58 protein-coding genes (2 of these 58 only partly in view) are annotated in these 56,939 nt (G+C 66.3%); 37 read left to right on the top strand and 21 right to left on the bottom strand.

From position 1 onward, the window contains the following. The 4 genes from EV580_RS29810 to EV580_RS29795 all read right to left on the bottom strand — a co-directional run. Nucleotides 1-42, bottom strand: the 5' portion of a protein-coding gene (locus EV580_RS29810; protein ID WP_133696191.1) for an LLM class F420-dependent oxidoreductase. 915 nt of this gene lie to the left of the window's left edge; 42 of the gene's 957 nt are visible here — the first part of the coding sequence; its start codon is at nt 40-42; the stop codon falls past the left edge of the window. Then, the gene (locus EV580_RS29805; protein WP_133696190.1) at nt 43-444 is read right to left on the bottom strand and encodes a cobalamin B12-binding domain-containing protein; all 402 of its coding nucleotides are present in this window, start codon (nt 442-444) and stop codon (nt 43-45) included. Then, nucleotides 444-2,021, bottom strand: coding sequence for a methylmalonyl-CoA mutase family protein (locus tag EV580_RS29800; protein WP_133696188.1), 1,578 nt, complete (start codon nt 2,019-2,021; stop codon nt 444-446). Before EV580_RS29800 ends, EV580_RS29805 begins: the two co-directional genes overlap by 1 nt. A 92-nt stretch (nt 2,022-2,113) precedes the next feature. Then, complete coding sequence (locus EV580_RS29795) at nt 2,114-2,881, bottom strand: IclR family transcriptional regulator (RefSeq protein ID WP_133696187.1); 768 nt, start codon at nt 2,879-2,881, stop codon at nt 2,114-2,116. Nucleotides 2,882-3,059: 178 nt separating this feature from the next. Here EV580_RS29795 and EV580_RS29790 point away from each other — a divergent pair, with 178 nt between their 5' ends. Continuing rightward, nucleotides 3,060-3,824, top strand: a complete 765-nt coding sequence (locus tag EV580_RS29790) for a CoA transferase subunit A (protein ID WP_133696185.1) — start codon at nt 3,060-3,062, stop codon at nt 3,822-3,824. Further along, nucleotides 3,824-4,489, top strand: a complete 666-nt coding sequence (locus EV580_RS29785; protein ID WP_133696183.1) for a 3-oxoacid CoA-transferase subunit B — start codon at nt 3,824-3,826, stop codon at nt 4,487-4,489. The genes EV580_RS29790 and EV580_RS29785 overlap by 1 nt, the downstream gene beginning before the upstream one ends. 4 nt (nt 4,490-4,493) lie before the next feature. Here EV580_RS29785 and EV580_RS29780 read toward each other — a convergent pair whose 3' ends face one another. After that, nucleotides 4,494-4,778, bottom strand: a complete 285-nt coding sequence (locus tag EV580_RS29780) for a DUF1330 domain-containing protein (RefSeq protein WP_133696182.1) — start codon at nt 4,776-4,778, stop codon at nt 4,494-4,496. Between the two features lie 74 nt (nt 4,779-4,852). On the opposite strand from EV580_RS29780, the gene EV580_RS29775 reads away from it, so the two are divergent. Beyond that, nucleotides 4,853-6,337 (top strand): aldehyde dehydrogenase family protein, encoded by a 1,485-nt coding sequence (locus EV580_RS29775; RefSeq protein ID WP_133696180.1) that lies wholly within the window; start codon nt 4,853-4,855, stop codon nt 6,335-6,337. A 72-nt stretch (nt 6,338-6,409) separates the two neighbouring features. Here the strand turns inward: EV580_RS29775 and EV580_RS29770 are convergent, their stop codons facing one another. From EV580_RS29770 to EV580_RS29760, 3 genes are read right to left on the bottom strand one after another with little or no spacing between them, the layout of a single operon-like run. Next, complete coding sequence (locus tag EV580_RS29770; RefSeq protein ID WP_133696178.1) at nt 6,410-6,721, bottom strand: hypothetical protein; 312 nt, start codon at nt 6,719-6,721, stop codon at nt 6,410-6,412. Next, nucleotides 6,711-7,919 (bottom strand): alpha-hydroxy acid oxidase, encoded by a 1,209-nt coding sequence (locus tag EV580_RS29765; protein ID WP_133696177.1) that lies wholly within the window; start codon nt 7,917-7,919, stop codon nt 6,711-6,713. Before EV580_RS29765 ends, EV580_RS29770 begins: the two co-directional genes overlap by 11 nt. Beyond that, a complete protein-coding gene (locus EV580_RS29760; RefSeq protein ID WP_133696175.1) occupies nt 7,916-8,833 on the bottom strand; it encodes a cyclase family protein in 918 nt (305 codons plus the stop codon). The genes EV580_RS29765 and EV580_RS29760 overlap by 4 nt, the downstream gene beginning before the upstream one ends. Before the next feature lie 47 nt (nt 8,834-8,880). On the opposite strand from EV580_RS29760, the gene EV580_RS29755 reads away from it, so the two are divergent. Beyond that, nucleotides 8,881-10,101 carry a cytochrome P450 gene (locus tag EV580_RS29755; RefSeq protein WP_133696173.1) on the top strand — a complete coding sequence of 407 codons (1,221 nt, stop codon included), beginning with the start codon at nt 8,881-8,883 and terminating at the stop codon, nt 10,099-10,101. A gap of 82 nt (nt 10,102-10,183) precedes the next feature. Here EV580_RS29755 and EV580_RS34385 read toward each other — a convergent pair whose 3' ends face one another. Next, nucleotides 10,184-10,318 (bottom strand): hypothetical protein, encoded by a 135-nt coding sequence (locus tag EV580_RS34385; protein WP_286171924.1) that lies wholly within the window; start codon nt 10,316-10,318, stop codon nt 10,184-10,186. A 28-nt stretch (nt 10,319-10,346) separates the two neighbouring features. Between EV580_RS34385 and EV580_RS29750 the strand changes: the two genes are divergently transcribed. The 5 genes from EV580_RS29750 (at nt 10,347) to EV580_RS34135 (ending at nt 14,280) form a co-directional block, all read left to right on the top strand. Next, nucleotides 10,347-10,661: a hypothetical protein gene (locus EV580_RS29750; RefSeq protein ID WP_133696172.1), complete on the top strand. Its 315-nt coding sequence runs from the start codon at nt 10,347-10,349 to the stop codon at nt 10,659-10,661. 59 nt (nt 10,662-10,720) lie between these two features. Next, on the top strand, nt 10,721-10,981 hold the full coding sequence (locus EV580_RS29745) for a hypothetical protein (RefSeq protein ID WP_133696170.1): 261 nt from the start codon (nt 10,721-10,723) through the stop codon (nt 10,979-10,981). Then, complete coding sequence (locus EV580_RS29740; protein WP_133696168.1) at nt 10,978-11,763, top strand: SDR family oxidoreductase; 786 nt, start codon at nt 10,978-10,980, stop codon at nt 11,761-11,763. Before EV580_RS29745 ends, EV580_RS29740 begins: the two co-directional genes overlap by 4 nt. Nucleotides 11,764-11,918: 155 nt before the next feature. Then, entirely contained in the window at nt 11,919-12,617 is a 699-nt protein-coding gene (locus EV580_RS29735) for a hypothetical protein (protein ID WP_255496951.1), read from the top strand. Between the two features lie 562 nt (nt 12,618-13,179). Continuing rightward, nucleotides 13,180-14,280: a hypothetical protein gene (locus EV580_RS34135; RefSeq protein ID WP_502703953.1), complete on the top strand. Its 1,101-nt coding sequence runs from the start codon at nt 13,180-13,182 to the stop codon at nt 14,278-14,280. 76 nt (nt 14,281-14,356) lie between these two features. Here EV580_RS34135 and EV580_RS29725 read toward each other — a convergent pair whose 3' ends face one another. Continuing rightward, nucleotides 14,357-15,052, bottom strand: coding sequence for an Rv2240c family protein (locus tag EV580_RS29725; protein ID WP_255496950.1), 696 nt, complete (start codon nt 15,050-15,052; stop codon nt 14,357-14,359). Between the two features lie 239 nt (nt 15,053-15,291). On the opposite strand from EV580_RS29725, the gene EV580_RS29720 reads away from it, so the two are divergent. The 9 genes from EV580_RS29720 to EV580_RS29680 all read left to right on the top strand — a co-directional run bounded on the left by EV580_RS29720 (nt 15,292) and on the right by EV580_RS29680 (nt 24,758). Continuing rightward, entirely contained in the window at nt 15,292-15,990 is a 699-nt protein-coding gene (locus EV580_RS29720) for an MspA family porin (protein ID WP_166654954.1), read from the top strand. A gap of 207 nt (nt 15,991-16,197) precedes the next feature. Beyond that, entirely contained in the window at nt 16,198-16,881 is a 684-nt protein-coding gene (locus EV580_RS29715; RefSeq protein WP_133696164.1) for an MspA family porin, read from the top strand. A 15-nt stretch (nt 16,882-16,896) separates the two neighbouring features. Then, the gene (locus tag EV580_RS33950) at nt 16,897-17,535 is read left to right on the top strand and encodes a hypothetical protein (RefSeq protein WP_166654953.1); all 639 of its coding nucleotides are present in this window, start codon (nt 16,897-16,899) and stop codon (nt 17,533-17,535) included. An 86-nt stretch (nt 17,536-17,621) separates the two neighbouring features. Beyond that, nucleotides 17,622-18,224 (top strand): hypothetical protein, encoded by a 603-nt coding sequence (locus EV580_RS29705; protein ID WP_166654952.1) that lies wholly within the window; start codon nt 17,622-17,624, stop codon nt 18,222-18,224. Between the two features lie 71 nt (nt 18,225-18,295). Continuing rightward, complete coding sequence (locus tag EV580_RS29700; protein ID WP_133696159.1) at nt 18,296-19,285, top strand: phospholipase D-like domain-containing protein; 990 nt, start codon at nt 18,296-18,298, stop codon at nt 19,283-19,285. Continuing rightward, nucleotides 19,278-19,871, top strand: coding sequence for a chromate transporter (locus tag EV580_RS29695; protein ID WP_133696157.1), 594 nt, complete (start codon nt 19,278-19,280; stop codon nt 19,869-19,871). The genes EV580_RS29700 and EV580_RS29695 overlap by 8 nt, the downstream gene beginning before the upstream one ends. Continuing rightward, complete coding sequence (locus EV580_RS29690) at nt 19,868-20,413, top strand: chromate transporter (protein ID WP_133696155.1); 546 nt, start codon at nt 19,868-19,870, stop codon at nt 20,411-20,413. The genes EV580_RS29695 and EV580_RS29690 overlap by 4 nt, the downstream gene beginning before the upstream one ends. A gap of 49 nt (nt 20,414-20,462) precedes the next feature. Continuing rightward, the gene (locus EV580_RS29685; protein WP_133696154.1) at nt 20,463-22,835 is read left to right on the top strand and encodes a lysylphosphatidylglycerol synthase domain-containing protein; all 2,373 of its coding nucleotides are present in this window, start codon (nt 20,463-20,465) and stop codon (nt 22,833-22,835) included. 180 nt (nt 22,836-23,015) lie between these two features. Next, nucleotides 23,016-24,758 (top strand): CocE/NonD family hydrolase, encoded by a 1,743-nt coding sequence (locus EV580_RS29680; protein WP_133696805.1) that lies wholly within the window; start codon nt 23,016-23,018, stop codon nt 24,756-24,758. 15 nt (nt 24,759-24,773) lie between these two features. Here EV580_RS29680 and EV580_RS29675 read toward each other — a convergent pair whose 3' ends face one another. The 6 genes from EV580_RS29675 to EV580_RS29655 all read right to left on the bottom strand — a co-directional run bounded on the left by EV580_RS29675 (nt 24,774) and on the right by EV580_RS29655 (nt 29,979). Beyond that, a complete protein-coding gene (locus EV580_RS29675; RefSeq protein ID WP_133696152.1) occupies nt 24,774-24,962 on the bottom strand; it encodes a hypothetical protein in 189 nt (62 codons plus the stop codon). Nucleotides 24,963-25,498: 536 nt separating this feature from the next. Continuing rightward, the gene (locus tag EV580_RS33945; RefSeq protein WP_166654945.1) at nt 25,499-25,645 is read right to left on the bottom strand and encodes a hypothetical protein; all 147 of its coding nucleotides are present in this window, start codon (nt 25,643-25,645) and stop codon (nt 25,499-25,501) included. A 268-nt stretch (nt 25,646-25,913) separates the two neighbouring features. Next, nucleotides 25,914-27,068: a thiolase family protein gene (locus EV580_RS29670; RefSeq protein ID WP_133696150.1), complete on the bottom strand. Its 1,155-nt coding sequence runs from the start codon at nt 27,066-27,068 to the stop codon at nt 25,914-25,916. Then, nucleotides 27,065-27,493, bottom strand: a complete 429-nt coding sequence (locus tag EV580_RS29665; RefSeq protein ID WP_133696149.1) for a Zn-ribbon domain-containing OB-fold protein — start codon at nt 27,491-27,493, stop codon at nt 27,065-27,067. The genes EV580_RS29670 and EV580_RS29665 overlap by 4 nt, the downstream gene beginning before the upstream one ends. Before the next feature lie 57 nt (nt 27,494-27,550). Then, on the bottom strand, nt 27,551-29,014 hold the full coding sequence (locus tag EV580_RS29660) for an aldehyde dehydrogenase (protein WP_133696147.1): 1,464 nt from the start codon (nt 29,012-29,014) through the stop codon (nt 27,551-27,553). Next, nucleotides 29,011-29,979 (bottom strand): Rieske 2Fe-2S domain-containing protein, encoded by a 969-nt coding sequence (locus tag EV580_RS29655; RefSeq protein ID WP_133696145.1) that lies wholly within the window; start codon nt 29,977-29,979, stop codon nt 29,011-29,013. The genes EV580_RS29660 and EV580_RS29655 overlap by 4 nt, the downstream gene beginning before the upstream one ends. A 99-nt stretch (nt 29,980-30,078) precedes the next feature. Between EV580_RS29655 and EV580_RS29650 the strand changes: the two genes are divergently transcribed. From EV580_RS29650 to EV580_RS29615, 8 genes are all read left to right on the top strand, one after another. Beyond that, on the top strand, nt 30,079-30,870 hold the full coding sequence (locus EV580_RS29650; RefSeq protein WP_166654951.1) for an enoyl-CoA hydratase/isomerase family protein: 792 nt from the start codon (nt 30,079-30,081) through the stop codon (nt 30,868-30,870). A gap of 114 nt (nt 30,871-30,984) precedes the next feature. Next, nucleotides 30,985-31,800 carry a FadR/GntR family transcriptional regulator gene (locus EV580_RS29645; RefSeq protein ID WP_133696142.1) on the top strand — a complete coding sequence of 272 codons (816 nt, stop codon included), beginning with the start codon at nt 30,985-30,987 and terminating at the stop codon, nt 31,798-31,800. Nucleotides 31,801-31,818: 18 nt separating this feature from the next. Then, a complete protein-coding gene (locus tag EV580_RS29640; RefSeq protein ID WP_133696141.1) occupies nt 31,819-32,535 on the top strand; it encodes an SDR family NAD(P)-dependent oxidoreductase in 717 nt (238 codons plus the stop codon). 84 nt (nt 32,536-32,619) lie between these two features. Then, nucleotides 32,620-33,714: an acyl-CoA dehydrogenase family protein gene (locus EV580_RS29635; RefSeq protein WP_133696139.1), complete on the top strand. Its 1,095-nt coding sequence runs from the start codon at nt 32,620-32,622 to the stop codon at nt 33,712-33,714. Next, a complete protein-coding gene (locus EV580_RS29630) occupies nt 33,711-34,820 on the top strand; it encodes an acyl-CoA dehydrogenase family protein (RefSeq protein ID WP_133696138.1) in 1,110 nt (369 codons plus the stop codon). The genes EV580_RS29635 and EV580_RS29630 overlap by 4 nt, the downstream gene beginning before the upstream one ends. Nucleotides 34,821-34,823: 3 nt before the next feature. Further along, entirely contained in the window at nt 34,824-35,969 is a 1,146-nt protein-coding gene (locus EV580_RS29625) for an acyl-CoA dehydrogenase family protein (protein WP_133696136.1), read from the top strand. Continuing rightward, nucleotides 35,969-36,892 (top strand): acyl-CoA dehydrogenase family protein, encoded by a 924-nt coding sequence (locus EV580_RS29620; RefSeq protein ID WP_133696134.1) that lies wholly within the window; start codon nt 35,969-35,971, stop codon nt 36,890-36,892. Before EV580_RS29625 ends, EV580_RS29620 begins: the two co-directional genes overlap by 1 nt. A gap of 41 nt (nt 36,893-36,933) precedes the next feature. Next, complete coding sequence (locus EV580_RS29615) at nt 36,934-38,415, top strand: class I adenylate-forming enzyme family protein (RefSeq protein ID WP_133696133.1); 1,482 nt, start codon at nt 36,934-36,936, stop codon at nt 38,413-38,415. Here the strand turns inward: EV580_RS29615 and EV580_RS29610 are convergent. Beyond that, nucleotides 38,412-38,843: a VOC family protein gene (locus EV580_RS29610; RefSeq protein WP_166654950.1), complete on the bottom strand. Its 432-nt coding sequence runs from the start codon at nt 38,841-38,843 to the stop codon at nt 38,412-38,414. The two genes, EV580_RS29615 and EV580_RS29610, sit on opposite strands and share 4 nt — an antisense overlap. Nucleotides 38,844-38,975: 132 nt before the next feature. On the opposite strand from EV580_RS29610, the gene EV580_RS29605 reads away from it, so the two are divergent. Continuing rightward, nucleotides 38,976-39,527, top strand: a complete 552-nt coding sequence (locus EV580_RS29605) for a TetR/AcrR family transcriptional regulator (protein ID WP_133696130.1) — start codon at nt 38,976-38,978, stop codon at nt 39,525-39,527. A 95-nt stretch (nt 39,528-39,622) separates the two neighbouring features. Further along, complete coding sequence (locus tag EV580_RS29600; RefSeq protein WP_133696128.1) at nt 39,623-40,444, top strand: hypothetical protein; 822 nt, start codon at nt 39,623-39,625, stop codon at nt 40,442-40,444. 3 nt (nt 40,445-40,447) lie between these two features. Here EV580_RS29600 and EV580_RS29595 read toward each other — a convergent pair whose 3' ends face one another. From EV580_RS29595 to EV580_RS29580, 4 genes are all read right to left on the bottom strand, one after another. After that, nucleotides 40,448-41,920: a TLP1 C-terminal extension domain-containing protein gene (locus EV580_RS29595; RefSeq protein ID WP_133696126.1), complete on the bottom strand. Its 1,473-nt coding sequence runs from the start codon at nt 41,918-41,920 to the stop codon at nt 40,448-40,450. A gap of 3 nt (nt 41,921-41,923) precedes the next feature. Beyond that, entirely contained in the window at nt 41,924-42,745 is an 822-nt protein-coding gene (locus EV580_RS29590) for an enoyl-CoA hydratase-related protein (RefSeq protein ID WP_133696125.1), read from the bottom strand. 21 nt (nt 42,746-42,766) lie between these two features. Further along, on the bottom strand, nt 42,767-44,404 hold the full coding sequence (locus EV580_RS29585) for an AMP-binding protein (RefSeq protein WP_133696123.1): 1,638 nt from the start codon (nt 44,402-44,404) through the stop codon (nt 42,767-42,769). Between the two features lie 85 nt (nt 44,405-44,489). After that, nucleotides 44,490-46,658, bottom strand: coding sequence for an acyl-CoA dehydrogenase family protein (locus EV580_RS29580; RefSeq protein ID WP_133696803.1), 2,169 nt, complete (start codon nt 46,656-46,658; stop codon nt 44,490-44,492). Nucleotides 46,659-46,769: 111 nt separating this feature from the next. On the opposite strand from EV580_RS29580, the gene EV580_RS29575 reads away from it, so the two are divergent. The 9 genes from EV580_RS29575 to EV580_RS29535 all read left to right on the top strand — a co-directional run. After that, on the top strand, nt 46,770-48,062 hold the full coding sequence (locus EV580_RS29575) for an amidohydrolase family protein (RefSeq protein ID WP_133696121.1): 1,293 nt from the start codon (nt 46,770-46,772) through the stop codon (nt 48,060-48,062). A 94-nt stretch (nt 48,063-48,156) separates the two neighbouring features. Next, nucleotides 48,157-48,873 carry a TetR family transcriptional regulator gene (locus tag EV580_RS29570; RefSeq protein WP_166654949.1) on the top strand — a complete coding sequence of 239 codons (717 nt, stop codon included), beginning with the start codon at nt 48,157-48,159 and terminating at the stop codon, nt 48,871-48,873. A gap of 211 nt (nt 48,874-49,084) precedes the next feature. After that, nucleotides 49,085-50,869: a flavin-containing monooxygenase gene (locus EV580_RS29565; protein ID WP_133696118.1), complete on the top strand. Its 1,785-nt coding sequence runs from the start codon at nt 49,085-49,087 to the stop codon at nt 50,867-50,869. Beyond that, a complete protein-coding gene (locus tag EV580_RS29560; RefSeq protein WP_133696116.1) occupies nt 50,866-52,452 on the top strand; it encodes an SDR family NAD(P)-dependent oxidoreductase in 1,587 nt (528 codons plus the stop codon). Before EV580_RS29565 ends, EV580_RS29560 begins: the two co-directional genes overlap by 4 nt. Then, nucleotides 52,449-53,324 carry an amidohydrolase family protein gene (locus EV580_RS29555; protein WP_133696114.1) on the top strand — a complete coding sequence of 292 codons (876 nt, stop codon included), beginning with the start codon at nt 52,449-52,451 and terminating at the stop codon, nt 53,322-53,324. Before EV580_RS29560 ends, EV580_RS29555 begins: the two co-directional genes overlap by 4 nt. A 256-nt stretch (nt 53,325-53,580) precedes the next feature. Next, the gene (locus EV580_RS29550; RefSeq protein ID WP_286171921.1) at nt 53,581-54,789 is read left to right on the top strand and encodes an MCE family protein; all 1,209 of its coding nucleotides are present in this window, start codon (nt 53,581-53,583) and stop codon (nt 54,787-54,789) included. Further along, nucleotides 54,786-55,811: an MCE family protein gene (locus tag EV580_RS29545; protein ID WP_133696111.1), complete on the top strand. Its 1,026-nt coding sequence runs from the start codon at nt 54,786-54,788 to the stop codon at nt 55,809-55,811. Before EV580_RS29550 ends, EV580_RS29545 begins: the two co-directional genes overlap by 4 nt. After that, on the top strand, nt 55,811-56,893 hold the full coding sequence (locus tag EV580_RS29540) for an MCE family protein (RefSeq protein WP_133696801.1): 1,083 nt from the start codon (nt 55,811-55,813) through the stop codon (nt 56,891-56,893). The genes EV580_RS29545 and EV580_RS29540 overlap by 1 nt, the downstream gene beginning before the upstream one ends. Further along, nucleotides 56,893-56,939 carry the 5' end (the start) of an MCE family protein gene (locus EV580_RS29535; protein WP_286171920.1) on the top strand. 1,357 nt of this gene lie beyond the right edge of the window, so the window shows 47 of its 1,404 coding nt (coding positions 1-47); its start codon is at nt 56,893-56,895; the stop codon falls past the right edge of the window. Before EV580_RS29540 ends, EV580_RS29535 begins: the two co-directional genes overlap by 1 nt.

Genomic DNA, 56,939 nt, shown 5'->3' with positions numbered 1-56,939 from the left:
CATGTCGCCCCGCTCGGCACCGATCATCACACCAAGACGCATCTACTCGGCCACCTGTTCTGAGGTCAGCGCACGGACATCGCGCACAAGCGTGTCCAGCGACGTCCCGGTCGGAAATACCGCGGCCGCACCCACTTCCATGAGTTTGGGCACGTCACTCAGCGGAATGGTGCCACCGACGATGACGGCAATGTCGCCGGCATCGGCAGCGCGCAACGCGTCGACGGTGCGCTGGGTCAGCGCAAGATGGGCACCCGACAGGATCGAAAGCCCCACGACGGCAACGTCTTCCTGCAGGGCGATCGACACGATGTCCTCAATGCGTTGCCGGATGCCGGTGAAGATGACCTCGAAGCCGGCGTCGCGCAGGGCACGGGCGACGATCTTGGCGCCGCGATCATGTCCGTCGAGGCCGGGCTTGGCAACGAGGATGCGGGCGCTCACTAGAAAACCACCGGCTGCTGGAACTCGCCCCACACCGACTTCAGCGTGGAGACCATCTCCCCCACGGTGCAATACGCGTTGGCACAGTCGATCAGCTTGTGCATCAGATTGTCGTCACCTTCCGCCGAACGGGCCAGTGCGGCAAGCGCTTCCTTCACGGCAACGCCGTCGCGCTCCGCCTTGACCTTCGCGAGCCGTTTGAGTTGCTTGTCGCGGCCTTCGGCGTCCAACTCGTAGGTCGCGAGGTCCGGCGCGGGCTCGTCGACGACGAACTTGTTGACGCCGACGACTGGCCGCTCACCGGATTCGACCTCTTGGTGGATCTTGTACGCCTCGTCGGCGATCAGACCCTGCAGGTAGCCGTCCTCGATAGAGGCCACCATGCCGCCGTGGGCTTCCAGATCGGCCATGATCTCGATGATGCGTTCCTCGGTCGCGTCGGTGAGTGCCTCCACGAAATAGGAGCCGCCGAGCGGATCGGCCACCCGGGCGACTCCGGTCTCGTAGGCCAGGATCTGCTGGGTGCGTAGCGCGAGCGTCGCGGACTCCTCACTGGGCAGCGCGAACGGCTCGTCCCAGGCGGCGGTGAACATCGACTGCACGCCGCCGAGCACCGAGGCCAGCGCCTCGTAGGCCACCCGAACCAGGTTGTTCTGCGCCTGCGGGGCGTACAGCGACGCGCCACCGGACACACAGCCGAAGCGGAACATCGAGGCCTTGTCGGTCTCCGCACCGTAGCGCTCTCGCACGATGGTGGCCCAACGGCGCCGTCCCGCACGGTATTTGGCGATCTCCTCGAAGAAGTCGCCGTGGGTGTAGAAGAAGAACGAGATCTGCGGGGCGAACTTGTCGATCGTCATCCGGCCGCGCTCGACCACGGTGTCGCAGTAGGTGACACCGTCGGCGAGAGTGAACGCCATCTCCTGGACCGCGTTGGCGCCGGCGTCGCGGAAGTGCGCGCCCGCCACCGAAATCGCGTTGAAGCGCGGCACTTCGGCGGCGCAGAACTCGATGGTGTCGGCGATCAGTCGCAGCGACGGCGTCGGCGGCCAGATCCATGTCCCGCGCGACGCGTACTCCTTGAGGATGTCGTTCTGGATGGTGCCGGTGAGCTTCTCGCGCGGCACGCCCTTCTTCTCCGCGGCCGCGACGTAGAACGCCAGCAGGATCGCCGCGGTGCCGTTGATCGTGAAGCTGGTGCTGATCTTGTCCAGCGGGATGCTGTCGAACAGGATCTCGGCATCAGCCAAGGTGTCGACCGCGACGCCGACCCGCCCGACCTCTTCGCCGTACTCCGGGTCGTCGGAGTCGTAGCCGCACTGCGTCGGCAGGTCCAGAGCGACCGACAACCCGGTGCCGCCCTGCTCGAGCAGGTAGCGGTAGCGGCTGTTCGACTCCTCGGCGGTTCCGAAGCCGGAATACTGGCGGAAGGTCCACAGCCGTCCGCGGTATCCGCTTTCGAAGTTGCCCCGGGTGAACGGGAATGCACCCGGAGCGGGAGGATCGCCACTGCGGTCGGCCGGTCCATATACCGGCTCCAGTGGGATTCCCGACGACGTTTGGGCTTGGTGGTCCATCGCTGGATACCGTACTTGCAGTTTAAGAGAATGCCAATACCGCTTTGGGCAAGTCGTGTGCAGTTTCGGCGGAAGTCGCTGGTGACGCCCCCCTAGGAGCGGAGCCGCCCGGACAGCCGGTGCGCCGCCTCGAGCAACAGGGTCCCCAGTTCGTGCCTGCGGTCGGCCTTGAACCGCGTTTCGACGCCCGTGAGGCTCAAGGCCCAGGACGGTCGGCCGTTCTGGTCGAACACCGCCGCGCCGATCCCCCAGCTCCCTTCCACGATCAAGGCCGGATTCACCGCGTAACCGGTGATCCGGGTCGCCTCGATCCTGGCCCGGATCGATTCTTCGCTGTGATCGGCGCCCCAGTCCGCCGCCGGGCGGGCACGGGAGAAGTAGTCGTCGACCTCTCCGGCGGGCAGGTGGCTCAGGATGGCCAGCCCGGCCGAGGCGACACCGAGGGGGAACCGAATGCCCTCGCGCAGGACGTGCGAGCGCAACGGGAAGCTGCCCTCCACGGACAGGATGCAGACGGTCTCGTCGCCGCGGCGTGCGGACAGAAACGCACTCTCGCCGGTCTCGGCGGCGAGCCGGTTCACCACGTCCCGAGCCTGTCCGCTGACGTCGTACCGGTTGGCCGCGACCGCACCCAGCAGATACATCTCCGGACCCAACGTCCAGCGGCCGCTCCTGGCGTCGCGATCGACCAACCCCACCTCGGCCAGCGAGGTGAGCAGCCGGTGTGCGGTAGGGCGGGCCAGGCCTGCGACCTTTCCCAACTCGGTGGTGGACGCGCCCGCGGGCTCGGCGGCACTGACCGCACCCAGCAGCGCGGCGACCCGCGCGACCACGGGCGATCGATCCGGGCGGGCGGTCACAAGAGGCGATCCTAGGCGTTCATCAGATGGACACTGGCGCGATCGGCTATCGCACTGCGAACATCTTCGCGCCGGATTGCCGTGAGTGGTTGACTGCTCAGAGCACTACTTGTTGAGTAGATACCCACCAAAAGTGTGCGTTTACAGAGTGGACGCCCCCTGGCTTTGGGAAGGGACGATGACTTCGAAGGTGTATGAGTCGGCCGCCAGCGCGGTCGCCGATATCCCGAGCGGCGCCAGGTTGGCCGTCGGCGGGTTCGGCCTGTGTGGGATTCCCGACAAGCTGATCCAGGCGCTGCTCGACGCGGGCGTGACCGATCTGGAGGTGTTCTCCAACAACTGCGGCGTCGACGACTACGGGCTGGGAATTCTGCTGTCCGACAGGCGTATCCGCCGCATCACCGCGTCATATGTCGGGGAGAACAAGGAATTCGCCAGGCAATACCTCGCCGGTGAGCTCGAGGTCGAACTGACCCCGCAGGGCACCCTGGCCGAGCGGCTTCGCGCCGGTGGCGCCGGGATCCCCGCCTTCTACACCCCGGCCGGCGTCGGCAGCGTGGTCTCCGACGGTGGGCTGCCCTGGCGCTACGCCGAGGATGGCTCGGTGGCAATCGCCTCGCCCCCCAAGGAAACCCGCGTGTTCGGCGAGAAGCGCTACGTCCTCGAAGAATCGATCAATGCAGACTTCGCGCTCGTGCACGCCCTGCGCGGCGACACCGACGGCAACCTGGTCTTCAACCGCTCGGCGATGAACTTCAACCCGTTGTGCGCGATGGCAGGCCGCATCGCCATCGCCCAGGTCGAGGAGCTCGTCGAGCCGGGCGAGATCGACCCGGCGACGGTGCATCTGCCGGGTGTGTTCATCTCGCGCATCGTGCACACCGGAACCCAAGACAAACGCATCGAGAAGCGAACCGTCCGCTCGGCACAGGAAGCGAACTGATGACTGACGCAGCAGCCCCGGCAGGGTGGACCCGCGACCAGATGGCGGCCCGCGCCGCGGCGGAGATGATCGACGGCGAATACGTCAACCTCGGCATCGGGTTGCCCACGCTGATCCCGAACTACCTGGGCGCCGATGTGCGCGTGACGCTGCACTCGGAGAACGGGATCCTGGGCACCGGGCCCTACCCCACCGAAGATGCGGTCGACGCCGATCTGATCAACGCTGGCAAGGAGACCGTCACCGTGAATGCCGGTGCGGCGTTCTTCGATTCGGCACTGTCGTTCGGGATGATCCGCGGTGGCCACATCGACACCGCGGTGCTCGGCGGCATGGAGGTGTCGGCGACCGGCGACCTCGCCAATTGGATGGTGCCCGGAAAGATGGTCAAGGGCATGGGCGGCGCGATGGACCTGGTGCACGGGGCGGCCCGGGTGATCGTGCTGATGGAACACACCGACCGCGCAGGCAACCCCAAGATCGTGAAGCAGTGCTCACTGCCGCTCACCGGCGTCGGCGTCGTCGACCGCATCATCACCAACCTCGGCATCATCGACGTCGTCGGTGACGGCACGCTGGTGCTGCGTGAGGTGGCTCCGGGCGTCAGCGCCGATGACGTCATCGCGGCCACCGAACCGGAGCTGACCGTCGAGCTCGCCGGCTAGGCGATCAGAAGCCGGAGAGGATCACCGCGTTGGTGTTGGCGGCGGCCTGGCGCAGCTCGCGCGCGGCCTTGTAGGCGTCCGAGTCGTACCACGCGTGCGCGGCTTCGACCGATTCGAACTCCAGCACCACGGTCTGGTGGCCGTGCCAGTTGCCTTCTAGCACTTGCGGATTGGCGTCGACGGCAACGACTTTGACGCCACCCATCGCGGCACCCGCGGCTTTGCCGTAGGCCTTCATGCCCTCCGGGTCATGAATTTCTTCGGTCAAGATGACATACCCCTTGGCCATGCCGTTCCTCTCGTGTGAGAATCAGGTTCTCGTATTTCGAGTGACAGGTTTCCACGCCACTAGGGGTAAATGCAATGACCAATGTCGACGCTGACACGGGTGTGCTCGCCGGCGAGCAGCGGATGCTCATCGACGGCGAACTGCGGTTCACCGACTCCGGGGCGACGTTCGACGTCGTCCACCCGGCCTCCGAGGAGGTCGTCGGTCAGGCCACCGACGGCACCGTCACCGATATCGAGCGGGCCACCGCCGCTGCGCGGCGGGCATTCGATACAACCGACTGGTCGCGCGATCTGGACTTCCGCTACCACTGCCTCAACCAGCTGCACGAAGCGCTGACCGAGGAGCAGGAACGGCTGCGGCGCATCGTGATCACCGAGGTCGGGTGTCCGGTCTCGGTCAGCGGCTCCCAGATCGAGAGCCCGATCGCCGAGGTGAAGCACTGGGCCGAGCACGGCAAGAACTTCGACTACCTGGTGGACACCGGGATCCACGAGACCCAGATGGGCCCGGCGCGGCGCAAGATTCAGTACGACCCGGTGGGCGTCGTCGGCGCGATCACGCCGTGGAACGTCCCGTTCTACCTCAACATCGCCGAGACGATCCCGGCGCTGATGGCCGGCAACACCGTGGTGCTCAAGCCGGCACAGCTGACGCCGTGGTCGGGCACCGAGCTCGGCCGGATCATCGCCGAGAAGACCGACATCCCGGCCGGGGTGTTCAACGTCGTCACCTCCAACGCGAACGAGGTGGGCGCGGCCCTGTCCGCCGATCCGCGGGTGGACATGATCACCTTCACCGGTTCCACCGCCACCGGCCGGGCGATCGTGGCCGCCGGCGCCTCGACGGTCAAGAAGACCCTGCTCGAGCTCGGCGGCAAGTCGACGCACATCGTCTGCGACGACGCGGATTTCAACGCGTGCCTACCGATGGCGGCGATGTTCGCCTGCGTGATGTCCGGTCAGAGCTGCATCCTGAGCAGCCGAGTCCTGTTGCCGCGCAGCCGTTATGACGAAGGTCTGGAAATCCTCAAGACCATGATGGCGAACTTCCCGGTCGGCGACCCGTGGACCCCTGGCAACCTGCAGGGCCCGCAGATCAGTGCCGCGCAGCGCGAGAAAACCCTCGGCTTGATCCAATCGGGTATCGCCGACGGCGCCCGGCTGATCACCGGCGGCGGCATCCCGGAGAACCTGCCGACGGGGTATTACGTGCAGCCGACCCTGCTCGCCGACGTCGACCCCACGTCGGAGATCGCCCAGACCGAGATCTTCGGTCCGGTGATCACCGTGACGCCCTACGACACCGACGACGAGGCCGTCGAGATCTCCAACAACACCATCTACGGCCTGTCCGGCGATGTCACCAGCGGGGACGACGAGCGCGCGCTCAACATCGCGCTGCGGCTGCGCACCGGCAGCGTCACCACCAACGGCCACTCGTTCTTCGGGATCACCAGCCCGTTCGGCGGCACCAAGCAGAGCGGGCTCGGCCACCGCAATGGTGACGAGGGCTACCGGGAGTACCTGAACATGAAGACGATCGGCGTGCGGCCTTAGGAGTTCGTTCAGTCAGACCTGAGAGCGAGATTTCGACGAAATCGTCGCTCTCAGTTCTGACTCAACGCGCAATCACTGGGGCAGTTGATTGACGGCGAATTCCGCGTCAGGCGAAACACATGACAGCACCGTCGGCAGTGTCATCGCGTTGCCGGTGTAGCAGGTGAAACCGAGGACGTCCTGGTACTTCTCGCCCTGGAAGTCGAAGCCGCCGACAACCTGATAGGCCTGGTCGCAGCTGAGCCGGCCGTTGAGGATGTCGATCTGCTGCGGGCCCCGGGCCTCACACTGCTGTTGCAGCGGCTCGGCCGAGGCCACCCCGATCGGGAGAGCGGCCAGTGCAATCACGAGCGCGGCTTGCGGGATCATTCGACTAAGGCGCATGCCACCCATCATGACTCAACGTCACGTGCTCACGCCCCAGATCGCCTATGGCCGCAACCCCCATCAACAGCAGCGTCTGCCTGATCTCGGCACCCAGGATGTCCAGTACGGCCCTGACCCCGGCCTCACCCCCGACGGCAAGGCCGTAGAGGAACGGCCGCCCGATCAGCACCGCGTCGGCACCCAGTGCCAGGGCGGTGACCACATCGGTGCCACACCGGATTCCGCCGTCCAGCAGAACCGACGCCCGGTCGCCGACGGCATCGGCGATGGCGGGCAAGGCATCCAGTGACGGAGTCGCCGCATTGAGCTGTCGCCCACCGTGATTGGAGACCACCACCCCGGTCGCGCCCACGTCGTCGACCGCGCGAACGGCGTCGGCGGGATCCAGGATGCCCTTGACCACAAAGGGTCCGTCCCAGCGGTCACGTAATGACGCCACGTCCCGCCAGCTGATGTCCGGGCGGATCTGGCGGCTGTGCAGAGCCACCGATTCCACCGCTCCCGCCGCGCCGCGGACCTCGGTGATGCTGCGCATCGTCATCCGGCGATACCTCAGCAGCCCGTACCACCACCGGGGCCGGATCGCCGCGTCGGCGATGCGGCGCGGAGTGAGGATCGGCGGGTGCCCCATCCCGGTGCGTCGTTCCCCGATCCGGTTGCCCTGCACCGGAACATCGACGGTGACGACCGCTGTCCGGTAGCCGCAGTCGCGGGCACGGTCGAGCATCGAATCCATGAACGACGAACCGGGTACGGCGCGGTCACCCCACGGATACAGCTGGAACCAGTGATCGGCGTCGGTGCCGTGGGCCACCTCTTCGATCGAATACGACGACGCCGTGCTCAAGATCAGTCGGGTACCGGCACGCTCGGCAGCGCGAGCGCCGGCCAGCTCACCCGACCAGTGCGCCAGGCCTGCCAATCCGGTGGGCGCCAACAACACCGGCAGGTCCAGGCGTTCACCACCCAGCGTCACCGACGTATCGACAGTCGCGTTGCCCGCCAGAACGCGTTGCCGCAAAACCCATTTCAAGAATGCGTCCCGATTGGCACGCAGCGTGCGCTCGTCCTCGGCGCCGCCGTCGAGATAGGCCCACACCATCTTCGGCAGCGCACGCAGCGCCGCCTGCCGATAATCGTCGACACACACCAGCGGCCGCGCCGTGCGCAGCCGGTAGGAGAACGCCGGACTCATTTGATGGCGATCGGGGTGGTCGGCGACCCGACCGCATTGCTGATGTGCAGCGGAGGCGCCACGAACAGGAAGCTCCACCGTCCGTCTGCGGCGCAGTCCTCGGCGAGTGACTCCAGGTCGAGGATCTCGGCCAGCGGCATGCCCATATCGCGAATCAGCACGCAGTGCAACGGCATGATCGCGCCGTCGATCCCGCTGGGCATGACCTCGATACCCCAGTTGTCCGAACCGACCGCCGCCACACCGCGCCGATGAAGCCAACCGGCGCAGTCCAGATTCAGGCCCGGTTCGCCGCTCATCCAGCCGTCCCGCCCGTGCGCCAAAAAGCGTGTCCGCCAGCCGGTCCGGACCAGAAGGAAGTCGGCCTCCCCGACCGTGACCCCCTGCGCGGCTTCGGCCGCCTCCAGATCGCCAGGTGTGATGGGGGTTCCGGACTCCAGCCAATCGACGCCGTGCAGCCTGGCGATGTCCAGCAGCACGCCGCGGCCGGTGATCCGGTCGGTCATCGCGTCGACCGCGAGCTTGCGCGCACCGAACCGGGTAGTGACGTCGTCTGCTGAATAGCCGTTGTACAGTTTCCCGTCATAACCGATGTGCGACAAGCCATCCCATTGGGTGCCAGACTGCAACGGCATGATGATCCAGTCGTCGGAGACCTGCAGCCCGTGCGGGTCCCAGTCCTGCGGCTGCATTGACATCAGGTGTACGGGGTTGAGCCGACCGCCCATTCCGCTCTGCGGTCCGTCCTTGCCGACAGCGATGCTCAGCTGAAAGACCTTGCCGCTGGCGACTTCGGCGGCGGCCGCTCGCACATGTTGCGGGCCCACCAGGTTCAAGGTGCCGAGCTGGTCCTCAGGACCCCATCGGCCCCAGTTGGACAGTTCGGCTCCGAGGTCCTTGAAGTTAGCGGTCACGCGTTACACAATTGCATACGTTTGTAAGTTCTGGAACGATCTGGCCGATGACCGCCGTCAGCCCTCCGCGGCTCGCGTTCGACACCGCCGACCCGGCATTCGTGCGGCTGCCGTGGGCGCGCTATGAGGAGATCAGGGCCCTCGGCGGGGTGGTGTTCAACGAGCGGGTGAACCGCTGGATGGTCAGCGATTTCGCGCCGGCCAAGATGATCCTGACCAACACCGAGCTGTTCGGGTCGGAGAAGGGGCAGGCCGAACAGGCCGGCGTGTTCGGTGGGCCGACGATGGAGTTCTACGACGGTCCCCACCACGACCGGATCCGGGCGATCTGGTCGCATGACTTCCGCGCGAAGGACCTGGCCGCCCTGCGGCCGATGATCACCGACGTCATCCGCCGCCGCCTCGAACCCGTGCTGGCCCGGCTGGAGTCGGGCGAGACGGTGGAGATCGTCTCCGAGCTGACCCGCGGCATCCCCACCGAAGTGATCGCGCGGATGCTCGGCATCGAATCGGCCATGGTCGACCAGTTCTCGGCGTGGAGCGATGCGATGGGCGCCTCGGCCGAGGGCTACACGAACCCCGGGGCGCGCGGCGAGGCATTGATCGCCGCGGGGCGGCAGGCCACCGCCGAGCTGAACGCCTACCTGCGCGACGAGATCGGCCGGCTGCGTGACGCGCCGGACGACGAGCCGGGACTGATCGCCACGATGGTTCGCCACCAGTACGCGCGCAGCCACATGACCGAACAGGAAGTCGTGGCCGGCAACACCCAGCTGGTCTTCGCGGGTAACGAGACCACCGCCAAGCTGCTCGCCCAGATCGTCGCAACGCTCGCTGAACACCCCGACCAGCGCCGCGTCGTCCACCAGGACCGCTCCCTGATCCCGGCGGCGACCGAGGAGGTGCACCGGTACGAGACGATCACCCACTCGGTGTTCCGCGACGTGATCGCCGACGACGTCGCGGTGGCCGGGGTTCGGATCCCCGAGGGCGCCCGCATCACGCTCCTGCTCGGGGCGGCCAACCGCGATCCCCAGCGCTGGGAGCGCGCGGGCGAGTTCGACGTGTCCCGCGCGAAGCTCTCCCACCTCGGGTACGCCTTCGGACTGCACAGCTGCCTGGGCATGAACCTCGCCCGACTGGAAGCCCAGATCTTCCTCGAGGAGTTCCTCGACGCACTGCCGGACTGGCAGGTGCACACCCCGATCGACTTCGGCACCAATTACGCCGTACGCGGGCCGGCGAACGTGCGAGTCTCGACGTCATGACGACAAAAGTTCTCAGCGTCGCAACGGGTGTCGTTCTCCTCGGAGTGCTGGCGAGTGTCCCGGCATGCTCGAAGGATTCTCCTCAGCCGGCCCCCACCGCCGCGTCGTCGTCCACAGCGGCGCCGACGTCGACCACCCCTTCGACGTCGACGAAGACCACCAGCACCACGGTGACACCGACGAGCAGCGCGGCACCCGCGGCGAGCAACGCCTTCATCGGCGAGTGGGTCGGGCACACCCGGACCATGACCGTCCGGGCCGACGGCACAGCCGTGATCCAGATCAACGACGGCGCGGTCGACGGCGAAACCTGGAATGCGCAATGGGCGCCCATACCCGCGGGCCTGGCATTCACGTTCACGACGTTGACCGGTAAGACCGGCAACGGCCTCGGCGACGCCTTTGCGCCGGGCATGATCTGGGACGCCGCGCTGGAACAGCAGGACGACGGCACGATCATGCATTTCGTCAAGCAGGGCGAACAGTTCTCCGACGACACCGGCTTCTTCTGGTGCAGCGCAAGCGGAAAGCCCGGCTACTCACACAACTGCGGGGCATAGCTGACTCCCCGCATCCAGACCGGTCGTCTACATTCGACAGAACGGCTCTGGAGGCGCACATGATCAAGCTCGAACTGCCCTACGTCACCGTGACGGTCGACGACCGGGTTCGCAACCGTCTGGCCCGCGCGGGTGAACGGCTGCGCATCACGTTGACCTCGTACCTACGCAACGCCGCCGACGAGCTCGACGGGCTCGGCCGTAAGGCGACCGTGGCCTGTCAGACCGCCGCTGTGCGGGTCGACACCGCGATGGCCGCAGCCAACGACCGCATCGCCTCGGAGCCTGCGGTCGGGACACCGCATCTGAAAGTCGTATGAGCTCACCGGGTGTCTTCATCACCGGAGCCGCTGCGGGTATCGGCCGGGCAACCGCGCTGACGTTCGCCGGGCACGGCTATCGCATCGGCGCCTACGATGTCGATCTCGGCGGATTGGCCACCCTGCGCGACGAGATCGCCGGTCGCGGCGGGGAGATCGCCATCGGCCAACTCGACGTCACCGATGCCGCCGCCTGGTCCGAGCGACTAGCCGAATTCGCCAGCGCGACAGGAAAACTCGACATCCTGGTGAACAACGCCGGGGTGCTGACCAACGGTGCATTCGCCGATGTCCCGCTCAGCGCGCACCGGCAGATGATCGACATCAACGTCTATGGCGCGCTGGCCGGGCTCCATGCCGCGTTCCCCTACCTGCGTGACACCGCGCACGCGCAAGTGGTCAACATGTGTTCGGCCTCGGCGCTCTACGGCCAGCCCGAACTCGCCACCTATTCGGCCACCAAGTTCGCGCTACGCGCGCTGACCGAGGCACTCGAACTGGAATGGCGGCGCTACGACATCCGGGTACTCGCGATGTGGCCGCTGTTCGTCAAGACCGCGATGACCGACGGCGTCGAAACCGGCAGCACGAAGTCGCTGGGGATCAACCTCGGACCTGAGGATGTCGCCAAGGCCGTGTATGCGGCCACCCATCGCGGCCGCGGCCGGCCGCCCAAGGTGCACTATCCCGTCGGGCGGCAGACCAGCGTTCTGGCGGCGATGTCGCAGGTGTCCCCGAACTGGATGACTCGGTTGCTCACGAAGGTGTTGGCGCGGACGTAAAGTCGTCATCCGATCGAGGTGTACGGCCTTCTCGGCGGTTGCTGATTCTGTGTAAACGATTGGCACAGACCACGATTGCTTGCCACACACGGAACACCGTTGATGGTCGGGGCACTGCCCTGTAGGTAGCACTGGCCGGTGTAGGAGTTGTTGACGTGGCCCGGCGGGCAGCCCTGCGCGACCGCCTGGGGCGCCGCGACGACGATCTGCACCGCCAGCGCGGCGCAGACGAGCGCACCACCCATGCGCGTCAATATCGCAACCACAGTTCGCCTTTCCGCAGCCAGACTACGCTTTTGAAGGGACTGCCAGGGCGCGTGATTAGTATCGACGTCATGTCGGAGCCGACCGAAGAGACGACCAAAGCGTACGAACCGCCCTCGTCTCACCGTCCCGCCCGCCAATCCCGATCGACGAACTGGATCGCCGTCGTCGCCTTGGTCATCGCCCTGATCGCGGTGGGCGTGGCCACGTGGGCCCTGCTTCGGCCGACGCCGCAAAGCGCCGCACCCGCGGCGTCGCAGAGCGGTGACCCCAAGGCCAATGCCTGCGCCGCATATCGGACCGTCAGTTCGGCGGTGTCGCTGCAGAGCCACGCCAACGCCGGCGCCGAGGTGCAGGGCGTCGCAGCAAACGCGCGGCTGGCGATGTCGGGCGGCGCGACCTACCTGTTGGCCCACCTGAATCCCGGCACTCCGGCGGATCTCGCCGACGCGATTCGCGCGTTCGCGACCGGGCTGCAGGATATTTCGATGAACGCGTTAGCCGGGGTGCCCAACGGCGATGCAGCACAGGCCGACCGCCTGCGCAACGCCGAGACCCTCAACACCCGGATCGCCGAACTCTGCAAATAGCCACTACGGCGGGTTTTACAGGTTGGGTTCAACTGGCGTTTGCACGAAGTTCGGCAGTGCGCCAAGTGGGGGCCAGCCGCGAGTAAGCGGCGTCTCCTTGGATTTCCCTTGCAGTGAACCACTCGGCGCATTTGCCGGACTGAAGACTTCTTCGAAGGGAATTCCGATCTTGTCCAAACACCGCAAGAAATCGCCGCGCGTGGCTGCTCCAGCCTTTGTCACCACAGGTATCGCCGGTGCGGCGATGGTGGGCGCGGGCGTCCTGTTCGCCCTCACCGAGGCCCCCATGGCCACCGCTTCCCCGGAGTACAAGCTGACGTCCGGTGAGTCGGATCTGTGGCTTTTGCCCGCGACGCCGGGTGGCAACAACAACGTCAGCCTCAAGACCGTCACGGGCGCCGCATCGGCCAACGCCGCCGGCGACCTGGTCTCGATGTTCATCGGCAACGGCACCGCCGAACACCCCAACGGCGGCCTGCTCATCGGCAACGGCTACAGCTACAGCGCAGCCGACACCCAGTGCTCCAGCGCAGCCTGCAACGGCGGCAAGGGCGGCCTGTTGATGGGCAACGGCGGCAACGGCTACAACGGCGGCAACGGCGGCAGCGCCGGGCTGTACGGCAACGGCGGCAACGGTGGCGACGCCACCTCGGCCAACATCAACGGCGGCAAGGGCGGTAACGGCGGCAACGGCGGTCTGCTCGCCGGCAGCTCGTCCTCCGGCGCGCTGTTCGGCGGCGGCGGCGGCAACGGCGGCAAGGGTATCGCCGGCGGTGCCGGCGGCAACGGTGGCAACGCCGGTGCCCTGTCCGGCAGCGGCGGCGCGGGCGGCGCCGGTGGCGCCAGCACGACGACCGGTGTGGCCGGCGGAGCCGGCGGCAACGGCGGCAATGCCGCGAGCCTGCCGATGGCCGGCAGCGGCAGCGCGGGCGCCGGCGGCGCGGGTGGTGCCGGTTATGGCGGCGGCACCGCAGGCACCGACGGCGGCGCAGGCGGCAACGGCGGCAAGGGCGGCTTCTACGGTTCGGCGGCGGGCGGCGCCGGCGGCGCCGGCGGTGCGGGCGGCGCAGGCACCGCGACCGGTGGTAACGGTGGCGCCGGAGGCACAGGTGGTACCGGTGGCCTGGTCTCAGGCAACGGCGGTGCCGGTGGCACCGGCGGTGCGGGCGGCGCGGGCGCCAACGGCGCCGGCGGCAACGGCGGCAAGGGCGGTAGCGGTGGCACCGGTGGCGCGACCGGCAACGGCGGCGCGGGCGCCACAGGTGGCGATGGCGGTACCGGCACCACGACCGGTGGCACCGGTGGTACGGGCGGCTCTGGCGGTCTGGGCGGTAACAACGGTGGCGCGGCAGGCGCCGGCGGGAAGGGCGGCAAGGGCGCGACCGGCGGTGTTGGCGGCAACGGCGGCACCGGCGGCTTCGGCGGCTTCAGCGGCGGCGCGGGTGCCAACGGCGGCACCGGCGGCGATGGCGCGACGACCGGCTCCGGCGGTAAGGGCGGCAACGGCGGCACCGGCGGCGGCAGCGTCATCACCGGCGGCAAGGGCGGCAACGGCGGCACCGGCGGTAAGGGTGGCAACACCGCGGGCAGTGCCGGCCAGGGCGGCTCCGGCTCCATTGGCGGTAACCCCGGCAAGGGCGGCACCGGCGGCGCCGGCGGGTAATCCGTCATCCGACAACGAAATCGGCCCCCTCCGAAAGGAGGGGGCCGATCTCGTTGGGACAGTGGGCAATCAGAGATCAGGCACGTGCACCGTTGAGCGCACATGCCATCTGTGCGTTGTTGGCGTCAGTATTCATGTCATCGGCCGTCGAGTTCAGCGAATCACCGCCACCGCGAATCCCCATGATCACCAACAGCTTTGCGGCACGAAAAGACCATGACCTCATGGGCGCCGCAACATCGGCAGGCAAACCGGGCGTCGATGCTGCCGACATGGCGGCGGAAGCAGACTCGCGTAGTGCGGTACGGCCGAAGACATTAGCGTTGGCGACGTTCGGATCGTCGTAGTTGACGCTGTTCCCGCTGCCGGCGGAGTCGTATGCGAAATCCTCGTAGTACGACGCGGCATGGTCCAGCGCCATCCCAAACTGCTTACAGGCGTCGGGGACCGCGCTGGAGGGCGCGTCCAGCGCGGGCGCCGCCACCGCCGCGTTGACGGGCACAGGTTCTGGTGCCGGTTCCGGCGCCTCCGGATCAGCCGATGCAATCGGAATGCTCAACAGCGCCGACGCGGACACCAGCAACGAGGCCGTGAAAGTCCGGCTGCACAACAGCGATTTTCTCAATGCTTCCTCCTGGATCGTGGGCTCCCCCGAACCGTCCGGCTGGAAGTCCCAAACCAGCCCAAACCTGAAACCCGTGAAGCCAGGGTTCCGCAGGGTCAGGACAGAGTGATGATCAACGGGACAACTGTCGTGATGGTGAACGGACAACGAACAACGGACACCTTTGAAGGATCCATCGAGTGTCCCCTTCACCCACCTCGCACGCAGTTGGTACCACCTTGAGATCGAATCCCGGGTCTCTGACCATTGATTGAGAGAAATGACGCCCGGTAGATGGTAACCGGGCGGGATTTGTTGGCGCGGTGTTAACCGTTGCGTCACTCGCCAACTCAATGATTCCTCCGAACGACACAGTGGATATCAACGACGAGAGGCGCCAACACGACATGTTGAAACGCTTTGCCGCATTGGCTGGAGTATGCCTGCTGGCTCCGATGGGTGCGGCGCCGCTCGCGCTCGCCGACCCGCCGGCCGATCCCAACGTGGCACCAGTGGCCAACGCAGGGCCGGTACCAGGCGGCCCCGCGGGACCAGTGCCTTCCGCTGCGCCAGGAGTTCTCAAGACCCCCGACGGTTGGTCGCTTAGCGTGTCGGGCAAAGACGAGTCCATGGAACCCGTGGCCTCCCTGACCAATTCGCCGTGGTCACGTGAATACCTGGTCGACGGAACGTTCACCGCCTCGGTGTCCGGCGGTGGCAGCACCAAGCTGGCCGGTGGCACCTTGGAGGCCGGCTACCAGATCGGTTGCGGCATCATCCAGGACGACATCGAATCAATCGCCACCGGCGGCATCACCCCGGGCGTTGGTATCCCGTTCGTGAACGGCTCGCTGCTGCCCGTCACGCTCGGTCTGTCGGCGTCATACCAGATGAAGATCGACCTCAAGCCCGGCGTGGTGAACATCGTTCCGGTCGGCAAGAAGGAATTCAAGGGCACCGCCCCGCGAATCTCCATCACCGGATTCCGCATCAAGATTGACGGTTGTGCAGGCCAGTCCTTCATCCGGTCGTACGCGACGCTGACCAGCTCAACCGACAACACCGACGACGTCGTGACCTACCTCGGCGTCACGAAAGCTGTTTAACAACTTCACATCGCCGTTCCCGCGTTCGGCTGCCCGTCATCGACGGGGTGGTGGGCAGCCGATATGCACCACCGGAGACGTCCGCGGGAACGCCCAGTCGATGAGCATCGGGCGCGCAGTGTTGGTGCCCGGTTCATCAACTGGACACCCCACCAATCGATCATTCCTCAGAATCCAATGTATTGAGACGGAAGGCGCCGACAGGACATGTTGCATCGCTTTGCCACCGCGGCTGCAGTTTGCATGCTGATCCCAATGGGGGCGACCCCGCTCGCATTGGCGGACCCGGCCGATCCGGCGGCGCCGCCCGTCGTTGACGCAGGTGCTCCCCCACCACCTGACAACGGCGTGGTCGCCTCCTCGGTTCCCGGTATCGCCAAGACACCCGACGGCCGGACCCTGACGGTGGTCGCCAAGGACGAGACCCAGGTGCCGGTGGCCCCCCTGACAACCTCCCTGTCGTCTCGTGACTGGGTGGTCGGCGCCACGTTCACCGGTACCACCACCGGTTCGGTGTCCGGCGGAACGCTGGAGGCGGGCTACCAGGTCGGGTGCGGTGTCGAAATGGACAAGGTCAAGCTCATCGGCTCGGTCGGCGCCAGCTTGGGCAACGCCAGCCTCGGCACGGGCGGTCTTTCCCTCCCCGGAACCATCAGCTTCCCGGTCCAGGGCCAGATCGAAGTCGACCCCCGGCCGGGCACGATCACCAACGTCGTCGTCGACAAGAAGAAGTTCAAGGGCACCTCTTCGCGAATCACCCTGAAGGACATCCACATCAAGATCGACAACTGCGTCGGCGCCTCTTCGCTGCGCTCCTACGCGGTACTGACGAGCTCCGGCACCGACGCCGACGACATCGTCGCCTACTACGGCGTCACCAAAGTCTTCTGACACCGGGTGCGCCAGATGTACAGAATGCTCGTCAAGGGTGCGGTCGTGGCCGCGCTCGCTGTCGGAGCGGCGGTCGCACCCATGGCGACCGCCGCCGCCGACGAGCCACTGCCCGTCGACCCTGCGGCGCCCCCACCGCCGCCGCCGCAGGGGTTCCTTCCCCCTCCGGGGGCTCTGCAGGACTCGATCAACGGATTCGCCAGCTACCTCGGCGGCCCCGCAGGAAATCAATTGTTGCTCGGTCAGTCTGAGACCCCGGCGTTGGCCGGCACCGCACCCGCGGTCCCGCCCAGCGCCGACATCCTCAACGGCGCCGGGTTGTTGATGGCACAGAACAACAGCATGCCGGACCCAGATCAGACGTCCCCGTACCAACTGGGTCCGGGCGCGGACGGTCCGTTCGCCCGGGTCAATCAATGGAAAGGCGTCCACGCCTTCCTGCACGGGGCGCTCGGACGCATGCCGGCCGACCAGCTCGGTCAGCCGCTGCCTGGGACCGCGCCACTGCCGGGCATCAACATCCCAGCCGGGCCCGAACAGTTCCTGCCCGATCCGGCGGCACCGCCGCCGGGCGCTCCCGGGGTTCCCGGAGCTCCCGCCGCACCGGTGGACCCGGCGCTGCCACTCCCGCCTCCGCCGGCTCCAGGCAGCTGATCGAGTCCTCGCCGCCGTTCACGGCATCGTTTCGCCCGCAGCCGACTACGGTGTGACGAGGATCGAGGCCAAGAGGGGTTGGCGAGATGAGCACAGTGCGGATGTTTGGGCCCAGGCTGAGTTTTGCGGCCGCGGCCGCGCTCGGTGCCGTCCTCACCGGGTCGGCAAGCGCGCAGGCCGATCCTGTTCCGGCCGATCCGACGATCCCACCGGCGCCGATTCCGCCCAACGCGACCATCGGCAGCGTGCTGGCTCAAAGCGGCGCCCCGTCGACCGGCCCGCTGGGGTTGCCTGACTTGTCTGCCTACGCACCGGGACTTCTGTTGGCGCAGAACCCCGTTCCGTCGGCGCCGGGGACACAGGGCACCGTGGCGGCTCCGGATCTGCACGCGTTCAACAACCAATATCTACTGCCGCAGAACGTCACCCCCGCCGCGCCCGGTGAGGGAGTCGCCGACGCCGGCATCGGCCCGTCGCCGGAGTCGCCGGGCACTGGCCGATTGGCGTTCCTGCGCCGCCTTCACGAGATGTATCAGGGCGGCGCACTGGACGGTTCATTGCTCGGCCAGGTGCCCTACGAGCAACTAGGCGAACCGCTCCCGGGTACCGCCCCCGGCCCCGAGATCTATGTGCCGCCCGGACTCGGGTTCGGCCTGGCAGATTCCGCCGCGCCCGCACCCGCGCCGTGAGCGCGACGCGCGCGCAACATTCACCCAACGGCAAAGTGCCGAGGGGGTTCTGGTGCTAGCATCCGAAACCTATGCCTGCTAACGCCCCGCGCGTGATCGTCGAGCCGGACGACGGCGTTGACCCGGTCCGCGAATTCATCATGAGCGCGCAAAGCTCGCTTCTGATAAAGCAATTCACCTTCACCGAGCCCAGCTTGATCGGTGCCGTGATCGATCGGAAGAAGGCCGGTGTCGACGTCCGGGTCATGCTCAACCCGCAGCGGTCGGGCGGCGACCGGGCTAACGACGAGAGCTACGAAATCCTCAAGGATGCCGGCATCGACGTCCAGTGGTCCAGCCCCAAATTCTATGTGACACACGAGAAGTCGATCGTCGTCGACAACAACGCCGCCATGGTCGCCACCTACAACCTGATGATCAAGTACTTCACCCTCACCCGCGACTACGGGATCATCACGCACGACCCACTGCACGTGGCACAGATCGTCGACGTGTTCAACGCCGACTGGGAACACCGCGATTTCACTCCACCGTCCTATGAAGGGCTGCTGTGGAGCAACTCGAATTCGCGCTACCACATGGCTCGGTTCATCGATACCGCTGAGCGCAAGCTGTACATCCAACACCCGAAGTACGTGGACGCCGTGATCCTTGATCACATCGCGGCGGCGGCCCACCGCGGAGTCAGGGTGCGGGTCTTGTGCGGAGGCAAGCACGGCATCAGCGAATGGGACATCCTCGATACGTTCGCCTCTCTGCGGACCCTGCGCCGCTTCGGCGTCGAGGTACGCAAGCAGAAGAATCTGCGAGTGCACGCCAAGCTGTTGATCGTCGACGGCCGAGAGGTCCTGGTCGGGTCGATGAACATCGATCGCAGTGCTTTCGACTTGCGCCGCGAGCTCGGCATCACCAGCGATGACCCGGAGGTCGTGACGCGACTGAAAGCGGTCTTCAAGAGCGACTGGCAGATTTCCAACCACTACGAGCCGCCGGACCCCCTTGAACAGAATCGTCCCGTCGAGGACGAGTTCCCGCACGACCATGATCTGGTCCATGAGTGAGCCAGGTCCGACCCTGGACAAGGTCTCTCTCCTAGAGATCGCCCGTACGTTCAACCACATCGCGTTGGCCTCGTTCGGCGGCGGTCTTGGCGCGTGGTCGCGGGAAGTCGTCGTCGTCGAGAAGAAGTGGCTTGGCGAGGAGGAATTCCTCAGCGCCATGACGATGTGCCGAATCGTGCCGGGCGCCAACCAGGTGAACCTCGCAGTCTTCGTCGGGACCAAGATGAAGGGTCTGACAGGCGCCATCGCAGCAGTGATCGGGTTGTGCCTGATGCCCGTCGCGATCGTCCTGACCCTGGGCTTCGTCTACTTCACCTTCAAGGAAGTGCCCGCGATCAAGGGCGCCCTGCACGGCGCCTCGGCCGCCGCCGTCGCGCTGACCCTGGCGATGGTGATCCAGACCGGCCAGAAATGCCTCAAAGGCGTGATGCCGGTGATCTTCTTCCTGGCTGCCTTCGTCCTCAACGGCCTGCTGCGCTGGCCACTGCTGACGACATTGGCGATCCTGGCTCCGCTGAGCCTCATCTGGGCCTGGCCGCGCAAGCAGCCCGAACCGGAGCCGGAGTCGGAGTCGGTCGGCGCATGAAGACCTTCCTCGCGCTGATCGGCATGTTCGGCTCGTTGTCGCTGCTCTCGATCGGCGGCGGCAACACGGTGCTGCCCGATATGCACCTGCAGGCCGTCACCCAACACCACTGGCTGACGAACTCCCAGTTCGCCGACATCTTCTCGATCTCACAGGCCGCGCCGGGGCCGAGCATCCTGATCGTGGCGCTCGTCGGCTACGCGGCGGGACTGGGCGTGGCCGGAGTCGTCGGCGGCATCGTCGGCGGCGTGCTGGCCACGATCGCGATGGTGGTGCCGGCGGCCGGGCTGATGTACCTGATCACCCGGACCTGGCAGAAGGCCCAGAAGTCCAAGCTGCGCTACGCGGTGGAGAAGGGGTTCGCCCCGCTGACCGTCGGCCTGATCCTGGCCAGCTCGGTGGTCATGAGCAAGGCCGCCGACCACGATTGGCGGGCCTATCTGATCACCGGTGTCGCCACCCTGATCTTCGTCAGGACCAAGACCAATCCGCTGATCGTGGTCGGCGCCGCCGCCCTGCTGGGGTACATCGGCTTCGTCTGACGGCGATCCAATGGGACCTCCCCGGAACAACACGGGATAGGTTTCTCCGATGCGGGTTGACGGGCGCGAGGTTGCCGTATCCGGCAACGTGCTGCTCCCGTTGGCCCGCCGGACCAACGACATCGTGCGACTCGGGTTGGCCGCTGTCGTGCTGGCCATCATCATCACCAGCTCACTGATCACCCGAAACGACTGGGTCGGGCTGGAGAAGTCGGTGTCGCGAATCGTGGGGGTGCTCACCCCCACCCAATCCAACCTGGTCTATCTGGCCTACGGCGTCGCGATCCTGGCGCTGCCGTTCGTGATCCTGATCGGACTGATCGCCGCGCGGCAGTGGAAACTGTTCGCGGCCTACGCTGCTGCCGGGTTCCTGGCCGTGTTCTCCCTGTCGATCAGCGGCAACGGTATCGCCGCGCCGCGCTGGCATTTCGACCTCTCCGAGCGACTGTCGACCACCCTGTCGCAGTTCCTCGACGACCCCCGCTGGATCGCGATGCTCGCCGCCGTCCTGACTGTCTCGGGGCCGTGGCTGCCCGGGCGTTGGCGCCGGTGGTGGTGGACCCTGCTGCTGGCCTTCGTGCCGATTCACCTCGCGGTCAGCGCGGTGGTCCCCGCTCGCTCGTTGCTCGGCCTTGCCGTCGGCTGGTTCGTCGGGGCTCTGACGGTCTGGGTGGTCGGCACGCCGGGGCTCGAGGTTCCGCTCGACGGCGCGGTCCGCGCGTTGTCCCGGCGGGGGTTCCTGGTGACCTCGCTGACGGTGGTCCGCCCGGCCGGCGCCGGCCCGCTGGAGTTGGCGGCCGCCGACGACGCCGGCTCGCGAGTGGTCGTCGAGATGTACGGCCCCAATCAACGCAGCGGCGGTGCGCTGCGCCAGTTCTGGCGGTGGCTGATCCTGCGTGATGCCGAAACGGCACCGCTGCAAGCCTCGATGCGACGCGCCGTCGAACATCGCGCGTTGATGACGATCGCCGTCGGCGATCTTGGGGTGTCCAACACGACCACGATGGCCGTCGCCGCGCTGGAGCGCGGCTGGACGTTGTACGCGCACACCCCGTCGCTCGGCACCCCGATCGGGACAGCATGCGACGAGGCCCTGGTGACCACGATCTGGGGTTCGCTCGGCGTGCTGCACCAACACCAGATCGCCCATGGGGACCTACGTTTCAAAGAGATGACCGTCGAGTCCGGCAAGGTGTTGTTCGGGGGCTTCGGCAGTTCCGAATACGGGGCGACCGACGAACAGCTGCAATCCGATATCGCGCAGCTGCTGGTGACGACGACCGATCGGTTCGGCGCCGAGTCGGCTGTGCGCGCCGCCGTCGACACCCTGGGTAAGGAAACCGTCCTCAACGCGTCACGACGCCTCACCCGAGCCGCGGTGCCTGCCCGAATTCGCAAGTCGGTCAACGATCCCAAGGCCCTCATGGGCGCCGCGCGCGACGAGGTGAAGCGGCAGACCGGGGCTGACGAGATCAAAACCGAGACCATCACCCGGTTCACCCGTAAACAGGTCATCCAGCTGGTGCTGCTCGTCGCGCTGGTGTACGTCGCCTATCCCTTCATCAGCACGGTGCCCACCTTCTTCAGCGAGCTGCGCAACGCGAACTGGTGGTGGGCGCTGCTGGGGCTCGCCGTGTCCGCGATGACGTATGTCGGTGCGGCAGCGGCATTGTGGGCGTGCGCCTCCGGGCTCGTCAGCTTCCGCAATCTGGTGATCATGCAGTTCGCCAACACCTTTGCCGCCACCACGACACCCGCCGGTGTCGGCGGCCTGGCGCTGAGCACACGCTTCCTGCAGAAGGGCGGACTCGGCGCGCTGCGTGCCACCGCGGCCGTCGCACTGCAGCAGGCCGTCCAGGTGATCACCCACGTGACGCTGCTGATCTTCTTCAGCGTCGCGGCCGGGGCGACCGCCGACCTGTCCCACTTCGTGCCGAGCACCACGTTGCTCTACCTCATCGGCGGTGTCGCGCTCGGGATGCTCGGGACGTTCCTGTTGGTGCCGCGGGCACGCCGGTGGCTGGGAACCGCGGTGCGCCCCCGCATCCAGGAGGTCGGCACCGAGCTGCTCGAACTGATCCGCGAACCCAAGAGGTTGGCGATCATTGTGCTGGGCTGCGCCACAACAACTCTGGGAATGGCGCTCGTACTATGGGCCAGCATCGAGGCCTTCGGCGGCGACACCACCTTCGTCACCGTCACCATCGTGACGATGGTGGGCGGCACGCTGGCGTCGGCCGCGCCGACGCCCGGCGGTGTCGGCGCGGTGGAGGCCGCACTGATCGGTGGGCTCGCCGCGTTCGGGGTGCCCGCGGCCGTCGGGGTGCCCGCGGTACTGCTGTACCGGGTGCTGACCTGTTGGTTGCCGGTGTTCGCGGGCTGGCCGATCATGCGGTGGCTCACCGCAAAAGAGATGATCTAGCCCGCGACTGCGTAGCGTGGAGACGTGCTCGCGAAGCGTGTCCTGGCGTTGCTCTGTGCACTGGCGTTTGCCCTGACCGCGTGCGGTGCGCCGGACAAGCCCGCCGCGGACTCGGCATGGCCACCATCGACTGGGCGCGGTCCGTGCCGGGTCACCAAGCAGACCGATGTGGCGGCACCGATGCGCGACGGCACCCTGCTGCGCGCCGACGTCTACCGGCCTGAGCGCTCTGAACCCGTCCCGGTGATCCTGATGCGCACCCAGTACGGAAAATCGGGCGCACAGGTCTCCCCCTCGCGCTACCAGAGCCCCGACTGGTTCGCGTCGCACTGTTATCTCGTTGTCATCCAAGATGTTCGGGGCCAGGGCACATCACAGGGAACCTTCAGCGAGTTCACCAACGACCGCGACGACGGCTATGACTCGGTGGAGTGGGCCGCGGGATTGCCGGGATCGAACGGCAAGGTGGGGATGTACGGCTCGTCGTACGTGGGCGCGACGCAGTGGCTGGCCGCGACGACCACTCCCCCGCATCTGGTCACCATCGTTCCGGCCAACACCGCCTCCGACTACTTCGACGGGTGGATGTACGAAGGCGGCCAGTTCCGGCTGGCGTTCGTACTGCCGTGGGCGATCGGTCTGGCCACCACCGCCGCGACCAATCGGGGTGACGACGCCACGGCGACCGCACTGAAGTCGGCCGCCGCGGACCCGACTCGATGGCTGGACTTCGTGCCCTACCGGTCACTGCCGGTGTTACAACCCGCCAATCCCGCTGTGGCACCGTGGTATTTCGACTGGATCGCACATTCGTCACGTGACGGCTTCTGGCGGCAGTGGAGCATCCGTGACCGCTACGCGTCGGTGCGCGTGCCGGTGCTCGATGTCGAGGGATGGTACGACGCGTTCCTCGCCGGCGGGATCGAGAACTTCACCGGGATGGTGAGTTCGGCCGGCACGCCGCAGGCCCGAACGAACCAGCGGCTGGTCATCGGCCCCTGGGACCACGTGGACTGGGGCCGTGGCGGTTCCGAGCCGGCGCCGCTGCTGAAAGACATCGGCGCGGTCGGCGACAGCCCGATCAACGAATTGATGCTCGCGTGGTACGACCACTTTCTCAAGGGCATGAACAATGGCGTCAACGGGTCCTCCGGCGGCACGCCGCGGGTGGACTACTTCCTGATGGGCGCCAACAAGTGGAAGTCGGCGGATAGCTGGCCATTGCCGCAAACCGTCCTGCGCCGCTATTTCCTGTCCGGAGACGGTCAGATCGACTCGCGCAGCGGGACACTGGGCGCGGCGGCGCCTCCTGCCGATCAGGCGCCGGACCGCTACGTCTACGACCCGACCGATCCTGCACCCAGCATGGGCGGACATTCGTGTTGTGGCGCCCGCTCCGGTCCGCAGGGCCCCTACGACCAGACCCCGGTCGAGCAGCGTTCCGATGTCCTGATCTACAGCAGTGATCCGCTCGCGGCCGATACCGAGGTGACCGGACCGACGACCGTCGACCTCTGGGCGTCGTCATCGGCCGTCGACACCGACTTCACCGCGAAGCTGATCGTGGTGAAGCCCGACGGCGACGCGATCAACCTCAACAACGGCATCCTGCGGACGGCGTTTCGCGACTCGTTGTCCGACGCGAGCCCGGGCATTCCGAATCGGCCCTACGAGTACCACATCGCGATCTGGCCGACGAGTTACCTCTTCCGGGCGGGTGACCGGATCCGGCTGGAGATCTCCAGCAGTGACTACCCGCAGTTCGCGCCCAACCCGAACACGGGTGCACCGTTCGGGCAGAGCACCGCGACCATGCCCGCGACGCAAACGATCCTGCACGACGCCGCACATCCGTCGGCGGTGGTCATCCCGGTGATTCCCGCGGGCGACGCGGGATCCGACAGATTCCCGATCACGCGCTGAGGCACACAGGACCGATCAGCTGCCGAGGAGTTCCCGGTCGCTCTCGACATGAGTACCGGCGTCGGGGTGATCGTGAGACGCATCTCGTCCCACGACGTGGGCGATGACCCAATGCAGCCCGATCACGATCGCGCTGGCGAAGACCGACAGGACGAGCCAAGCATCCGGGGGTATCGCCTTGGCCAGTCCCAACACAGTTTCCATCGCGGGTTCCGTCCTCCGGTCATAGGGCCCCACCCCGCCGCCAAGCGCCCAGTTTTTGCAAGCACGTGCAGATTTAGCGAATTATTGCACTTTAGCTGATCAAGATCGCGATCGCCTACGGCGGGTCGCCCTGTTGATACCCATGCGGCCACCGTGACAGGGGCTGTGACCAGCAGTATCCGTGTCCGACTGTTTGATTCAATCCCATCACGGCTGGGCCCGACTACCCGAATCCGCTACCCGCACGTGACCACCCGCTCTGTTGGCGCATATTTTTTCGCGCCAATAGAAGTCTCAGCAAACAAATGTGTAACGCCGTGAGCACTTCTCGGCTAAGCACGTCTCACAATGGACGACAGACGGTGAAGGCCCCCTGCGCTTGATCGCAGGGGGCCTTGATATCTCTAATGACTTGCGGCGCAATACTTCTAGATTAAATGCCGCGGAATTGTGACGAATCGTTGATGCTGGCCGACTATGGCCGAACGCCTGCTATGCAGCAATCGCGCGGGCAAGGCCCGCAGCGAAGCGGGAAGCTAGCGAGGCCGAACCGAATCGGCAGCGGCGCCGATGAACACGGCGTAGGCGGCCGACATGGCGATCTGATCGATCATCTCGGCATCGCCGCCGAGCTCACGCACCTGGTCCGCAATCGCATAGCGGATCAGATCGACCGAAGTCATTATTGAATCGCTCATCGGTGGGCCACTCACTCTCGGTGCTATTCGCTCTCGGCTGTCAAGCAGAGCCACAATGCCGCCGCTAGGAAGAAGACGACGTATATAACTTTGCCCAACTCGATCACCGTAGCTCCGATCTCACCTAAGTACCTGAGACCGACCTTAGAGTTCTAACGTTAGCTTAACTATTAGATTTGCAGTGTCGTGACTATGAGATCCAGCCAACACGGCGAGAATAGTGACGCAGGTCACCTATGCGGGACAGCCTAACCTACCGCGAGAGGATTGTCGCCGAGGCCGTTCCGGGCGCGCCGTACACCTGGGCGATGCCCACCCGCGGGTTCGTCGGAACCTGGCGATCGCCCGCCTGACCGCGCAGTTGGCGCACGAGTTCGTGGACCTGTCGCAGCCCGGAGGCCCCGATCGGCTCACCGTTGGCGATCAGTCCGCCGTCGGTATTGACCGGCAGCGACCCGGTGATCTCAGTGGCCCCGTCGGCGAGCAGTTTCTCCTGCTCCCCGTCGGCGCACAGACCGGTCTCGGCCATGTGGATGATCTCGGCGCCGGCATCGGTGTCCTGCAGCTGGGCTATGTCGACGTCTTCGGGCCCGATGCCCGCGGCCTCGTAGGCGGCCCTGGCGGCGTAGACCGTCGGCGAGCAGTCCTCGTCAACAGCCGCCGACGTGGCGTGGACTTCGTAGGCACCGTAGCGCCGGGTGCGGATCTCACTGGCCCGCACGAAGACCGGGGTATCGGTGAACTTGTGGGCGATGTCCGCGCGGCACATGATGACTGCCGCAGCGCCCTCGTCGGGGGCGCAGAACATGTACTTGGTCAGCGGATAGTTGAGTACCGGAGAGTTGAGGATCTCCTCTTCGGACATCGTCTGGCGCCGAAAGGCATTGGGATTCAGCACCCCGTTGCGCAGGTTCTTGGCGGCCACTTTCGCCAGCGTGGCCCGCGAGATGTTGTGATCGTGCAGATACCGATTGGCTTTCATCCCGAAGAACTTCGTGGTCACGAACTGCCCGTTCTCGCCGTACCAGCGCGGGAGACCCAGCGTCGCCGGCTCGTCGGTGAATGCACCGCGGGGATGCTTGTCCATCCCGATCGCGATGCCGATGTCGTACTTCCCCAGCCGGATGGTGTCGGCGGTCTGCTGAATCGCGCTCGCCGACGTGGCGCAGGCATTGAACACATTGGTGAACGTGATCCCCGTCAACCCGACCAGGCGGGTCACCGCATCGGGATTCGAAATCTCATGGCTGCCACCGAAGCCGAACTGGATGTCCTTCCACCCCACCCCGGCATCGTCGAGAGCGAGCTGGATGGCTTCGGCACCCATCTGCATGGCGGACTTGTCGAACCGTCCGAACGGGTGCAGCCCGACTCCGATGATCGCGACTTCGGTGCCCTTGGTTGTCATCGGTTCGCCTCCGTCGTCGGTCGAAACGCAAAAGTGATGATCTCGTCGCCGTTTTCGTTGATCGCCAACGGCACCATGGTGAGTTCGACCTCCATCCCGAAGGCCAGCTTCGCGGGATCGCTCTCGGTCAGGCGACCCTCGACGCGCACGACATCACCGAGCTGCACAAGGCCGACACCGAACGGGGTGAAGTCGGCACCGGTCGGCCCGGCGTAGGGCGGCCCGGGCGGAAAGCCCTGGGTGGTCCAGGCCACGACCGTGCCCCGGCGCGGCAACAGAACGTCAGACACGTTGTCCCCGCTGCATTGTGGGCAGCGGGGCTGCGGCGGAAAGGTCACCGCCTGACAGCTGCCGCAGCTGCTGCCGATGAGCTGTGGGTCGAGATCGGGCCATGTGGAGATCTCCGGGGCGAGCGCTATTGCCATCAGGCGTCCTTCGAGGCTGGGCCGGTGTTCCGGCGATGTATCGAGTGGTGCGGGACGTCAGTCGGTTGGCAGCGCGGGCAGTCGGCCCGCGCTGACGACCGTCTGCAGCTCGGTGTACTCGGCAAGGCCTTCCTCGCCGAATTCGCGACCGATCCCAGACTGTTTGAAACCCCCGAAGGGACTGGCGATGTCGAGCATGTACATGTTGATGCCGTAGGTGCCGGTCCTGACCCGCCCCGAGATGTCCAGTCCGTGCGCAACGTCTTTGGTCCAGACCGACCCCGCCAGACCGTAATCGCTGTCGTTGGCGATACGAACGGCATCGTCCTCGTCGCGGTACCTGATCACGGTCAACACCGGTCCGAAGATCTCGTCACGCGCGATCGTCATGTCGTTGGTTGCCTCGACGAACAGGCTGGGCCGGACGAACCATCCTCGCTCGCGCGGCGAATCATCCCCGCCGACAACCAACTTCGCGCCCTCATCGATGCCCGTGCGGATATAGGACTGCACACGGTGTTGCTGACGCGCCGAAACCAGCGGACCGACGTCGGTGGCGGGATCGGCCGGGTCCCCGATCACCAGCGCCGACATCATGTCCGCGAGTGCATCGACCAGTTCGTCGTGCCGGTCTTCACTGACCAGGATCCGGGTCTGGGCCACACAGGCCTGCCCGTTGTTCATCAGGCTGGCCATCTTGAGCCCGGCCACCGTCTTGTCGATCCTGGCATCGTCGAGCACGATCGCCGCCGACTTGCCGCCCAGTTCGAGGCTGTAGCGCTTGAGCTGCTCGCCGCACACCGAGGCGATGTGCCTGCCGGTCGCCGAGCTGCCGGTGAACGCGATCTTGTCCACCCCGGGATGGCGCACCAGCGCGTCGCCGACCTCTCGCCCGCCGGGGACGACGGATACCACGCCCTCGGGCAGGCCCGCCTTTTCGACCATCTCGGCAACCCACAGGCTGTCCAGTGGTGTCTCCGGCGCGGGTTTGACGACCACCGTGCAGCCGGCGATCAGCGCGGGAATCAGCTTGGGCATCAACAGATTCTGCGGAACATTCCACGGGATGATGATGCCGACGACACCGACCGGCACGCGGCGAAGGTGTACCTCGCCCAGCGTGCCCTGACGCCGCTGCGCCCACGGGAAGTCGCGGGCGGCCTGCACCGCCAACCGCATCATCGTCGCCGCCCCGGCGGCCTGCCCCAGCCGGCTGAAGCTCGCCGGCGAGCCCATCTGCGCGGTGATCAGGTCGGCCATCTCGTCGACGTGCTCGGCGTAGATCGCCGCCAGACGTTCGACCGCTTCGAGGCGATCCGCCACCGTCAGCCGCGGCCATGGCCCGTGGTCGAAGGCTTCGCGCGAGGCAAGGACGGCACGGTCGATATCGTCCGCCGAACCAGCGGGGACATGCGCGATGGACTCTTCGGTGAACGGTGAGATCACCTCGATGCGCTGATCGGTGGACGGCTCCCGCCATGCGCCTCCGATGAAGATCCGCTCGTAGGAAGGAACTTTCACGGGCTGACGGCCTCCGTGCTCGAGTACGACCGCTCGGCCCAGTTACGGAACTCAGTGATGGCGCTCTCGCCCCGGGCCAGGGCAGGCTTGTCCCGATAGATCTTGGCCTCCCAGATCGGGATGTCCTGTTCGATCTGCTTGCAGAAGTCCCGAGCGAAACCCATTCCGAGTCGCGTCTTTTCACCCGTGTCGGGATCGAGTGACACGAAGAACGTGTACCGGGCGTCGACGAGCTCACCATCGATGGGGGTGACCGTCAGCACCGTGCAGGACTGGCCGAGGCCCTGGTGGCGCACCACATCGATGCCCATGCCGAACAATTCGGAGTCCACCGCTCCGTTGACCGGCCCGCGCGGCGTCTCGAAGTGCACTTCGGCCACCGCGCGGAAATTGGGGCCCTCGTGGGTGACGTCGAGGTTGCCGAACGCCGAGACTCCGTGCACCGTCGCGAAATGCGCGATGTCGACCGTGTTCTCGAAGACTTCCTGCGGGTGTGAGCGGAAGATCCAGCGCGCCTCCTCCGGCGCATAGAACTCGAAGGCGGCGTCGTCGGCTTCGGGAATCTTGGGCAGCTCCCATTCCGGTTCGCCGCCGTCTTCGCTGTGCCAGACGAAGATCATCCCCGCCCGCTCGACCGTGGGCCAGGCGCCGAGCTTGGCGATTCGGTTGGGGCTCTTTGCATATGGAATCTCGACGTTGGCGCCGTCACCGTTGAAGCGCCAGCCGTGGAACGGGCAGATCACGCAGTCCTCGCTGACCTTGCCGCCCACCGCGATATCGGCTCCGAGGTGCGGGCAGTATGCGTTCAGCACGTGCACGGTCCCCGATTCACCGCGGTAGCAGATCAGTTGTTGCCCGAAGTAGTGCAACGAGACGATCGCGCCGGGCTCGACATCACGGCCATAGGCCACCTGGAACCACCCCTGAGGGTAGTTCGAGAAGGGGAACCGAGCAGGCTCCGGCATCGCACCACCCTTTCAGAACGCAGGCCAGATGTCTATCATACTATCATAGTAAAGAAAGACACTTTGAGGCGTTGGTGTAACGCGGGAGGTGAGGTCGCAGTGCTGGACGAGCTGCTCGTGGAGCACCGCGGCGCGATTCGTATCGTGACCATCAATCGGCCCGACGCGCTCAATGTGATCGATCGAGGATTGCACCGGCGGCTTCTGGACGTCTGGCACGAACTGGACCGCGACGCCGATGCGCGCTGCGTGGTGCTCACCGGCGCCGGCCGGGTGTTCAGTGGCGGAGGCGATTTCGCCTTCCTCAAGGCCCAGCACGAGTCTCTCGATCTGCGCTATCTGATCAGCCACGAGGCCGGCGAGATCCTGCGCGCAATGCTCAACTTTCGACTCCCGGTCATCGCGGCGGTCAACGGACCGGCCGTCGGTCTCGGCGCCTCACTGGTGTTGAGCAGCGATCTGATCGTCATGTCGCAGCGCAGCTATCTGAGCGACCCGCACGTGTCCATCGGCCTGCCCGCCGGTGACGGGGGTGCCCTCCTGTGGCCGTACTACCTGAGCATGGCGCGAGCCAAGGAGTACATCTACACCGGCGAGCGCATCACCGCCCAGCGCAGCGCGGAACTCGGGCTCGCCAACCGCGTCGCCGAGCCCGAGGAGCTGATGACCACCGCCCTCGATCTCGCCGACCGCCTGGCGCACCAGCCCGCTCGCGCGCTGCAGCTGACCAAGCGCGCCTTCGCCAAGCACCTCTCGCTGACGGCGGCGGCAATCATTGATTTTGGATTGGCCGCGGAGACAACCGAATTGGGAGCCGGCGAACACATCTCGCAGATTCGGGCTTTCCTCGGTGACGAGAAGTACGATGCGTTGGAGGTCAGCGATGCCTGACGGCGTCGGCGTGCCCGCCGAGACCAATAGCGCTAATTTTGTAAGATTGCATATCCGAAGTGACGTGGCCTGCGGCGACCACCGAGCTCCTCACCGTGCCGCTGGTGGTCAGTCATGAAGAACGTCGCAGCAGGGCGTGAGACGAGGCGTCGGCTGACGTCTCCGCGTATCGCGGAGACCGTCGCCGATGAGTTGCGCCGCCAGATCGTCGACGGCGAGCTCGCCGACGGCGACCTGCTTCCCCCACAGGCCGTGCTGGTGGAGCATTTCAACGTCAGCCTGGTCTCGCTGCGCGAGGCGCTGCGCATCCTGGAGACCGAAGGTCTGGTGTCGGTGCGTCGCGGCAATCAGGGCGGTGCGGTGGTGCACGCCCCGACCAAGAACAGTGCCGCCTACATGTTGGGGCTTGTCCTGCAAAGCAATCAGGTGCACCTGTCCGACCTCGGCGACGCGTTGCGAGACCTGGAACCGACATGCGCGGCGCTGGCCGCCCAGCGCGCCGACCGGGTCAAGACCATCGTGCCGGAACTGCGCCGGATCAACGCGGAGATGGACAAGCATCTCGACGACGGACCGTTGTTCACCGATCTGGGCCGCCAGTTTCACGACGCGGTGGTACGCGGTTGCGGCAACGCCACCGTCACCGCAGTGGTCAGCAGCCTCGAGGCACTCTGGAGCAGCCACGAACAGCGTTGGGCTGAAAGGACTTCGGCGGCCGGTGAGTACCCGTCGACGACACAGCGCAAGGCGGCGCTCAAGGCCCATACCGCGCTGGCGGACGCGATCGAGTCGGGTGACGCAGAGCGGGCCCGGCGGGTCGCGACGCGTCATCTGGCCGATGCTCAGACATTCGTGTTGTCCGACGAGGCGAGCACCCGGGTCATCACCGCATCACCGCCGCAGGCGCTGGCGCGCTGGCGTTCGCAGTAATCGACGGAGGGCGGACGCGTGCGCAATGCGATTGTCACCGGCGGCAGTGGCGGTATCGGCAAGGTGGTGGGGCGTCGACTGGTCGAATGCGGCTACGACGTCCTTCTGACCGCGCGCCGGGAAGCTCCACTGCGGGCAGCCGCAGACGAGATCGGCGCCAGGTGGGTGGTCGCAGACGCCTCGAATCCCGACAGCTTCGCAGCTGCGCTGAGCGATCTCGACCATGTCGACCTGCTTGTGCATGCCGCCGGGGTGCTGGGCGGCACCTACGCACGTAAGCAGACCTTCGAACAATGGCAGACCATCATCTCGGCGAACCTCGACTCCTGTTTCGTCGTGACACAGGCCGCACTACCGCTGATGCGACCGGGTTCGCGCTTCATCTTCCTGTCGTCGTCCTCGTCCCATGAGCCGATGCCCGGACGCACCGCGTACTCGGCGTCGAAGGCGGGGATGAACGCCTTCGCCCGCGCGCTCGCGCTCGAGGTCGACCGCGACGGCATCGTCGTCAACATCGTCACCCCCGGCCCGGTGGAAACCGAGATGCTGGAAGACGTTCCGTTCGAGATGTATGCGATCACCGCAACCGATGTCGCCGACACGGTCGCGTGGCTGGACACGGTGCCGCCCTCGGTGGATCTGCCCGAGATCCGCCTCAACGCGATCACCCGCGGACCCTCTGCGCGTCCCCCCGTGGTGCCGCTCGAGGCGCACCGACGCGCGGCCAGTAACTGACGAACTCCTGCAGATCACGATCGCCGGGTGCGGGTTTGACGTCGCCTCGTCTACTTTACTATTTTAGTAAAGAAAGGGAGATGGATGCAGATCGGACCTTCAGCGGACCAACTGAGCCTGCGCGACGGCGTGCGCGAGGTGCTGGCGTCCGACTGCCCGCTGACGCTGGATCGGCGGGTCTACGAAGACGGTGAGGCCTGGCAACCGTTGTGGCACAACATCGTCGACCTCGGCTGGACGTGGCTGGCCCGACGCGGGTACGACGACGGTGCCGAAGACCTCGGATTGACGACGCTGGATCTGGTCCTCACCCTCGAAGCCCTGGGCTCGGCTCTGGCACCCATACCGTTCGTGAGCAGCGTGGGCATGGCCGCCGGCGTGGCCAGGGCCGGGGGTAGGGCCACCGACGCGCTGCTGTCGGCGATCGCCGGAGGCACGGTGGCGACGCTGGCGGCGCACTCCCCGACCGACCGCCTGCCCGGCGCGACGATGACACTGTCGGCCGGGCGGGTGCGGGGCGAGGCGATCGCAGTCCCCGACGCTGTCAACGCCGAGCTGTTGGTCGTGCTCGGTTCCGACGGCGACGACACCACGATGGCCGTCGTGCCCACGGCCGGTGACGGGGTGGTGATCCAGCACGTCGATTCGGCCGACCCGGCGCGCCCGCTGGCGACCGTCACCGTGGATGCCCCTGCCGAACTGACCGTGCCCGTCGAGATCGAAACCGCCTTGGGCCCAGCACTGTTGGCGATCGCCGCCGAACTTGTCGGCGTGGCACACGCCGCGCTGGACATCGCCGTCGAGCATGCCAAGAACCGGCATCAGTTCGATCGGCCGATCGGATCGTTCCAGGCGATCAAGCACGGACTGGCCGACAATCGGGTCAGCGTCGAGCGAGCCCGCAGCCTCGCCTATCTGGCCGCCGCACGCGTCGACGATGAGTCCGTCGGCCCGGCCGAACGCTGGCGCAGCTGCGCGTTGGCCAAAGCGGCCGCCGGCGATGCGGCCCTTGCCGCGACGCGGACCGCCGTGCAGGTGCTGGGCGCACTGGGCCAAACCTGGGAACACGACATCCACCTCTACCTGCGTCGCGCCTGGCTGGGCGCCGCGCAGCTCGGGGATTCGTCGAGCCTCTATCACCTCGAGGGCAAGCGCTTCATGGCAGGAGCGGGCCGATGATCCAGACTCCGCTGCGTGACGAGTTCGCCGAATGGCTGACCTCGGTCCTGCCTGCCGACTACTACCAGAACTACTCCACCTACCGGTGGGACATCGGGCTGCGGCGCGACTACCAGCGTGCGCTCTTCAAAGCCGGCTGGATCCAGCCGACCTGGCCCGAGGGGCAGGGCGGCCGCGGATTGACTTCGGCTGAGGCACTGGAGATCCGGCTCGAAGGCGCACTGCGGTCGGCCCCCAAGCTGCCCAACATCGCCGGACCCAACGTCGCGGCGGCGAGCATCAGGGCCTTCGGCACACCCGAACAAGTGGACCGCCTGCTGGCGCCATGTCTCTCGGGCGACGAGTGGTGGGCGCTGGGGATGTCCGAGCCCGATGCGGGATCGGATTTCGCGGGCCTGCGCACCCGCGCCGTCCGCACCGGGGACACCTTCGTGGTCAATGGCCATAAGATCTGGACCACCCAGGCACACGAGTCACGCTGGTGTCTGCTCTACGCGCGCACCAATCCCCAAGCGCCCAAACACAAAGGCATCTCCTGCTTTGTGCTGGACCTGCAGGCGCCGGGCGTCACGATCAATCCGATCCGGATGGCGTCGCGATCCGACGAGACCTTCTGCGAGGTCTTCCTCGAGGACGTCGAGATCCCCGCCACGGACCTACTCGGCCCCGAGGACGGCGGCTGGGGTGTGGCGATCTCGTCGCTGGGCCATGAGCGCCAAATGATCTGGGTGATGAACTGGGTGGAGATCCAGCGCGGCCTGGCCTCGATCCAGGCGAACCAGACCGGGTCCTGCGAAGACCTCTACGGAGCTGTCGGTGGGCTGATGGCAGACGCGGAAGCGTTGCGGGCCAGCGGATATCGAGCCATGAACAACGATCAGGCGGGCCGCCCGAGCCCGGAGGGCGACATCCTCAAGCTGCTGGGTTCCACGACGCTGCAACGAACCTGGGAGATCAGCGCCGCCGCGGCCGGCTCGGCAGCGAACACCGACCCCGACCTGGAATTCGAACGCCACGATGCCCTGGCGGCGGGAATCTACGGCGGCACATCCGAGGTGCAACGCAACATCATCGGCGAGCGGCTGCTCGGCCTCCCGAAAGGATGAGACGTGGACTACGCGCTGGGAGATGACGCCGCCGCACTGCGGCAACAGCTGCGCGATCTGATGAAGACCCACCTGCCCGAGAAGTTCCATGGTGCGTTCACCGACGATCCGCGGGACCTGGCCACCACAGAGGCGTTCTGCCGGCTGCTGGCCAAAGAGGGCCTGCTGACCTTGGCGTGGCCCAAAGAGTATGGCGGCGGCGGAGGTTCGGTGTGGCAACAGACCGTGGTGCGGGAGGAGATGTGGGCCGCACACGAGCCCCGCGGCGCCCAATACATGGGCGTCAACTGGGTGGGCCCGGCGATCATGCGCTACGGCACCGCCGAGCAGAAGGCCACCCACCTCGGCGCCATCTCGGCCGGTGAAGTGATCTGGTGCCAGGGCTTCTCCGAACCCGAGGCAGGTACCGACCTGGCATCGCTGCGCACGCGCGCGGTACGCGACGGTGACGAGTGGGTGATCAACGGTCAGAAGATCTGGACGTCGTATGCGCTGATGGCGCAGTGGTGTGTGCTTGCCACCCGTACCGAACCCGTCGACGGGTCGTCGGGCCGGCACACCCTGTTTCTGATCCCGATGGACCGGGCCGGCGTCACCGCACGGCCGATCAGGTCGATGCTGGGACCGCATCACCTCAACGAGGTGTTCTTCGACAACGTCGCGGCCACCGACGCCGATATCCTCGGCGAGGTCGGCGGCGGCTGGCAGGTGATCCGTGAGGCGCTGGCGTTCGAGCGCGTGGGGATCGCCCGCTACGCGCGCTGTGAGTCGCTACTGGAACGGCTGCGCGTCGAGCTCGGCGAGCAATGGGACGAGCTGGCCGAGTCGATCCGCACCCGCTGGGCGCGTGCCCTGGTCGACCTACGGGTGGCCCGGTTGCTCGCCTACCGGGCGGTGTCGCTGTTCGACGATCCCGCAGCGCCCGCGGCCGCGAGTTCGGCCAGGATCGCGGCCACCACCTGCGATCAGAAGGTCGCCGAGCTGCTGTTCGACGCGTTGGGCGCGGCAGCGATGGACGCCAAACCCGACGCCGTGCTCGACGGCGCGATCGACGACCACTGGCGATACGCACAGGCCGCCACGGTGGCCTCGGGAACCATCGAGGTGCAACGGATGCTGGTCGCGCGTGAGCTGCTGGGAGGCCGCTGATGGAAACGTCACTGCCCGAACACATTCGGGAGTTCGGCCGGGTGGCCCAGCATCGTTTCGAGACACTCGGCGGACCGCAGGAGTCATCGCTGCCCGCTGAACGTAACGGAACGCTGCGCAAGCCCGCGGCGGCCGCGCTGGCCGAGATCGGTGCCGCCGAACTCGACGTCCGCAACGATCCCGAGAGCCGGCTCGCCGGTGCGGCGGTCGCGCGTGCGGCGGGCGCAACGCTGTTGCCCTACCCGGTGATCGAAGACCTGATGGCGATCGACGGCGCGCGGCTTGCTCTGATCGACCCCCGGATCCCACGCGTCGACCACGGCGACCTGCCCGGGCCGTGGCTGCTCGCCGACCTCGACGGCATCTCCTATTCCGCGACATTGGGCGCGCGGAGCACGGCGAAGCTCGGACCGTTCTTGGTGAAGGCCACCGACCTGTCGCCCGTCGGCACCGTGGCCCGCTGCGACCTCGCACTGCATCTGATCTTGCAGTCGTGGCGCATCCTGGGGGCGCTGGAGCGCGCCCTGGAGATCACCTGTGACCACGTCAAGGCGCGCACCCAGTTCGGCAAAACACTCTCGGAGTTCCAATTCGTGAGGTTCACGATCGCGGATGCGAGCGTCACCCTGCGTGGCCTGGAAGAGCTGGCCAAGTTCAGCCTGTCCCGATGGACTGCCGACACCGATGTCATCGGGTGGACCGATGCGCTGATGTGCAAGATCAAGGCCGCTGAGGCCGGCATCCAACTGATGCGCACCAGCCACCAACTGTTGGGTGCGTTGGGTTTTTGCGACGAATCCGATATCAGCGTGATCGACCGCCACCTGCAACCCGCCCTTCGGCTTCCCGAAAGCGTTGAGGCGCTGTCACTTCGACTCAGTCCGGAGATCGGCGCGGGTCACGTGGAGACACTTTTCTCATGATTTCGACGCCCGCCTCGGTTCCCCGATTGGATACTCCCCTTATGCCTGACTCCCAGCAGCCCGCCGACGACGAGATCCCGTACGGCCGCCAGCTCACCAACCGGGCCGTGGCGGACCCGCACGGGACCGCGGTGATCGTGGTCGGCAAGGACGGCTCCGACACCGAGGTCAGCTGGTCGGAACTGGAGCGGTATGCCAACCAGTGGGCCCGAGCGCTGCAGGATGCTCCCGTGCCGCAGGGCGCGATGGTCGCCCTGCCGGTGCCGAATTCCGTTGAGCTGATTGCCGCGACGCTCGCGACCTGGAAGGTGGGCGCCACCCCGGTTCCGATGCGATGGGACCTCCCCGCCTGGGAACATCAGCGGCTCATCGAGGTCATCGATCCCGCGGTCATCATCACCGAGGACAACGTCGCCGGCTGGGCCGCCCGCGCCGCCGAGCACGATGACAGCCCGCTGCCCGACGTCGTGTCGCCGGCCGTCAACGGCATCTGCAGCTCCGGGTCGACCGGCCTGCCCAAGATCATCCTGAACACGACACCGGCGCTGTGGAGCGCGGAGCGCAACGTGCCGTTCATGGCGCAGTGGACCCCGGTCACCCAGCCGCAGATCATCCTCGTTCCCGCACCGATGTACCACACCAACGGGTTCGGCACGCTGAATTACCTGTTGACCGGGGACAGGTTGGTGGTGCTGGAGAAGTTCGACGCGAGGGTGGCACTGGATGCCATTGAGCGCCATCGGGTTACGACGTTCACCGCGACTCCGACGATGCTGTCCCGCATCGCCGACGTGCCCGATGTCACCAGCCGGGACCTGTCCAGTCTCGAGTGGATATTGCAGGGCGCGGCGGTCATGCCATCACACCTGTTGCGGCGGTGGTTCGACCTGCTCAGTCCGGAGCAGGTGCTGATGGCCTACGGAATGACCGAAAACCTTGGCCTGACGGCATTGCGCGGCGACGAATGGCTCGAACATCCCGGCAGCGTCGGACGCGGTTTCCGGGACACCGAAATCCGCGTCGTCGGCGACGACGGCTTGCCCGTGGCGCCCGGTGAGTTCGGCGAGATCTATTTGCGGGCACCGATGAACGACCAATACCGCTACATCGGCGGCGCCAAGCAGCTGCCGAGGACACCGGACGGGTTCGCCACCGCGGGCGACATCGGCTACCTCGACGCCGACGGCTATCTCTTCATCGCCGACCGCCGAACCGACATGATCGTCACCGGCGGCGCGAATGTGTTTCCGGCCGAAGTCGAATCGGCACTCATCGAACACCCGCAGATCGCCGACGTCGTGGTGATCGGCATCTCGGACGCACACTGGGGTCGTCGGGTGCACGCCGTCGTCCAGGCCAGCGAGACCGGCGCACCGCCCACCGAACAAGACGTCATCCTGTTCGCGAAAGGCAAGCTCGCCGGCTACAAAGTGCCGAAGACGGTCGAGTTCGTCGAGGAGATCCCCCGCACGGCCGCGACCAAGGTCAACCGGTCGGCGATGGTCGAGGCGCGCGGCGGCTAGCGCGCGGGCATCAGCTCGACCATCACCCCGTCGGGATCGACCACCGTGGCGGCGAATCCACCACCGGGCGTGGGCATCGTGCGCGGCGTTCCGCCGAGGTGCAGTTCCTCGAGGCGGCTCAGCACCGCGGGCACATCGGCCCGCATCGACAGCAGGAACAGCCCCCGCGCCGGGCCGCCAGGGCCGGGACCGCTGGCGCTGATGCGGCTGGTACCCAGATCGAGCAGCTCGACGATGCCCGCTTCCGGCGACGACGGGTCGCCCAGAAAGATGAACCGCACCTCGCTCGTGTGCACGCCGAGCAGCGGATGCAGGTCAGCGTTCAACACCCGGTCCGACACCACTTCCAACCCGAGGCCGTCTCGGTAGAAGCGCAGCGACAGTTCGATATCTCGCACGCACAATCCGGCGTGGTGAAGCAGGGGCATGGATTTCTCCGCTGTTCGGCCGCTCGGCGGGTGACAATGAGTACCGGACGCTAATGGCGCAATGGTGGGACAGCAGCGGAGATAGTGTGACATCATGTGCGGTGGATGTAAAGCGATTGGAGTTAGGATCTCGTGCCCACAGAGGCTGAGCTGTCGACCCGGCGCCGGATACTCGACGCCACCTACGTGGTGTTGTCGCGCAGCGGCCGGCGCAATCTCCTACTCGCCGATGTCGCCGCCGAAGCCAAGGTCTCCCGGCCCACGCTGTACCGGCACTTCGGCTCACGCGAAGGCCTGCTCGAGGCGTTCAGCCAGTATGAACAGGACAATTTCGACGCCGGCATGGCCCGTGCGATCGCAGGCCTGCACGGCGAGGATCGCCTAGACGCGGCGTTGCAGTTCGTCGTCGACTTCCAGGATGCACACTCGGCACGCCATATCGTCGACCTGGAACCCGAGCACATCCTGGTGCAGATGCGACTCACGCTTCCGGTGATCGAGAAACGCATTCGCCAGGTGTTGTCCGGCGACAACGCCGATATCGCGGCCTCGGCGATCGTGCACATCGCGATCTGCCACTACCTGGTGCAGGGCGGCACTCCCGAGCAGTTCCTCGCCGAGTTACGCCTGGCCGCAGGCCTGGACCCCCGGCGCCGGCGGGCACCGAAATCAGCCGCCAGCTAGGGAATCCACCCAGACGTTACTTTTCGTCGCAAGAAGTAATATTTGGCGCCAAGATTTTGGTTTACATCAACCCGGTTCCATGTAACATGCTTCTCATGCCGGCGTCCACCCCCAAGCACCTCCTGATCGGTGCGGCTCGCCATCTGATCGTCACGGGTGTCGCCGTATGGGCGGTGGACAGCGCGCGGCGCCGGGCGCGTTCGACACGCGACGCCACGGACCATCGCGGCGCTGACGCGGGATGCCCGGCACAGCCGGCCCCGGTTTGCCTGCCGGACGGTGATGATTGGCTGCCGAACGTTCACCGCGAGATCGCCGAATTGAACGCCTTTGCAGGCTATTTCGAGCAGTCCGACACGTTCGGCCGGCACGAGGGCGATATGGCCGACGACGTGTTCGTCCGGCTCGACGACCTCCGGTGGCTGCTCGCCGACTACGTCCTGCACGGGGCACGCGTGCGGCGCCTCGTCGAGCTGCCGGTGCTGGTGGAGTCCATCCTCGGCTTCTCGTCCCCCAACTCGGACGCCCAGGGCCGTCTGCGTGCGACAGCTCACGATCTGCTGTCGTCGGTCCGCGCCACCAACGAAGTCATGTTCGACTGGCTGCTGACCCACCGTGTCGTCATCCCGGATCCCGACTTCCTCGACAGCAACGCCCTTCTCGACCGATACCGCCGGATGGAGCTCGAGCCGCAGTCGGTGTCGAGTGATCCGCTGTATCTGTTGGTCTGCCTGATCCACGACGCACTGGAGGCCGCCGAGCAGTTCGACAATGTCGAGGACGCGATGCTGGAGCGCTTCGAGGCCCAGCTGACCAAACCCCTTGCCGCGATCGAACTCGAAATCGCCGCCGCGGTGGCGTTCAACAACTCACTGGTCGGTGTGTTCCGCGATCCCCATCCGACCGAGGCTGCTTGACCCCTACCAGCGGGCTTCGTTGCATGTGCCGTCGGTGGTGACGACGACGGATTGTCCGACGAGTTCCCGAGATTCGGCATCGGCGAGCAGTGCTGGATCCTTGACGCGAGCCAGCGCCCGCCCGTCCGGAGTGTCCAGCACCACCAGGCCCTGTTCGGCGCCGCCGTCCCTACCGTGCGCGACGGTATAGGCGAGCACCGCCGCCGCACCGGAAAACTCGGCGTGAACCCGATGCCGGGGCTGGTTTGCCTCGACGGTGGCCTGTAGCTCTGCAGGGTCTGCGAGCTCGGGTTCGCCGAGGGGGACCGACGACCACACTGCGGCAACGTGTTTGGCCAAGTGCATCCCGACTCCGGTGACCAGCGCGTGCCCGGCGGCGCCGCCGAGGAGGTCGTAGGCGGTGGCGATGGCATGCGTGACGTAGCCACTCGCGGGACCGCCCGCGTAGGGCAGGCCACCGGTGATCGTCGTCCCGCGTTCGTCGTCGAGCGCCAATCCGAGCGCGTCACAGGCGAGCCGGACCGACGACGGGAAGCACGAATACAGATCGAATGTCGTGATGTCGGACAGCGTGAGGCCGGCCGACGCGAGGGCTTGACGGCCGGTGACCGCCATGGCAACGGACTTGGACAGATCGTCTCGTTCGGCGACGGTGGCAGGGTCCTCGGCATACGCCCAGCCGGACAGGTAGATCCGCCGATCCTCTGGCACGCCAAGCGAATCGGCCTTGGCCCGCGTCGCCAGCAGAAGGGCAGCCGACATGTCGACGTCCATCACCGCGACTTCACGTTTGGTGTAGGGCCACCCGACATAGCGATTGACGTCGGTGACCGTACCGACCTCGGCCGCGCTGAGCACATCGGGACGCCAGGCGTGTGGATTGCCGGCAGCGACCCGGGTCATGGCCGCCATCGCCGCGGCGGCCTCGGCGGCGTCAGCGGACAGCGAGGCGCCGCGGTGGGCCCGGCGGGCGGTGTCCCACAACGGAAATGTCTCCCACGCCTGGAAAACCGAGTGGTTGGCCTCCGAGGCATGCGGCGGGTCCCACGGGAACGGCGTCGACTTGCGGTACTGCCAGGGCAGCCGCGCGCCTTCCTTCTTGGCTTTGCGCACCGTGGCCAGGGCTTCCGCGCTGCAGATGAGCGCCAGGTCGAGATCGCCGCGCAACATGGCCTCAGCGGTGCTGTTGACCAGCTGCTGGGGCGTGGTTCCGCCGATACCCGAATACACCCGATGCCGCGGTTGCGCGCCGATCAGGGACGCGAGGCGCCCCACCGGATCGTCGTACGGCCAGCTCTGGCAGTACACGACCTGTAGCGAGTCGATACCGGCGATGATGTCCGGCGCCCCGGCGAGAGCGGCGGCTTCGCGCGCCCGCTGCGCCCAACTCACCAGTGGCTCAGGGGCTTCGCCGTCGCGAACCGTGTGCTGTGCGGCCCCGATGACGCAGAGCTGCCGGGAACTGCTCGTGCCCATTCCTCAGCGACCGGTCCAGCGCGGTGGTCGCTTCTCGGCGAACGCGCGTGGCCCTTCCTTGGCGTCTTCGGTGGCGAACACCTCGCGCGAGATCGCGCTCTCGTTGCGGTAGGCGTCACGCAGGTCCATCTTCAGGCCCTCCAGCACACTGCGTTTGGTGGCCTTGACGGCCAGCGGTGCATTCTTGACGATCCTCGCCGCATACTCGAAAGCCTTGTCCATCAGCTCGTCTTCGCTGACGACGGCATTGAGCAGACCCATCTGGAACGCCCGCTGCGCGTCGATGATGTCGGCGCACAGCAGGAACTCCTGGGCCTGGGCGAAGGGAATCTGGCGCGGCAGCCGGACCGTGGTGCCGCCGCCGGCGAACAGCCCGCGGGCCGGCTCGAGAACTCCGAACGTCGCGTGCTCACTGGCGACGCGGATGTCGACCCCGCCGAGCATCTCCATGCCGCCGGCCACGCACGGCCCGTTGATCGCCGCGATGATCGGCTTGTAGATCTTGCTTCCACGCAGCACGGCGTCGGTGCCGTCGGACAGCGAATACCCCTTGACCGAGGTTGCGGTTCCCTCCTTGAGTTCCTTTGCCAGCGCCGTGATTTCGGGCACGTACGTCTTGAGATCGGCGCCGGACATGTAGGAGCGCCCGACGCCGGTGAAAATCGCCACCCAGGCGTCGTCGTCGCCGTCGAAACGCTTCCAGGCTTGCGCGAGCTGGTGGAAGTGCTCGAGGTCGCAGGCGTTCCTGGCCTCGGGGCGATCGAGGGTGATGAGCGCGACGTGCTCCGCACCCGGACGTGTCGCGAGCTGATAGTGAACCGGCACCGAAATTCCCTTCGAGTTTGTCTAGAGCCGTTCGGACGCCGCGGCGTCCGGCTGCGGGTAGGCCTGCATCCTGTCGTGCGCGACGAATTGGTCACGCCAGCGATCACGTTCGTCAGCGGTGAACGGTACGTAGACCAGCGACCGGTCTTGGCGCCACCACACGGGGTCGTCGCACTCCCAGGCGTCCCGTCGCAGCGGCTTCTTGTCGACCTTGCCGTGCCCGACCACGGGTATCGCTGGTGTCACGCGGACAAAGCGCGGCGCCCATTTGGTTCCCAGATCGGCTTGGCCGCCGAGGAACTCGGCGAAGTCATCGGGATCGAACACCTGCCCGGGAGCCATCTCCAGTACGGCCATCACCTGGTCACCGCTGGCCGGGTCGGGCACCCCGAAGACCGCGGCGGCGGCCGCGTGTCGATAGCGGTTGACGATGCGCTCGACCGGCCCGGCCGCGAAGTTCTCCGAGTCGACCCGGATCCAGTCCCCCACCCGCCCGGCGAACCAGAACACCCCGTCGCCGTCGCGGTAGGCGAGGTCACCGGACCAGAACCAGCCCCCGCGCAGCCGATCCGACTGTGCCTCCGGGTTGTCCCAGTAGCCTTCGAAAGAACCCGCCGCGTCTCGGCGCACGAGTTCGCCGGTGGCGTCGGCGGCGTTGCTCAGCAAGCCGTTGTCGTCGAATTCGGCTACCGCACACTCCTTACCGTGTTCGTCGACCACGGCGATATCGGCGCCCTTCGGGGCGACCCCCAGTGAACCCGGCTTGGCTGCGGGCATCAGCGAGATGCCGCCCTCGCTGGAGCCGTAACCGCTGAACACCCGGACACCGAAGCGCTCGCGGAAGGCGTCGCAATCCCGGGGAGACGCTTCCGGGGCGAGCACCACCCGCAGCTTGTGGTCGCGGTCGTGCACCGTCGGCGCGGTGGCGAGGATATAGCCCAGCGCCCGGCCGACGGTGCTGGTGAAGGTCACCCCGTTGCGGCGGACGTCGTCGAGCCAGGCACCGGCGGAGAACCTGTCCCGCAGGACGAGGCGGCATCCGCTGGCCAATGCGGGAAACAGCGTGGCGCTCAACGCATTACCGTGAGCCAGCGGCATCGGGCAATACAGCACGGCTTCGGCGCCGAACCCCAGACCTCCCGCGACCCCGGCGAGCCTGCTCTGGCTGCACTTCGCGGCCTTGGGAGCCGAGGTGGATCCGGAGGTGAACAGCAGGAACAGCAGCGTCGACGGTGACGGCTCGTCGTCTGGTAGCGCCGCCCCGGCATAGGCGGCCCACGGGGCGTCATCGACGAGCACGCACTCGCCGACGAGGTCGGCGTAGGTCGCGTCCGCCACGACGAATTGGCAAGCGGTGTGGGTGATATCGCGGGCCAGCTCGGCGCCACGGCGGGTGGAGTTCAGCCCGACGATGCACGCGCCGGCCAGCGCGGCGCCGAGGATCTGGAAGACGTATTCGGGCACATTGGGCAGCAGCACACCGACGTGGGGCGGGCGCCCGCGATGAAGGGTGTCGCGCATCCATTCCGCGCGGACGGCCGCCTCGGCGACCACTTCCCGCCACGTCCACGTCTGATCGCCGAAGATCAGCGCGACGTTGTCGTCGTCGGCGCGCGCCTTGACCAACGCGGCAGCGGTGATCTGGGGCTTATCGGTCATGCGTCGCGACTCCCGGGAGGGCATCGAGTGACAACTGAGGGCGCCACTTTCTATCTGCGGATAATAGCAATATTGACATCATTACTTAGCCCATCAGCGGATCTCGCGGGAGCCCGAGCAGACGTTCGGCGATGGTGTTGCGCATGATTTCCGACGTGCCGCCGGCGATTGTCAGGCAGCGGGCGTAGATGTAGGCGTGCGTCAGCTCGGGGGCGGCCCCCACCACCGCGGCTGTGCCGGCCAACTCCATACCCAATTCGGTTTGATGTTGCGCACTTTCGGCGGTGAGCAGTTTGGCGACGTTGGCTTCCGGGCCCGCCGCGGCACCGAGAATCGCACGACTTGCCCGCCGCCGATTGAGCAGAGTGATGGTGTGCGATTCGGCGATGACCTCGCCGGTCCGTCGAGTCAGCGCCGCAGCGGTGTCGGCAGATGCGTTGTCCAGCAAGGCGATCAACTCGTCCGCGTCAACCCCCGGCAGGCCGTCGCCGCCCGCGATGGAGACTCGCTCGTTGCCCAGCGTCGCCCTGGCGACCGCCCAGCCGCGGCCGACTTCGCCGACCACATCGCTGTCGGGCACGAACACGTCGTCGAAGAAGACCTCGTTGAAGAGGGCTTCCCCGGTCATTTCCCGCAGTGGACGCACGGTGACACCCGGGCTGGACATGTCGATGGCCATCATCGTCACACCCGCATGTTTGGGGGCGTCCGGATCGGTACGGACGGTCGCAATCCCCCACTGGCATTGCTCCGCCAGGCTGGTCCAGACCTTCTGGCCGTTGATCCGCCAGCCGCCCTCGACGCGGCGGGCCGCCGTACGCACGGCCGCGGCGTCGGATCCCGCCCCCGGCTCGGAGAACAACTGACACCACATGGTCTGACCCCGCAGCACCGGCTCCACCCACCGGTTGCGCTGCTCGTCGGTACCGGCTTCGGTGATGGTCAGCATGACCCAGCCGGTGATGCCCATGGTCGGGAGCTCGACGTCCGCGAACTCCTCTTCGATCACCAACTGCTCGATCGTGCCCGCCTCGCGCCCGTAGGGCGCACGCCAATGTGGCACGAGGTAGCCCGAATCCACCAGGAAGTCGCGGTGTTGCTCCGGTGGCAGACTCTGCAGCTTCGTGACGACCGCGCGCGCCGACTGTCGGTAGACATCCGCCTCGGCGGGCAGTTCGAAGGTGGCACCGCGAGCCACACCATCGCGCTGCGCGGCGACGATGTCACACCAGGGATCTGCGCCATCGGTGCTCAGCGCGGCGAGGGTGCGCGCCCGGCGCAGGTACAGGTGCGCATCGTGTTCCCACGTGTAGCCGATACCGCCATGTAGCTGGATATTGGTTTGTGCCGTGAACACCTGGGCGCGGGCGGCCTGCGCCGACGCCACCGCCGCGGCGAACCAGGCACCGTCGAGATCGTCGGACCGGGCGGCGTCCCAGGTCGCCGCGGTGGCTTGCTCGGCGGCGATCAGCATGTTGGCCAGGTGGTGTTTGACCGCTTGGAAGCTGCCGATCGACCGGCCGAACTGCTCGCGCGTCGCGACGTAATCGCGGGCCATCTCGACGCACGCCCAGCTGGCGCCGACCGCCTCGGCCGCCGACAGGATTCGCCAGATCGCGCGGGCGGTGCGGGCAGCCCCGGGCAGCACCCGATCCGGTGTCACTGCCACGTCGTGCAGTGCCACCGCTCCCACCGACCGGGTGCGGTCCAGCCCCGACAGGTCGGTGATCTCGACACCGTCGGCGCCGGCGTCGACGACGACAACGTCGTCGCCCGCCATCAAGACGAGAATGTCGGCCTCTGGTGCGCCCAGCACCGCGGGGCTCGTGCCGGCGACCGTCCCCTCAGCCGCGACGGTGACATCGCCGCCCAGACCGACCGCGGCGACACGGCTGCCGTCGGCCAGGCCGGGCAGAACAGCTTTCCGCAGGTCGATACCGCCGATCCGGTCGATGACGGTGCTGGCGACCACGGTGGGCAGGAACGGCCCTGGACTGACCTCGTGCCCGAGCGCCTCGAGCACGATCGTGAGTTCGGGGAGCCCGAAGCCGGAGCCACCGTATTCCTCGGCGATGGCCAGTCCGGTCCATCCCAGTTCGCTTGCGATGCGCAAGATTCCGCCGGACTCTGCGGAGCCAGACCCGTCTTGCGCCGAACGGGCACGCCGGCGACTCTCGGCCCGCTTCAGCGCGCCGAGCGCGGCGTCGGCCAGTTCACGGTGCTCCTCGGTGATCGCCAGCATCGACGTCTTCACCCGCGGCGTCCCAGATTCGTCATCCACTTCTCCATGCCTGCGGTAACTGCTATCGTTGCGATTACCGTAACGATAGCAAAGCGGCGGTGCCGTCATAGGAAGGTGTCTTCGATGGACGTAAACGACTTGGTGCTCGTGAGTGTGGACGATCACGTGGTCGAACCGCCCAATCTGTTCGACGGACGACTGCCTGCCAAGTACGCCGATCTGGCGCCGAAATTCATCACCCGTGCCGATGGCACGGATGCGTGGGAGTACAACGGTGAAACGGTCGCCAACGTCGCGCTCAACGCCGTGGCAGGCCGGCCGAAGGAGGAGTACGGGATCGAGCCGACGTCCTTCTCCCAGCTCCGCAAGGGCACCTACGACCACGCCGAGCGGGTCAAGGACATGAGCGCCAACGGCGTTCTGGGCTCACTCTGCTTCCCCTCGTTCCCCCAGTTCTGCGGGCAGCTGTTCGCCAGAACCGCGGACAAGGACGTCGCGCTCGCGATGGTCAGGGCCTACAACGACTGGCACATCGACGAGTGGTGCGGCAGCAATCCGGGCCGCTTCATCCCCTGCGCCCTGCCTGCGATCTGGGATCCGGAGGTGATGGCCGCCGAGATCCGTCGTGTCGCCAAAAAGGGTTGTCACGCACTGACATTCAGTGAGAACCCCTCGAAGCTCGGCTGGCCGTCTATTCACGATCCGCACTGGAACCCGGTGTGGGAGGCATGCAGCGACGAATCCGTGGTGGTCTGCATGCACATCGGCTCGTCCTCGCAGCTGACGATCACCTCGCCCGATGCCCCGATGGACGTGATGATCACGCTGCAGCCGATGAACATCGTGCAGGCCGCCGCCGATCTGGTGTGGTCGAACATGCTGCGCAACTTCCCTGATCTGAAGGTGGCGCTCTCTGAGGGTGGCATCGGCTGGATTCCTTACTTCCTCGAGCGCATCGACTACAACTACGACCGGCATCACGCGTGGACGGGGCAGGATTTCGGCGACAAGTTGCCGAGCGAGATCTTCAACGAGCATGTGCTGACTTGTTTCATCGACGACAAGTTCGGCCTCGCCAGCCGCGAGCATCTGGCCATGGACATGGTCACCTGGGAATGCGACTATCCGCACTCCGACTCGAACTGGCCGGAGTCACCGGAGATCCTGTCGCAGTCGCTGGCAGGGCTTTCGGACGCCGAGATCGACGCGGTGACCCATCGCAACGCCATGCGGCACTTCAATTTCGACCCCTTCACCGTCCTCGGCGGGCGGGAGAATTGCACGGTCGGCGCGCTGCGCAAGCAGGTCGAAGGTCATGACGTGGCCATCCGGGCGCAGCGCCGCGCCGACGACGACGGGTCGCACGCCACCAAGGCGACCGACCTGTTGAAGATGGCGATGTCCAATTCGGACTAGCCACGAGAGGAGCGGCTCGATGCTTACCGTCGGTTACACTGCAGCCAGAACGGTTAGCGACACGGCTCGTCGGCAGATGACTCAGGGAGTGAGCATGTCAGAACCCGTCGCGGCGAAATCCCGCGCGGTCAAGCCCAAGCGGCGCCCGCGGGGATCGCTGGCTCTCGAGGACATCGTCTCGGGCGCTTTCGAATTGGCCGAAGAGGTCTCGATCGCCGGATTGAGCATGCCACTGCTGGCCAAGCATATGGACGCTCCTGTCACGAGCATCTACTGGCACTTCCGTAAGAAGGAGCAACTGCTCGACGCGATGACCGAGCGCGCGATCCTGCAGTATCACTTCAGCAGCCCGTTCATCGGCGGTGGAACCTGGCAAGACGGTCTACGCAACCACTTTCGGGAAATCCGCCGCGTGTTCCAGGAGCAGCCGGTGCTGTGTGAGCTCATCTTGATGCGCACCGGCGAACTCAGCCCCGAGGCCACCCACACCTCCGTGGACAATCTCGAGGCGGCCGTCGGCACCCTGGTCGAGGCCGGCTTCAAACCCGATGACGCGCTGAGCGTCTATCTGGCGCTGTCGGCGTTCAGCCGGGGCACCTCGATGATCGAACATCTCAATGCCGTGCAGCGCCGCCACCCAGGACGGCGCGCGACCGGTGTCACGACCGAGCATCCCTATCTGTATGAGCTTGAGTACCAGGGTCATTCGATCGAAACCTTGGAGTTCGAGTTCACACTCGAGGCATTGATCAGCCGCGCAGAAGCCATCCTGGCAGAGACCACCGGCGCCAAGAAGACCCGTCGCCGGTAATAAACCGCCCCTTCGTCTACCACACAGGCCCGAAACCGCTTCTCCATCAGCCGCTTTGACTTTGATCGGTCTTGCGGCCATCGGTCGGCGGTTCGCACCGTCTCATAAGGCTGCTCGACTCACAGCTATCGCAGAACAGCGGCGCAAAGTGGCTTTACATGACAGAGATAGTTTGTAACATGTGAGTCGGCAGACCGCGAAAGGGAAAGTGATGGAGTTCGATCCTGACGTCGTGCACGCGAGATATCGCGCGGAGCGGGACAAACGTCTTGTTCCCGGCCGCACCTCCATCCGTGACCTGACTCCCGGCGAGAGTGCCGCAAGCTATCGAGCCGATCCATTCACTCCTTACATTTCACGCGAGGCTGTCAACGATGACCCAGATGTGGTCATCGTCGGCGGCGGCATCGCCGGGATCCTCGCCGGCGCGCACCTGCGCAAGGCAGGCATCAAGCGGATTCGCATCGTCGACATGGCCGGCGGCATCGGCGGAACCTGGTACTGGAATCGCTACCCCGGCGTCATGTGCGATGTGGAGTCGTATCAATACCTCCCGATGCTGGAAGAGCTCGGTTATATCCCGAGCAGGCGCTACGCATTCGGTGAGGAGATTCACGAGCACCTGCAGGCGATCGCGCGCCGCTTCGACCTCGAGTCGGATGCCTTGTTCCACACCGGGGTAACCCAAGCCGTCTGGGATGACGACGCCGGTCGGTGGACTGTTCACACCGATCGCGGCGACAACCTATCGTGCCGCTATTACGTGCTGGCCGTAGGCATTCTCAATCTGCTCAAGCTACCGGCCATTCCAGGAATGGACGACTTCGCCGGCCGTGCCTTTCACACCGCGCGCTGGGACTACGACTTCACCGGGGGTGCCGCCGGCCAACCGATGACCAACCTCGGCGATAAAGTCGTCGCACTCATCGGAACAGGGGCCAGTGGTCTGCAGTGTCTGCCTCCGCTGGCCGAAGCCGCGAAACATGTCTACGTCTTCCAGCGCACTCCGTCTGCGATCGGGGTCAGAGGCAACCGGCCGACGGACCCGTCGTTCGCCGAGGGTCTTGCGCCCGGGTGGCAGAAGGCCCGCATGGACAACTTCCAATCGATCATGCTGGGCCGGCCAGTCGAGGAAGATCTCACAGACGACGGCTGGACGCATCACTACGCCGCGATCCAGAATCCGCCGAGGCGCAAGGGCATGACGGCCGACGAGTTCCTCCGCACGGCAGAAGAACTCGACTTCGCCATCATGGAGGAGCACCGGCGGCGAATCGACGAGCTCGTCCGCAAGCCCGATGTCGCCGCCATACTCAAGCCGTATTACCGCTACCTGTGTAAGCGACCGTGCTTCCACGACGAGTACTTCGATGCGTACAACCGCGACAACGTCACTTTGATCGACTGTCCAGCCGGCATCGAGCGGATCACCGCTCAGGGACCGGTCGTCGGCGGCCAACAGTACGAAGTGGACGGCATCGTGTACGCCACCGGGTTCGAGGCCGAGGTCACGCCCCTTCCCCGCCGTGTCGGGCATGACGTGATCGGCCTCGATGGCACCTCACTGGCTGAAAAATGGGCCGACGGTGCCGCCACGCTGTTCGGGATGACAAGCCGCGGCTTCCCCAACATGTTCGTCATGCCCGCTCCGGGTCAGCAGTCGGTGGTGACCGTCAACTACACCCAACTCGCCGAGTTGGGTGCCGAATTCGTCGCGGGAGCGGTGGCGTCGCTTGAAGCGCGAGGGGCGCGGCGATTCGACGTGAGCGCCCAAGCGGAGGCCGACTGGATCCGCCAGATCGTCGAGACCTTCGTCGATCCCAGCGCCGTGCTGTCCGCGTGCACCCCCTCGCGCCTCAACAACGAGGGTGACCCCGGCGCTACCCGGGCTCGGGATACCAATTTCGGCAGGGGCTTCGGCGACTACTTCGCCTATCGCGAATTGCTGGAGGGCTGGCTCGCAGCGGGCGACTTCGAAGGTCTGGATGTGACATGACCGTTCGCCAACGGGTTGTCGTTGTCACTGGCGGCGGTGGCGGGATCGGCGCGGCCATCGCCGAATCAGTCTCGCGTACAGGCGCCTTCGTGGTGACAGTGGACCCGCTGGTCTCAGTCGACGGATCTACGGCTTTGGCGCAGCCCGAGCAGACCACGGCCGACCGCATCGTCGCCGCGGGTGGTGGCGCCCGGTCCTCGACTGTGTCGGTGACTGATGAATCTGGCCTCACGCAACTGTTCACCGAATTGGCTGATGAATTCGGGGGGCTCGACGCCGTGGTCAACGTGGCCGGCATCAGCCGACCCACCGGCTTTGCGAAAGGTAGTGAGCAGGACTGGCTCGACGTCTTGTCAGTACACCTCGACGGCTACCGAAACGTGCTCGGCGCCGCCCTGCCGCTGATGGCGGCGGCGGGACGGGGTCATATCGTCGGCGTGACCTCCGGATCGGGCTGGCGGGCCGCCGACGCCGGGGCCTACGGCTGCGCAAAACGTGCGGTGGCGTCGCTGACCTGGCAGCTGGGGCGTAACGCGCCCAAAGGGGTTGTGATCAACGCGATCTCGCCGATTGCCGCGACCCGGATGGTTGCCGCCGCATTGGCTCGTACGCAACAGGACGGCCGCGTCTCCACCGGCGGGCTCTCACTGCAGACCATGCCCCAAGCCGACGAGCTCGGTCCACTCGGTGCGCACCTCGTCAGCGATGCATTCGCCGCATGTCAGGGCAGGGTACTGTTCCTCGGCGGTTCGGAAGTGGCCGTGATCGACGAGCCACGGCTCATTGAAGTGGTCCCGAGCGGCGGCACGAGCGCATCACGCCAGATCATCGAGGCCGCAACCACTATTGCGCTGGTGCCGGCGGAGGCGAATCAGGTCAGTGGCGGTGGTAGCAACGCCCGCTTCGGCTCCGCCTTCAGCCAGGCGCCGGCCACAACTGTCACGCCCTCGCAGACCACATCGACATGCGCGGTGGTCGCTGACCGCCCCGCCGTGGCAGCGGCGATATCGGCCGCGCTCGATGCGCGTGGCACAACACCTGTGCAGATCGATTGCTGTACCGCGCTTACTGACATCGGCGCGCTCGATGCCGTGGTGGTCGCGCTCGCCGGGCGCTCCGCACCCGTCGGCGCGCCGTCGGGGTGGAAGAAGATTCTCGACGAGCACGCCGAGGTCGTAGCTGACATCTATGCCGACGGGCAATGGTCACGTGCGGTCGCCGATCTGTCGATCAGCACGGGGCGTCCCGTGCGCCTCGTGACGGTCACCGATGCCACCACCGCCGGCGGCCGCAGCCGGGCCCAGGCTTGCGCTCAACTCGCACGATCGGGCCACGAAGCCACCGGCAACCTCGTGACGCCGTTCGCGGTGAGCGCGGAATCGAGCGACATTCCCGCCGAGCTCGTTGCCCACCTGGTGTGCAGCCCGGAAGCCGCCGGTTTGGCGGGAGCTGAATTGGTCTCCGGTGCAGGCTGGTTCGGACTGCGAAGTCATCCACGACCGATCGGCAGCATCAGTTTCGGTGGGCCCGAGGTGCCGCCGTGGTTCGACGAAACCCTGCGAGAGGTGGTGCAGACGCGATGACGGCGCCCGTAGCCAAACCGGCTCGGATCGTGGATGCTCACGTCCATCTGTGGGATCCCGCCCTCACCGAGTGGTACCCGTACCTCTCGGGCCGGGAAGAACTGGACATGGGTGACGTCTCAGGTATGTCGCGGCGGTTCGACGCAACCACCTATTTCACCGAGGCGGCAGGCTGGAACGTCGAGAAGTTGATCAATGTCGCCGCGGCTACGGGCTGGAACTCGATCGAGGAGACCCTCGAGCTGAATCGGCAGGCGGACGTTGACGGACGCCCCGATGTGATCATCGGCGGGTTGCCGCCAACTGACTCCGTCGCAGAAACGGTCGCCGCCATCGACCGTCAGCTTGAGTCCCCACGGTTCCGGGGCGCGCGACCGATGGGGGCCGCCGAGGGCCCCCTGCCCGGAGATGACGTGCTCCACGCGCTGCACGAGCGGGATCTTCTGGTGGAGTTGATGATTCATCCGGATCTGCTACTGCCCACAGCCCGACGGCTGGAATCCATCGACGCCCCCGTCGTGGTGCTCGAACACGCCGGCTGGCCGCGCAACGGATCGGCCGACGAGTACGCGCTTTGGTCTGAGGGGATCACCGCACTCGGCAGCCTCGGGCCCAACGTGGTCTGCAAACTCTCGGGGCTTACGGTTCCGCTGGGCTCCATGGGCGTCGACGTTCTCGCGCCCTGGCTCGAATTCGCGATCGAGGCCTTCGGCACCGACCGGTGCATGTTCGCGAGCAACTTCCCCGTCGATGGCATCAGCGGCACTCTCGACGAGTTGCTTTCGGCCTATTCGGCCATCACCGCGCACCTGGACACCGAGGAAAGGGACAGGATTTTCGCCGGCAACGCGGAGCGGATCTACCGCTGCTAGCGCAAATGTAGACCATTCACCGGTGCGTCGATCCGGCCTGCAGTCAGCCTCTGCAGGCCGATCGAACGGCGCTCTGAATCTGTTGACGCTCAGGACTTTTGGGCGCAGTTGCCCATGGGCGCGGCTGCGCTCCCGAACCATCGAAATCTGATACTCCCCTTGACGCAAGCATCGCACTTTACTATTTTTATAAAAACAAGGAGTTATGGATGGAATCCTGCGCCGGCCGGTATACCGGAGACGAGATCAGCCCGTGGTGACAACCGGGCCATCGTCGACGCGTCGGCTCCTCGGCCCACCCCTTGTCGGCCTGGCGACGGTCCTCACGATCGGGGCCATCGTGGCCGCCGCGGCGGCGATGTTCCGGGGCGACTTCACCAAAACCGTTCCACTGACTCTCATGTCGCCGCGCGCGGGCCTGGTGATGAACCCCGACGCCAAGGTCCAACTGCTGGGCGTGCAGGTCGGCAGCGTCAGGTCCATCGAGACCCTTCCAGACGGGCAGGCCGCTCTTCATCTGGACATGGATCCGGCTCAGCTGCAACAGATTCCATCCAATGTGGTGGCGAGTATCGCCTCCACGACGGTGTTCGGCGCGAAGTTCGTTCAGCTCCTCCCCCCGCAGGATCCCTCCCCCGTCAGCCTCAAGCCCGGCCAGGTCCTCACCGGTGATCACGTGACCGTCGAGGTCAATACCGTCTTCCAGCAACTGACATCGGTGCTCGCCCAGATCGATCCACCCAAGCTCAATCAAACCCTCGGCGCGATCGCCGCCGCCTTCAATGATCGGGGAAACAAGATCGGCCAAGGTCTCGTGGATCTGGATACCGTCCTGGCCGACCTCGATCCGAGCCTGCCGACACTGGAGGACGAGTTCACGATCGCGCCCGGCGTCGTCGATTCCTACGCTGACGCCGCACCGGATCTGCTTGACGTCGCGCGCAATTCCACCCGCATCAGCCAGACGCTCGTCGAGGAAGAGCGCAACCTCGACGCATTCCTGGTCAGCACCATCGGATTGGCCGATATCGGCAACGACGTTCTGGGGACCAACTCTCAGCCCCTGGCCAAGGTGTTGCATCTGCTGGCACCGACCACCGACCTGACCAACGAATACAGCCCGGCGTTGAACTGCGCCCTGGCCGGAATGCTGAAGCTGTCGACCAATGCCCCGCTGAGCGAACCGGGAGCCGTCGACTCGGTCGGACTTCTCCTCGGCAGGGAACGGTATCGGTACCCCTCTGACCTTCCGAAGGTTGCGGCCAACGGGGGGCCGAAGTGCCTGGATCTGCCGAACGTGCCGTTCGGCACCACGCCGCCGACCGTCATCGCCGACACCGGTGCCAACCCGGCTCAGTACGGTAACCAAGGAATTCTGCTCAATTCCGACGGTCTGAAGCAGATGCTCTTCGGCCCGCTCGACGGGCCGCCGCGCAACAGCGCACAGATCGGGCAGCCGGGATGAGCCGATCCTGGGTCACTGTCGTCAAATTCGGCATCTACGTGACGGTTATGGCACTGCTCACCGCATCGCTGTTCTTCATCTTCGGTCAGTACCGGACCGGTGCGGCCAACACCTACAGCGCGGTCTTCACCGACGCGTCCCGACTCAAGACCGGCGACACCGTACGGGCCGCCGGCATCCAGGTCGGCACCGTCCGCGATGTGTCGCTGCAGCCCGACGGCAACGTGCTGGTCGGATTCGACGCGGACCCGACCGTCGCCCTCACCGCGGGTTCGCGCGCCTCGGTCCGCTACCTCAACCTGGTCGGCGACCGATACCTCGATCTCACCCAGGGCACCGGGTCAGGGCGAATCCTGCCGCCGGGCGCCCAGATCTCGCTCGACCACACCACGCCGGCACTGGATCTGGATCTCCTGCTCGGCGGCCTGAAACCCGTGATCCAGGGCCTCAACCCGCAAGACGTCAACGCATTGACCGCGTCGCTGCTGCAGGTGTTGCAGGGACAGGGCGACACGCTCGCGTCGCTTCTGGCCAACACCTCGTCGTTCTCGAACAGCCTGGCCGACAACGGCGCTGTCATCGACAGGCTGATCACCAATCTCAACACGGTGATGGCGACGATGGCCAAAGACGGCAACCAGTTCGGTGGGGCCCTCGACCGGCTCGAGCGCCTGACCACCGAACTGTCCCAACAGCGTGACCCGATCGGCTCGGCCATCGATGCGCTGGACTCCGGCACCGCCTCGATCACCGACCTGTTGACCAGTGCCCGTCCCCCCTTGGCCGCCACCGTAGATCAGCTGAACCGGCTCGCCCCGCTCCTCGACGAGCGGAAGGACCTTGTCGACGTCGCGCTCCAGCGGGCGCCGGAGAATTACCGAAAGTTGGCACGGCTCGGCTCGTATGGCAGCTGGATCAACTACTACCTCTGCGGAATCTCCGTGCGCGTGACTGATCTGCAAGGCCGCACCGCCGTATTTCCCTGGATCAAACAGGAAGGCGGGAGGTGCGCTGAATCATGATGCTCAAATATCGCGGCCCTCAGATCATTCGCGCGGGCTTCATCGGCGTGGTCCTGGTCATGTTGACCATCATCGCCGGGCTCAACACCCAGGCGCTGACCACCTGGGCCACCTCGGTGCGGTTCGAGGCGCTCTTCGCTGACGCAGGGGGGCTGGCCGTCGGTAACGACGTGACCCGCTCCGGCATCAAAATCGGTTCCGTATCCGACATTTCGCTACAGCAGGGCCTTGCCCTGGTGACAGTGACCGTCGATGGCCGGTACCGGCTGGGCTCGCAGACCACCGCGCACATCCGCACCGGGACGCTGCTCGGCCAGCGCGTTGTCACCCTGGATTCGGCCGGTTCCGGTTCGATGCGGCCCAACACCGTCATTCCCATCGCCCGTACCTCGACGCCCTACTCGCTCACCGAAGCCGTCAGCGACCTCACCACCACGACCGCCGGCACCGACACAGCGAGCCTGAACCAGGCGCTCGACACCTTGTCGACCACGATCGACACGATCGCACCGCAGGTCGGACCGACATTTGACGGCCTGACGCGGCTGTCCCAGGTGCTCAACCAGCGCAACGACTCCCTGCGTGACTTGCTCACGCACGCAGCCGATCTGACCGGTGTGCTGTCGCAACGCAGCGATCGTGTCAACACCCTCATCCTCAACGCGAACGACCTGGTCGGTGTGCTCGACGAACGACGGCAAACCCTGGTCAACCTTCTGGAGAACGTCGCCGCCGTCTCCCAACAACTGTCCGGATTGGTCGCGGACAACAAAGCCAAACTGGCCCCGACCCTGGACAAGCTGAACTCGGTCACCGCGATCTTGGAGAAGAACCGCGACAATATCGCCAAAGCACTACCGGGCTTGGCGAAATACGAACTCACCCAAGCGGAGACGGTATCCAGCGGCTTCTATTACACGGCGTTCATCCCGAACCTGGTGCCGGCGCAGATGCTGCAGCCCTTCATGGACTATGCCCTCGGGTTCCGCCGCGGCGTCGACGCAGGCCAGCCGCCGGACAATGCCGGTCCGCGGGCCGAACTTCCGTTCCCGTACAACGGGATTCCCGGCGGGAGTCGATGATGCTCCCGAAGTGGCTTGTCCGTTGCCTCATCGCCGTGTTCGCCAT

Origin of the sequence: Mycobacterium sp. BK086, assembly GCA_004362315.1 — a bacterium.
In the GTDB taxonomy this organism is placed as follows: Bacteria; Actinomycetota; Actinomycetes; order Mycobacteriales; family Mycobacteriaceae; genus Mycobacterium.
Note: the sequence above shows the minus strand (reverse complement) of the source record. Positions and strands in the feature narration are given on the sequence as shown.

Bases quoted from the DNA above. Each gene is read 5' to 3' on its own strand.
- EV580_RS29585 (WP_133696123.1), bottom strand. From the start codon at position 44,404: ATGACCGATAAGCCCCAGATCACCGCTGCCGCGTTGGTCAAGGCGCGC.
- EV580_RS29655 (WP_133696145.1), bottom strand. From the start codon at position 29,979: ATGCCGGAGCCTGCTCGGTTCCCCTTCTCGAACTACCCTCAGGGGTGG.
- EV580_RS29575 (WP_133696121.1), top strand. From the start codon at position 46,770: ATGGACGTAAACGACTTGGTGCTCGTGAGTGTGGACGATCACGTGGTC.
- EV580_RS29570 (WP_166654949.1), top strand. From the start codon at position 48,157: ATGTCAGAACCCGTCGCGGCGAAATCCCGCGCGGTCAAGCCCAAGCGG.
- EV580_RS29545 (WP_133696111.1), top strand. From the start codon at position 54,786: ATGAGCCGATCCTGGGTCACTGTCGTCAAATTCGGCATCTACGTGACG.
- EV580_RS29680 (WP_133696805.1), top strand. From the start codon at position 23,016: ATGCGCGACGGCACCCTGCTGCGCGCCGACGTCTACCGGCCTGAGCGC.
- EV580_RS29595 (WP_133696126.1), bottom strand. From the start codon at position 41,920: ATGGGCACGAGCAGTTCCCGGCAGCTCTGCGTCATCGGGGCCGCACAG.
- EV580_RS29755 (WP_133696173.1), top strand. From the start codon at position 8,881: ATGACCGCCGTCAGCCCTCCGCGGCTCGCGTTCGACACCGCCGACCCG.
- EV580_RS34135 (WP_502703953.1), top strand. From the start codon at position 13,180: ATGGGCAACGGCGGCAACGGCTACAACGGCGGCAACGGCGGCAGCGCC.
- EV580_RS29565 (WP_133696118.1), top strand. From the start codon at position 49,085: ATGGAGTTCGATCCTGACGTCGTGCACGCGAGATATCGCGCGGAGCGG.
- EV580_RS29615 (WP_133696133.1), top strand. From the start codon at position 36,934: ATGCCTGACTCCCAGCAGCCCGCCGACGACGAGATCCCGTACGGCCGC.
- EV580_RS29715 (WP_133696164.1), top strand. From the start codon at position 16,198: ATGTTGCATCGCTTTGCCACCGCGGCTGCAGTTTGCATGCTGATCCCA.
- EV580_RS29700 (WP_133696159.1), top strand. From the start codon at position 18,296: ATGCCTGCTAACGCCCCGCGCGTGATCGTCGAGCCGGACGACGGCGTT.
- EV580_RS29800 (WP_133696188.1), bottom strand. From the start codon at position 2,021: ATGGACCACCAAGCCCAAACGTCGTCGGGAATCCCACTGGAGCCGGTA.
- EV580_RS29770 (WP_133696178.1), bottom strand. From the start codon at position 6,721: ATGCGCCTTAGTCGAATGATCCCGCAAGCCGCGCTCGTGATTGCACTG.
- EV580_RS29620 (WP_133696134.1), top strand. From the start codon at position 35,969: ATGGAAACGTCACTGCCCGAACACATTCGGGAGTTCGGCCGGGTGGCC.
- EV580_RS29560 (WP_133696116.1), top strand. From the start codon at position 50,866: ATGACCGTTCGCCAACGGGTTGTCGTTGTCACTGGCGGCGGTGGCGGG.
- EV580_RS29780 (WP_133696182.1), bottom strand. From the start codon at position 4,778: ATGGCCAAGGGGTATGTCATCTTGACCGAAGAAATTCATGACCCGGAG.
- EV580_RS29750 (WP_133696172.1), top strand. From the start codon at position 10,347: ATGACCGTCCGGGCCGACGGCACAGCCGTGATCCAGATCAACGACGGC.
- EV580_RS29745 (WP_133696170.1), top strand. From the start codon at position 10,721: ATGATCAAGCTCGAACTGCCCTACGTCACCGTGACGGTCGACGACCGG.
- EV580_RS29630 (WP_133696138.1), top strand. From the start codon at position 33,711: ATGATCCAGACTCCGCTGCGTGACGAGTTCGCCGAATGGCTGACCTCG.
- EV580_RS33950 (WP_166654953.1), top strand. From the start codon at position 16,897: ATGTACAGAATGCTCGTCAAGGGTGCGGTCGTGGCCGCGCTCGCTGTC.
- EV580_RS29540 (WP_133696801.1), top strand. From the start codon at position 55,811: ATGCTCAAATATCGCGGCCCTCAGATCATTCGCGCGGGCTTCATCGGC.
- EV580_RS29695 (WP_133696157.1), top strand. From the start codon at position 19,278: ATGAGTGAGCCAGGTCCGACCCTGGACAAGGTCTCTCTCCTAGAGATC.
- EV580_RS34385 (WP_286171924.1), bottom strand. From the start codon at position 10,318: ATGAAGGCGTTGCTCGCCGCGGGTGCCGCGCTGCTCGTCGGTGTCACC.
- EV580_RS29705 (WP_166654952.1), top strand. From the start codon at position 17,622: ATGAGCACAGTGCGGATGTTTGGGCCCAGGCTGAGTTTTGCGGCCGCG.
- EV580_RS29635 (WP_133696139.1), top strand. From the start codon at position 32,620: ATGCAGATCGGACCTTCAGCGGACCAACTGAGCCTGCGCGACGGCGTG.
- EV580_RS29610 (WP_166654950.1), bottom strand. From the start codon at position 38,843: ATGCCCCTGCTTCACCACGCCGGATTGTGCGTGCGAGATATCGAACTG.
- EV580_RS29720 (WP_166654954.1), top strand. From the start codon at position 15,292: ATGTTGAAACGCTTTGCCGCATTGGCTGGAGTATGCCTGCTGGCTCCG.
- EV580_RS29645 (WP_133696142.1), top strand. From the start codon at position 30,985: ATGAAGAACGTCGCAGCAGGGCGTGAGACGAGGCGTCGGCTGACGTCT.
- EV580_RS29790 (WP_133696185.1), top strand. From the start codon at position 3,060: ATGACTTCGAAGGTGTATGAGTCGGCCGCCAGCGCGGTCGCCGATATC.
- EV580_RS29775 (WP_133696180.1), top strand. From the start codon at position 4,853: ATGACCAATGTCGACGCTGACACGGGTGTGCTCGCCGGCGAGCAGCGG.
- EV580_RS29670 (WP_133696150.1), bottom strand. From the start codon at position 27,068: ATGACAACCAAGGGCACCGAAGTCGCGATCATCGGAGTCGGGCTGCAC.
- EV580_RS29555 (WP_133696114.1), top strand. From the start codon at position 52,449: ATGACGGCGCCCGTAGCCAAACCGGCTCGGATCGTGGATGCTCACGTC.
- EV580_RS29600 (WP_133696128.1), top strand. From the start codon at position 39,623: ATGCCGGCGTCCACCCCCAAGCACCTCCTGATCGGTGCGGCTCGCCAT.
- EV580_RS29765 (WP_133696177.1), bottom strand. From the start codon at position 7,919: ATGAGTCCGGCGTTCTCCTACCGGCTGCGCACGGCGCGGCCGCTGGTG.
- EV580_RS29690 (WP_133696155.1), top strand. From the start codon at position 19,868: ATGAAGACCTTCCTCGCGCTGATCGGCATGTTCGGCTCGTTGTCGCTG.
- EV580_RS29675 (WP_133696152.1), bottom strand. From the start codon at position 24,962: ATGGAAACTGTGTTGGGACTGGCCAAGGCGATACCCCCGGATGCTTGG.
- EV580_RS29685 (WP_133696154.1), top strand. From the start codon at position 20,463: ATGCGGGTTGACGGGCGCGAGGTTGCCGTATCCGGCAACGTGCTGCTC.
- EV580_RS33945 (WP_166654945.1), bottom strand. From the start codon at position 25,645: ATGACTTCGGTCGATCTGATCCGCTATGCGATTGCGGACCAGGTGCGT.
- EV580_RS29665 (WP_133696149.1), bottom strand. From the start codon at position 27,493: ATGGCAATAGCGCTCGCCCCGGAGATCTCCACATGGCCCGATCTCGAC.
- EV580_RS29785 (WP_133696183.1), top strand. From the start codon at position 3,824: ATGACTGACGCAGCAGCCCCGGCAGGGTGGACCCGCGACCAGATGGCG.
- EV580_RS29740 (WP_133696168.1), top strand. From the start codon at position 10,978: ATGAGCTCACCGGGTGTCTTCATCACCGGAGCCGCTGCGGGTATCGGC.